Source organism: Bacteroides helcogenes P 36-108, from assembly GCF_000186225.1.
Classification (GTDB): domain Bacteria; phylum Bacteroidota; class Bacteroidia; order Bacteroidales; family Bacteroidaceae; genus Bacteroides; species Bacteroides helcogenes.
This window is the reverse complement of record NC_014933.1, coordinates 2,364,528-2,422,198: the sequence shown is the minus strand read 5'-3', so window position 1 is coordinate 2,422,198 and position 57,671 is coordinate 2,364,528. Positions and strand designations below refer to the sequence as shown.

Annotated in this window: 52 protein-coding genes, 1 other RNA gene and 1 pseudogene (2 of these 54 cut by a window edge); 12 read left to right on the top strand and 42 right to left on the bottom strand. The window is 46.2% G+C overall.

Going from position 1 to position 57,671, the window contains the following annotated elements:
• The 14 genes from BACHE_RS09780 to BACHE_RS17565 form a co-directional block, all read right to left on the bottom strand.
• A protein-coding gene (locus BACHE_RS09780) for a cupin domain-containing protein (RefSeq protein ID WP_013547538.1) crosses the window boundary here: on the bottom strand, positions 1 to 333 show its 5' portion. Its footprint begins 99 nt before the window's first position; 333 of the gene's 432 nt are visible here — the first part of the coding sequence; it begins with the start codon at positions 331 to 333; its stop codon lies off the left edge, out of view.
• The gene (rfbG, locus tag BACHE_RS09775) at positions 333 to 1,433 is read right to left on the bottom strand and encodes a CDP-glucose 4,6-dehydratase (protein WP_013547537.1); all 1,101 of its coding nucleotides are present in this window, start codon (positions 1,431 to 1,433) and stop codon (positions 333 to 335) included. Before rfbG ends, BACHE_RS09780 begins: the two co-directional genes overlap by 1 nt.
• Positions 1,434 to 1,453: 20 nt before the next feature.
• Positions 1,454 to 2,224, bottom strand: coding sequence for a glucose-1-phosphate cytidylyltransferase (gene rfbF / locus BACHE_RS09770; RefSeq protein WP_013547536.1), 771 nt, complete (start codon positions 2,222 to 2,224; stop codon positions 1,454 to 1,456).
• A 28-nt stretch (positions 2,225 to 2,252) separates the two neighbouring features.
• Positions 2,253 to 3,788: a lipopolysaccharide biosynthesis protein gene (locus BACHE_RS09765; RefSeq protein WP_013547535.1), complete on the bottom strand. Its 1,536-nt coding sequence runs from the start codon at positions 3,786 to 3,788 to the stop codon at positions 2,253 to 2,255.
• Positions 3,785 to 5,005 carry a glycosyltransferase family 4 protein gene (locus BACHE_RS09760; protein WP_013547534.1) on the bottom strand — a complete coding sequence of 407 codons (1,221 nt, stop codon included), beginning with the start codon at positions 5,003 to 5,005 and terminating at the stop codon, positions 3,785 to 3,787. Before BACHE_RS09760 ends, BACHE_RS09765 begins: the two co-directional genes overlap by 4 nt.
• On the bottom strand, positions 5,002 to 6,129 hold the full coding sequence (locus tag BACHE_RS09755; protein WP_013547533.1) for a hypothetical protein: 1,128 nt from the start codon (positions 6,127 to 6,129) through the stop codon (positions 5,002 to 5,004). The genes BACHE_RS09760 and BACHE_RS09755 overlap by 4 nt, the downstream gene beginning before the upstream one ends.
• Positions 6,130 to 6,259: 130 nt before the next feature.
• Positions 6,260 to 6,628 carry a DUF6169 family protein gene (locus tag BACHE_RS09750; protein WP_148229832.1) on the bottom strand — a complete coding sequence of 123 codons (369 nt, stop codon included), beginning with the start codon at positions 6,626 to 6,628 and terminating at the stop codon, positions 6,260 to 6,262.
• Positions 6,629 to 6,749: 121 nt separating this feature from the next.
• Positions 6,750 to 6,887: a hypothetical protein gene (locus tag BACHE_RS17570; protein WP_187289264.1), complete on the bottom strand. Its 138-nt coding sequence runs from the start codon at positions 6,885 to 6,887 to the stop codon at positions 6,750 to 6,752.
• Between the two features lie 89 nt (positions 6,888 to 6,976).
• Positions 6,977 to 8,536, bottom strand: a complete 1,560-nt coding sequence (locus BACHE_RS09745) for an ATP-binding protein (RefSeq protein ID WP_013547531.1) — start codon at positions 8,534 to 8,536, stop codon at positions 6,977 to 6,979.
• Positions 8,537 to 8,575: 39 nt separating this feature from the next.
• Positions 8,576 to 10,135: an ATP-binding protein gene (locus BACHE_RS09740; protein WP_013547530.1), complete on the bottom strand. Its 1,560-nt coding sequence runs from the start codon at positions 10,133 to 10,135 to the stop codon at positions 8,576 to 8,578.
• A 39-nt stretch (positions 10,136 to 10,174) separates the two neighbouring features.
• Positions 10,175 to 11,731, bottom strand: coding sequence for an ATP-binding protein (locus BACHE_RS09735; protein ID WP_013547529.1), 1,557 nt, complete (start codon positions 11,729 to 11,731; stop codon positions 10,175 to 10,177).
• A gap of 49 nt (positions 11,732 to 11,780) precedes the next feature.
• Entirely contained in the window at positions 11,781 to 12,263 is a 483-nt protein-coding gene (locus tag BACHE_RS09730) for a hypothetical protein (protein ID WP_013547528.1), read from the bottom strand.
• Positions 12,260 to 12,550 (bottom strand): nucleotidyltransferase domain-containing protein, encoded by a 291-nt coding sequence (locus BACHE_RS09725; RefSeq protein ID WP_013547527.1) that lies wholly within the window; start codon positions 12,548 to 12,550, stop codon positions 12,260 to 12,262. Before BACHE_RS09725 ends, BACHE_RS09730 begins: the two co-directional genes overlap by 4 nt.
• A gap of 245 nt (positions 12,551 to 12,795) precedes the next feature.
• A complete protein-coding gene (locus tag BACHE_RS17565; RefSeq protein ID WP_013547526.1) occupies positions 12,796 to 12,957 on the bottom strand; it encodes a hypothetical protein in 162 nt (53 codons plus the stop codon).
• 558 nt (positions 12,958 to 13,515) lie between these two features.
• Between BACHE_RS17565 and BACHE_RS09720 the strand changes: the two are divergent.
• Positions 13,516 to 14,127: pseudogene (locus BACHE_RS09720) on the top strand (BT4734/BF3469 family protein); the annotation flags it as partial.
• Between the two features lie 445 nt (positions 14,128 to 14,572).
• Positions 14,573 to 16,360: a DUF3987 domain-containing protein gene (locus tag BACHE_RS09715; protein WP_013547524.1), complete on the top strand. Its 1,788-nt coding sequence runs from the start codon at positions 14,573 to 14,575 to the stop codon at positions 16,358 to 16,360.
• A gap of 239 nt (positions 16,361 to 16,599) precedes the next feature.
• On the opposite strand, the gene BACHE_RS09710 is transcribed toward BACHE_RS09715, so the two are convergent.
• Complete coding sequence (locus BACHE_RS09710) at positions 16,600 to 16,818, bottom strand: DUF4248 domain-containing protein (protein ID WP_041579787.1); 219 nt, start codon at positions 16,816 to 16,818, stop codon at positions 16,600 to 16,602.
• A gap of 206 nt (positions 16,819 to 17,024) precedes the next feature.
• Here BACHE_RS09710 and BACHE_RS09705 point away from each other — a divergent pair, with 206 nt between their 5' ends.
• From BACHE_RS09705 to BACHE_RS17020, 3 genes are read left to right on the top strand one after another with little or no spacing between them, the layout of a single operon-like run.
• The gene (locus BACHE_RS09705) at positions 17,025 to 17,513 is read left to right on the top strand and encodes an HU family DNA-binding protein (protein WP_013547522.1); all 489 of its coding nucleotides are present in this window, start codon (positions 17,025 to 17,027) and stop codon (positions 17,511 to 17,513) included.
• Between the two features lie 45 nt (positions 17,514 to 17,558).
• Positions 17,559 to 17,660: a smalltalk protein gene (locus BACHE_RS18085; RefSeq protein ID WP_222836624.1), complete on the top strand. Its 102-nt coding sequence runs from the start codon at positions 17,559 to 17,561 to the stop codon at positions 17,658 to 17,660.
• Between the two features lie 2 nt (positions 17,661 to 17,662).
• On the top strand, positions 17,663 to 18,076 hold the full coding sequence (locus tag BACHE_RS17020; protein WP_041579314.1) for an N-acetylmuramoyl-L-alanine amidase: 414 nt from the start codon (positions 17,663 to 17,665) through the stop codon (positions 18,074 to 18,076).
• A 13-nt stretch (positions 18,077 to 18,089) separates the two neighbouring features.
• Here BACHE_RS17020 and BACHE_RS09695 read toward each other — a convergent pair whose 3' ends face one another.
• The 24 genes from BACHE_RS09695 to BACHE_RS09580 form a co-directional block, all read right to left on the bottom strand.
• On the bottom strand, positions 18,090 to 18,791 hold the full coding sequence (locus tag BACHE_RS09695; protein ID WP_013547520.1) for a PIG-L deacetylase family protein: 702 nt from the start codon (positions 18,789 to 18,791) through the stop codon (positions 18,090 to 18,092).
• 6 nt (positions 18,792 to 18,797) lie between these two features.
• Complete coding sequence (gene pseI, locus BACHE_RS09690; protein ID WP_013547519.1) at positions 18,798 to 19,829, bottom strand: pseudaminic acid synthase; 1,032 nt, start codon at positions 19,827 to 19,829, stop codon at positions 18,798 to 18,800.
• 12 nt (positions 19,830 to 19,841) lie between these two features.
• The gene (locus tag BACHE_RS09685; RefSeq protein WP_013547518.1) at positions 19,842 to 20,510 is read right to left on the bottom strand and encodes a hypothetical protein; all 669 of its coding nucleotides are present in this window, start codon (positions 20,508 to 20,510) and stop codon (positions 19,842 to 19,844) included.
• Between the two features lie 32 nt (positions 20,511 to 20,542).
• Complete coding sequence (locus tag BACHE_RS09680) at positions 20,543 to 21,613, bottom strand: YkvI family membrane protein (RefSeq protein ID WP_222836623.1); 1,071 nt, start codon at positions 21,611 to 21,613, stop codon at positions 20,543 to 20,545.
• Positions 21,614 to 21,635: 22 nt separating this feature from the next.
• Positions 21,636 to 22,772, bottom strand: coding sequence for an ATP-grasp domain-containing protein (locus BACHE_RS09675; RefSeq protein WP_013547516.1), 1,137 nt, complete (start codon positions 22,770 to 22,772; stop codon positions 21,636 to 21,638).
• Positions 22,773 to 22,783: 11 nt separating this feature from the next.
• Entirely contained in the window at positions 22,784 to 23,554 is a 771-nt protein-coding gene (locus BACHE_RS09670; RefSeq protein ID WP_187289263.1) for a methionyl-tRNA formyltransferase, read from the bottom strand.
• Between the two features lie 140 nt (positions 23,555 to 23,694).
• Positions 23,695 to 24,681 carry a UDP-2,4-diacetamido-2,4,6-trideoxy-beta-L-altropyranose hydrolase gene (gene pseG / locus BACHE_RS09665; RefSeq protein ID WP_013547514.1) on the bottom strand — a complete coding sequence of 329 codons (987 nt, stop codon included), beginning with the start codon at positions 24,679 to 24,681 and terminating at the stop codon, positions 23,695 to 23,697.
• Between the two features lie 107 nt (positions 24,682 to 24,788).
• Positions 24,789 to 25,082, bottom strand: a complete 294-nt coding sequence (locus tag BACHE_RS09660; RefSeq protein ID WP_013547513.1) for a nucleotidyltransferase family protein — start codon at positions 25,080 to 25,082, stop codon at positions 24,789 to 24,791.
• A 210-nt stretch (positions 25,083 to 25,292) separates the two neighbouring features.
• Entirely contained in the window at positions 25,293 to 25,598 is a 306-nt protein-coding gene (locus BACHE_RS18080; protein ID WP_041579784.1) for a DUF6922 domain-containing protein, read from the bottom strand.
• Positions 25,599 to 25,671: 73 nt separating this feature from the next.
• Positions 25,672 to 26,355 carry a pseudaminic acid cytidylyltransferase gene (gene pseF / locus BACHE_RS09650; RefSeq protein WP_013547511.1) on the bottom strand — a complete coding sequence of 228 codons (684 nt, stop codon included), beginning with the start codon at positions 26,353 to 26,355 and terminating at the stop codon, positions 25,672 to 25,674.
• A complete protein-coding gene (gene pseC, locus BACHE_RS09645; protein WP_013547510.1) occupies positions 26,352 to 27,515 on the bottom strand; it encodes a UDP-4-amino-4,6-dideoxy-N-acetyl-beta-L-altrosamine transaminase in 1,164 nt (387 codons plus the stop codon). Before pseC ends, pseF begins: the two co-directional genes overlap by 4 nt.
• Positions 27,512 to 28,534, bottom strand: a complete 1,023-nt coding sequence (gene pseB / locus BACHE_RS09640) for a UDP-N-acetylglucosamine 4,6-dehydratase (inverting) (RefSeq protein WP_013547509.1) — start codon at positions 28,532 to 28,534, stop codon at positions 27,512 to 27,514. The genes pseC and pseB overlap by 4 nt, the downstream gene beginning before the upstream one ends.
• Positions 28,535 to 28,548: 14 nt before the next feature.
• Positions 28,549 to 29,037 carry a UpxZ family transcription anti-terminator antagonist gene (locus BACHE_RS09635; RefSeq protein WP_013547508.1) on the bottom strand — a complete coding sequence of 163 codons (489 nt, stop codon included), beginning with the start codon at positions 29,035 to 29,037 and terminating at the stop codon, positions 28,549 to 28,551.
• A 22-nt stretch (positions 29,038 to 29,059) separates the two neighbouring features.
• The gene (locus BACHE_RS09630; RefSeq protein WP_013547507.1) at positions 29,060 to 29,596 is read right to left on the bottom strand and encodes a UpxY family transcription antiterminator; all 537 of its coding nucleotides are present in this window, start codon (positions 29,594 to 29,596) and stop codon (positions 29,060 to 29,062) included.
• Positions 29,597 to 30,186: 590 nt separating this feature from the next.
• Positions 30,187 to 30,546 (bottom strand): MarR family transcriptional regulator, encoded by a 360-nt coding sequence (locus tag BACHE_RS09625; protein WP_013547505.1) that lies wholly within the window; start codon positions 30,544 to 30,546, stop codon positions 30,187 to 30,189.
• Positions 30,547 to 30,617: 71 nt separating this feature from the next.
• Positions 30,618 to 32,216, bottom strand: coding sequence for a phosphatase PAP2 family protein (locus tag BACHE_RS09620; RefSeq protein WP_013547504.1), 1,599 nt, complete (start codon positions 32,214 to 32,216; stop codon positions 30,618 to 30,620).
• A gap of 154 nt (positions 32,217 to 32,370) precedes the next feature.
• Positions 32,371 to 34,836 carry an FAD-dependent oxidoreductase gene (locus BACHE_RS09615; RefSeq protein ID WP_013547503.1) on the bottom strand — a complete coding sequence of 822 codons (2,466 nt, stop codon included), beginning with the start codon at positions 34,834 to 34,836 and terminating at the stop codon, positions 32,371 to 32,373.
• A 186-nt stretch (positions 34,837 to 35,022) separates the two neighbouring features.
• Positions 35,023 to 36,231, bottom strand: coding sequence for a clostripain-related cysteine peptidase (locus BACHE_RS09610; RefSeq protein ID WP_013547502.1), 1,209 nt, complete (start codon positions 36,229 to 36,231; stop codon positions 35,023 to 35,025).
• 7 nt (positions 36,232 to 36,238) lie between these two features.
• Positions 36,239 to 36,637 carry a hypothetical protein gene (locus tag BACHE_RS09605; RefSeq protein WP_013547501.1) on the bottom strand — a complete coding sequence of 133 codons (399 nt, stop codon included), beginning with the start codon at positions 36,635 to 36,637 and terminating at the stop codon, positions 36,239 to 36,241.
• A gap of 147 nt (positions 36,638 to 36,784) precedes the next feature.
• Entirely contained in the window at positions 36,785 to 37,645 is an 861-nt protein-coding gene (locus tag BACHE_RS09600) for a sigma-70 family RNA polymerase sigma factor (protein ID WP_007209697.1), read from the bottom strand.
• A 228-nt stretch (positions 37,646 to 37,873) separates the two neighbouring features.
• Positions 37,874 to 39,412 carry a trypsin-like peptidase domain-containing protein gene (locus BACHE_RS09595; protein WP_013547500.1) on the bottom strand — a complete coding sequence of 513 codons (1,539 nt, stop codon included), beginning with the start codon at positions 39,410 to 39,412 and terminating at the stop codon, positions 37,874 to 37,876.
• 192 nt (positions 39,413 to 39,604) lie between these two features.
• On the bottom strand, positions 39,605 to 40,942 hold the full coding sequence (locus BACHE_RS09590; RefSeq protein ID WP_013547499.1) for a transglutaminase-like domain-containing protein: 1,338 nt from the start codon (positions 40,940 to 40,942) through the stop codon (positions 39,605 to 39,607).
• A gap of 21 nt (positions 40,943 to 40,963) precedes the next feature.
• On the bottom strand, positions 40,964 to 42,130 hold the full coding sequence (locus BACHE_RS09585) for a dipeptide epimerase (RefSeq protein ID WP_013547498.1): 1,167 nt from the start codon (positions 42,128 to 42,130) through the stop codon (positions 40,964 to 40,966).
• Between the two features lie 37 nt (positions 42,131 to 42,167).
• Positions 42,168 to 43,373 (bottom strand): C40 family peptidase, encoded by a 1,206-nt coding sequence (locus BACHE_RS09580; RefSeq protein ID WP_013547497.1) that lies wholly within the window; start codon positions 43,371 to 43,373, stop codon positions 42,168 to 42,170.
• A 102-nt stretch (positions 43,374 to 43,475) separates the two neighbouring features.
• Here BACHE_RS09580 and rnpB point away from each other — a divergent pair.
• An RNA gene (rnpB, locus tag BACHE_RS16750) (RNase P RNA component class A) lies at positions 43,476 to 43,834 on the top strand.
• A gap of 26 nt (positions 43,835 to 43,860) precedes the next feature.
• Positions 43,861 to 45,180 carry a YihY/virulence factor BrkB family protein gene (locus BACHE_RS09575; RefSeq protein ID WP_013547496.1) on the top strand — a complete coding sequence of 440 codons (1,320 nt, stop codon included), beginning with the start codon at positions 43,861 to 43,863 and terminating at the stop codon, positions 45,178 to 45,180.
• Between the two features lie 26 nt (positions 45,181 to 45,206).
• Here BACHE_RS09575 and BACHE_RS09570 read toward each other — a convergent pair whose 3' ends face one another.
• From BACHE_RS09570 to BACHE_RS09560, 3 genes are all read right to left on the bottom strand, one after another.
• Entirely contained in the window at positions 45,207 to 45,809 is a 603-nt protein-coding gene (locus BACHE_RS09570; RefSeq protein WP_013547495.1) for a riboflavin synthase, read from the bottom strand.
• Between the two features lie 91 nt (positions 45,810 to 45,900).
• Positions 45,901 to 49,986, bottom strand: a complete 4,086-nt coding sequence (locus BACHE_RS09565) for a hybrid sensor histidine kinase/response regulator transcription factor (protein WP_013547494.1) — start codon at positions 49,984 to 49,986, stop codon at positions 45,901 to 45,903.
• A gap of 274 nt (positions 49,987 to 50,260) precedes the next feature.
• The gene (locus BACHE_RS09560; protein ID WP_013547493.1) at positions 50,261 to 50,899 is read right to left on the bottom strand and encodes a DUF5033 domain-containing protein; all 639 of its coding nucleotides are present in this window, start codon (positions 50,897 to 50,899) and stop codon (positions 50,261 to 50,263) included.
• Positions 50,900 to 51,350: 451 nt separating this feature from the next.
• On the opposite strand from BACHE_RS09560, the gene BACHE_RS09555 reads away from it, so the two are divergent.
• The 5 genes from BACHE_RS09555 to BACHE_RS09535 all read left to right on the top strand — a co-directional run.
• Entirely contained in the window at positions 51,351 to 51,920 is a 570-nt protein-coding gene (locus BACHE_RS09555) for a DUF3575 domain-containing protein (protein ID WP_041579313.1), read from the top strand.
• Positions 51,921 to 51,937: 17 nt separating this feature from the next.
• On the top strand, positions 51,938 to 53,392 hold the full coding sequence (locus BACHE_RS09550; protein ID WP_013547490.1) for a DUF3868 domain-containing protein: 1,455 nt from the start codon (positions 51,938 to 51,940) through the stop codon (positions 53,390 to 53,392).
• Between the two features lie 1,066 nt (positions 53,393 to 54,458).
• On the top strand, positions 54,459 to 55,724 hold the full coding sequence (locus BACHE_RS09545) for an Mfa1 family fimbria major subunit (protein ID WP_013547488.1): 1,266 nt from the start codon (positions 54,459 to 54,461) through the stop codon (positions 55,722 to 55,724).
• Positions 55,725 to 55,856: 132 nt separating this feature from the next.
• Positions 55,857 to 56,957, top strand: a complete 1,101-nt coding sequence (locus tag BACHE_RS09540) for a FimB/Mfa2 family fimbrial subunit (protein WP_013547487.1) — start codon at positions 55,857 to 55,859, stop codon at positions 56,955 to 56,957.
• Between the two features lie 15 nt (positions 56,958 to 56,972).
• Positions 56,973 to 57,671: the 5' portion of a FimB/Mfa2 family fimbrial subunit gene (locus BACHE_RS09535; RefSeq protein ID WP_013547486.1), read on the top strand. Its footprint extends 324 nt past the window's final position; 699 of the gene's 1,023 nt are visible here — the first part of the coding sequence; it begins with the start codon at positions 56,973 to 56,975; its stop codon lies off the right edge, out of view.

The following is a 57,671-nucleotide window of genomic DNA, read 5'->3' as shown; positions in this document are numbered from 1 at the left end:
CACTCCATAAAAAGCCATCCATATTCCAGGAGCTACAGTAAGACGTTGATAGTTTGTTTCAGGTGAAATAATAAATTCTTCGAACTTGCCTTTGGTCTCACTTCCGTCACGGTCATCATAGACAACAAATTTCACCGCACCTACCGGAACAATCAAATTTAGCGTCATACGATTATGGCGTTTCCAACCTTTTGCCTGCCCATGCTCTATGTGCGAAAAATAAGCTTCTCCAAATCCCACATACCCCTCATCCGTAGATTTCATTGCATGATAAATATCCCCTTTGGACACCACTATGTGCTTCAAAGGAAAAAGCGATACACCTTCAATCATCACTCCGCCCAATTAAGTTGTTGCTTTTTTGCCGCTTGAACATATGCTTCAATTTGAGATACCGTCAAAGCATACATGTCATCATCATGATGGATATAGAATGCTTTGTACCAGTCGGCAATATATCGTACACACTCTTCATAGTGCAACGTAGAGTGCCAGTTGAGATATGCAAGAGCTTTGTCACAGTTAAGCTTCAGCAAGGTAGCTTCTTTAAACGGGACATTTCCCGTAAGCTTGGCTGCATCATCACGATTCAATCCCCAAAGAGCAGCTAAGTCCTGAACCAGTTCAAACACAGTTTTGGTTTGTTCGGCACGGGGACCAAAATTGAAAGGTTCACCATTCTTTACCTTTTCTTCATGAAGATATTGGCCCAAATTAAGATAACCGCTCAATGGTTCCAACACATGTTGCCAGGGACGGGTAGCTTTAGGGCATCTGATTTCAACCACCTCATTTTCAGAAAAAGCTTTCACACAATCCACTATAATCCGGTCTTTCGCCCAATCGCCGCCACCTATCACGTTTCCGGCACGTGCCACGCCCAACTTGATATGGGGCATATTCTGGATAAAAGATTTCCAATAACACTTGATAGTAAGTTCGGCTGCTCCTTTCGAACCGGAATAGACATCTTTACCTCCCACAGCATCCGTCTCACGATACCCCCAAATCCATTCCACATTATCGTATGCTTTATCGCTGGTTATCAATACACAAGTGCAATTCCAAGTAATGTTACGAATAGCTTCAAGTACCGAAGCTGTGCCAACCACGTTGGTTGTGACTGTGTCAAACGGCTCTTTATAAGAAGTGGACACAATGGCTTGTGCAGCCAGATGAAAGATGAAATCAGGTCTCACTTCCTGAATATAGTCATTCATCTCTTCACGGTTTCGGATGTCACCAAAATGATGATGCACTTTATGAGGCAAACCAACAGTCTCAAACATGGAAGGAACAGTAGGCACATCTTTGGAATACCCATACACATCCGCTCCCAACATCAACAACCAAGTGGACAGCCAACTCCCCTTAAATCCGGTATTGCCTGTTACCAGGACTTTTTTCCCGTTATATACATTATTAAATGCCATATCTTATATTATTTTACGTATTACCAAACTTTCCAGGGAGCACTATCCGTGTTCCACAATTTTTCCAAATGCTGTTTCTCACGCAGAGTGTCCATACACTGCCAAAAGCCATGATGCACATAGGCCTTCAGTTGTCCCTCTCCCACCAGTTTTTTCAAGGGTTCCTGCTCAAATACAGTAGCATCACTTTCAATATAACTGAATACCTCCGGCTGCAAAACGAAGAAACCTATGTTAATTAAATTACCGTCCAAATCGGACTTCTCACGAAAAGCCCTCACCGTACCCTCCTTAATATCGAGTACGCCCTTGTTCTGACCAAAATTATAGACAGATACAGTAGCCAGTTTTCCATGCAGCCTGTGATATTCCAGTAAGTCCGCTATATTCACATCACCCACTGCATCGCCATAGTTCAGCATAAAGGTTTCTTGACCTACATAGTCTTTAATCCGCTTGATACGCCCTCCCGTCATGGTCTCCAATCCGGTATCTATCACCGTCACCTTCCAGGGTTCAATGTGCTTGTGGTGAACAATAATTTCATTGCCATTGGTAAAGTCGAAAGTAATGTCGGACGTGTGCAGAAAATAGTCTGAGAACCATTCCTTTATGACGTGCTGCTTGTATCCGGCGCAAATGATAAACTCATTGAAACCATAGTGTGCATACACTTTCATAAGATGCCACAATATGGGCATCCCGCCAATTTCTATCATTGGTTTGGGTTTATACACTGATTCTTCGGAGATTCGGGTACCGAAACCTCCGGCTAAAATCACAACTTTCATATCATGCTATTTTTATGTATTCAGAATTCTATCTTTTTACAAGACTGCACACAGTGTGGCGCATTTGTGTGTTGGTAAACAGCGCTGCCGCCAAAGAGAGTACCAAGCAGCATCCCATGAGCAACAGGTTGTTGAGCAAAGCCCATTTGGAATGTTCATAAATCATAAAGCGTCCTGCTATGCCACACAGTGCCAATGCTGCCACAACAGGAAGCAGAAGAGCCTTCAGCAATTCTACCAAAGAGACGAAAGGCACTCCGGTCTTTGCGAAGTCTCTTTTTACAATCACCCAATAGCCCACAGCCACCATAACCGGAGCTACCGATTTAAAGATTGCAAAAGAATAAATGCCCATCCAATGCACCGTGACCACAATGCCCGCCCAATAGATAAGAACATTCAGCACATTCAGCCTGATAAGATGCAAGTTCTCTTCTTTTGCCATAAAATAGGCGGATACCGGGGTTCCCAAAAAGTTGGGAATAAAGCTAATCACCATAAACGTCACCAGCAATGCCGACTTCGTATAGGCATCGCCCACCCAGCTTTCTACAAATGGAGCAGACAGGCAAGAGAGAACAATAATGGGACAACATACCATAGGTGACAGTCCCACCACTATTTTGTTTACAAACCTTTGTAACCCTTCCATATCGCCCGCACCGTGATAATGATTGTATCTTGACGAATAGGGAGAATAGAGCAATGACATAAATGTACGTACAAATGACATGATAGAAAGTGCTATGGCATAAATTGCCACCATTTCTATTCCTACAAAATTGGCTATCACTATCTGGTCCAGTTCATAATAAAGAATCATGGCTATCACCATAATCAGCGAAGTGCCACTCAGTTTTTTTACTTTGTCGAAAATCTGTTTGTCAAAGCGGATGACCGAAAACATTTTTCCGGACTTATATCCATACTTGCGTACATATAAAAATGCCCCGGTTACCACCAACAGATTTACCAACTGAAAAAATACATAATACTCCAACAGTTGGTAATGCCCTGCTCTGAAAAAATAGAAGACAGAAATAATCTTCAGCAAACTCCCCAAGATAGACAACCGCTGCAATTTGTAGTCTTCCACTCTGATAGTGAATATCATGGAGAGCACCCTCTGCCCTATTATAATAGGACAAGACATCGCCAAAGTAGCCAACAGCCATCGAGCCAAGAAGAATTGGGCACTTCCTTCTTGCAATTCAGGAATCAGAAGTCTGGGATAAACCGCACATACAATGATGATGACTGATACTACCAAAAATATCACCATCATCATAAAAGCCACGAAACCTATCATTCTTACTTCCTTCTCCTTGTCTCCTTGAATGAAATACTCGGCGGCATATTTCACGCCTGCCGATATAAAGCCTAAATCGGCATAAGAAAAGAAAATGGTCAGAGAAGTACACACGCTATATATTCCATACAGCATCTTGTCTTCCGACAAATAAGGCACAACCACAAACAAAGACAAAAAGCCCAGCAGAATAGACAGCAACTGCCAGAAATAAGTCAGCAGATAATTCTTACGATAAGAGACCGATTGCATCATGACAGCTTTTTGCAGTATTCCACATAACCATTCACCATCTTCTCTATGGTAAAATTATTCAAATATCTCTGATGACCCAATTCACCTTGTCTTTGCAATTCCGCGACATTTCCAGCATCAAGCAAATAAACAATTCTTGCTGCCATACCTTCCACGTCATTGCAATCGAATAAGTATCCTCCCTCACCATCGGCTATCACTTCTTTCAGTCCGCCTACGTTGGTACTAAGAACTACTTTCCGATACTTCATGGCTTCTATCGCAGTAAGTCCAAACGATTCAAACAATTGAGAACCGATAAGCAATAAATCTGTTTGGGCCAAATATTCCATAGCATTGGTTTTAAACCCAAGAACAGAAACGTTGTCAGCCATTCCCAAATCACAGGCATAGTTCTTTATTCCGGCCATTTCCGCCTCCGAACCATATCCGCAAAAAACCAAATGAACATTTTCGTTCTCCTCCAACACCCTTTTTACTACTGACAGAATGAATTTATGTCCCTTGCGTTCTTCGTAAGTGGCAAGCATCATTACTATTTTAGAGTCTGCATCTATGCCCAATTCTCTTTTAAGGTCAAATGAGGGAGTTACAATATCGTTGCTTATGCCATTGTAAATATAGCGGATATTCGTCAACTTTCTGAATGGCTTTCTAAGCCTTATAGACTCAGAACAAATTTTTGAGACAGAAATGAAATAAGAAGTGGAGCGGACAAGCCAACGGTCTATCAAGGCAGAAATCGGGCGAAGTAAAAAGTTGGACAGCACGCAGAAGTTGTGAAAATTCAAGATACACTTCTTTCTTGTATATAAATGCCAGGATATAGGAATACATCTACACGACAAGGCAGCCGGATATCCGCCATTGATTACAAAAAGTTCATCAAAACGTTCTAAATGCAGCTTGTGATACCCTCTTAATATGTAGTAGGGTATCAAAATCAGGAGAGAGAATACATAGATTATTTTATACAATACCGACTTTTTGTTTCCACAAAGGCGATTGGCTACATCATATTGCAGACACATATCATAAAGCTCCACCTCGGCATGAGAGCGACAAATATTCTTGGCGAACAAGTCTGCCCCTGAGTGCGACCTATTGCAAAGCAATGTTACTTCATAATCTGCCGGCCAATGATTGATAAGTTGGGTAACAAACGTATCAAGCCCCCCTACATAGTAGCTTTCAAAATAGAAACCTATTCTTTTCATAATCTGCCTGCTATTATAGACGACAATATTTCATAGTTATCTATATTTTCAGTTTCCTTATTTGTAAGATAGTCGTACTGATACGTTCTGTACGCATCTTCATCAATGTCCTCAAAGCAAATATTCTCCATATCGTCATCTATATTGATGAGCGGACAGCGCAGAAGTCGGGCTATATAGTCTGTCGTGGCACTAAAAGAAAACAAAAGATGAGATTTTATCTCATTGCTTGTCAGCATTATCATTTTTTTCCTGAAAACTACCGGAAAAGCCACAGCCGTAGAGCAATGCCCCAACACACCTATACAGCCACTTATCAGTTGCCCGGTTTTGCCAAATACCACTTTTCGACCGTCAAAATAGTTACATTCCTTATATTTCAAAGCTGCAGGGTGCGCTGCAACAATCACCTTACAGTCATATATCCGCTCCATTTTTGCAAACAGAAGATTTAAACCGGCATAATAGGTTGCCGCATTTACAGGTTTGTCTCCCGTCAGCTCTATATCCGGATGAAACGGTAGATATTGGTCTATGAAAACAATATATTTCTCATCTACAGGCATTGTATCTTTTAATAAAAATGCCGTTATATAGTCCGTTGAATTGTATTTCACTATTTTGGTATTCTCATCTGCCTTATAGTCCAATGCCGCTTTCCCCGATGTCAGCAGTTCATACTTTGCGGGAATTATCAACGGAGTCTTGTTCATGAGTCGCGAGAATATTCGCTTAAGAATATCTTTCTGAAAAAAACGGGAAGCGCCAATCGTCACTTGTTCCGGATATACACCATTGACACAGTACAATATATGAGCTTTGAATTTTGACAATGTACGGTAGCAAAACAAGGTTTGATAGCAATAATTCATATATACTATATATAAACAATTACTGCCTTTCTTGGATTTCACCTTTTCTGCAAACCCGCTACGGCTATCTATTACATACTTATCTATCCCTTTCGTCGGCACCTCCACCACTTCTGCCCTGAAAGTCAAAGCAGACACATTCCAAAACTCCAAATGAATACCCGATTCTATCAGCCTGTTCACTGAAAACAGCGTCTGTATACGGTTGTCTATGCTATTTGATGAGATTATAATAATTTCTGAATAGTTCATATTTTTATTAAATATTTATCCGTAGGATTTTGCTCAGTTCCAAGCATACCCCACAGGCAGACACTCCTGCAAGCATCTGCTTATTATACGGTACAATAAAGTTTAAAATGAAATGTTGGTATGAGTAAGTTTATTCCAAAGCCTTGATGTAAGATTCATACTCATCCACCTTATTTTCAAAATCAGGATGATCAATTCGGCATACCATTGCTGTATAGAAATAGAAGCCTTCGATATTAATAGTGTTATTATTCATATAGTAACGGCTCAGCCTATTATACTTTTGATACCAAAACTGAAACAGACGGCTATGTGCTCCACCCGAATTATCCATGTCATAGCAGATGAATAACATTATATTCCTGTTGTCACAAAAAAATGCTTCTATAATAGCAAGTAAGGTTCTTACTACCTTCAAGTCCATGTCAGACCGTTTATCAGATACCTCCGTGAAAGCAAACTGATAAGCGTTTTCATTGAAGATATTGACATCTGCCATAAAAGATACGACATAGTGAAGATTGAAATCCGTAAAGAATTCCAATTCCAGTTTAGTTGCGGTAATAGAAAGTAATACGACTTCATAAGGGGCTGTCCTATTACTGCGTGAAATTCAACATTCAAGCAATGGTCTTTTTTAAAGGAAGAGTATTGGCTTTATGAACGCTATTCACCCATTCCACCTTTGTCGCCAACATGGACTTCAGTCCTTTCAAAGCAGTGGTGTGCGAAATCACTTTCTTCTTTTTAGTATTCATAATCAATTTGGTTGGGTGAAAATATAGTGTTTTTGGGGGAGGATGCAAAGTTTCACCTTCATTTCTTTATTATTCAATCTCTTTCCGGCTTATTCCACAATATACCTGTCCACATTCCTTGTCTCCTTGCTGAAGTTCACCCCTACCTTCACCAGCCGCTTGCCGTCCAGTGTGTAGGGTATCAGATAGCCCCGGTCGTCTATCTGCTTCAGGGCTTCTTCGGCACTGCCGTCCAGCTTGAACTCGAAGGCGTAGATGCTGTCTTTGGTCTTCACCACAGCATCCGCACGACCGCGGGCGCTGCGCACCTCCGTTTCTATGAACTGCCCCATCAGCGTGAACACCACATAGAAGACAGCCTGATAATGGCGCTCGGTGTTGCCACTCAAATCGTAGGGAATACCGGAAAAGAACACCCGGAGGCGTTCCATGAAAGCATCCACCTCGCCCGCACGAAGCTCGCGCATGAACTTGGCGATGTGGAAACCCGTCTCGTCGTCAGTGACTTTTGTGTAGAAAGGAACTAAAAAATTCAGGAAGCCGTAACGGACTTCATCATTCGGGAATTTCAATGTATAAAGGTCCACTTCACGGTCATAATCCTTGATAGTGAGATAGCCGCTTTGATAAATCATGGGAAGCGGATTGTTTGCCTCCGCACGGTATTCCGAGAAGGCGGAAGCGGTCACTTCCACCCCGTCTATCAGGAGGCGCAAGTCATAGTTGCTCTGTTTCAGCAAGTCCACCAAGTAAGTGGGCGTGCCTGTCTGGAACCAGAAATTACCGAACTTCAGCTTCTGAAAAACATTCAAAAGGCTGAACGGGTTAAAAAGTCCCACCCTTGTATCTTCACAAAAATGATAACCGTCATACTGCTTTTCCAAGCGACAAACGGTTTCTTCAAAGGTCAGCCCTTCGCTTTCACCCAAACGGTGTATCTCCGGTTCAAAAGTATGAACCAACTCCTCTTTTGTAATACCGCACAAGGCATTATACGCCCTGTCCATGCTGATGTCGTTCAACTGGTTCAAGTCGCTGAACACGCTGACCTGTGCAAACTTGGTGACACCCGTCAGGAACACGAAGCGCAGGTAGCGGTCGGAGCTCTTCAGCACCCCGTAAAAGGCTTTCAGGATGCGGCGGTATTCATCGAGCAAATTCTCATCGAGCAGGGCTTGAAGCAGAGGTTTGTCGTATTCGTCTATCAGGACGACAGTTTGCTTGCCGGTATGCTCGTAAGCACGGCGGATGACCCCGGAGAAACGCGCGGAAAGAGAAACCTCCGCCACATCGCTGCCCCAACAGTCTTCCCAAAGACTGAGATTGCGTGAAAGCATCTGCTCCAAAGCCTCTTTACAGTCATATTTCTCTGCATTCAGGTCCAGATACAGCACCGGATATTGTTCCCATCGGGTCTCCAACTTCTCTATGGCAAGCCCTTTGAACAAGTCTTTGCGACCTTCAAAGTATGCCTCGAACGTAGAGAGGAGAAGGCTCTTGCCGAAACGGCGCGGACGGCTCAGGAAATAAGGCACAGATGTAACCGCAATCTGATAAATCAAATCAGTCTTGTCCACATAAAGATAATTCTCTTCACGCAGTTTTTCAAAAGTCTGTATGCCGATAGGCAATTTACGCATCTGTTCCATTTTCTCCTTAGTTTCTTTATTGTTCAATCTCTTTCCGGCTTATTCCACAATATACCTGTCCACATTCCTTGTCTCCTTGCTGAAGTTCACCCCTACCTTCACCAGCCGTTTCCCGTCCAGTGTGTAGGGTATCAGATAGCCCCGGTCGTCTATCTGCTTCAGGGCTTCTTCGGCACTGCCGTCCAGCTTGAACTCAAAGGCGTAGATGCTGTCTTTGGTCTTCACCACAGCATCCGCACGACCGCGGGCGCTGCGCACCTCCGTTTCTATGAACTGCCCCATCAGCGTGAACACCACATAGAAGACAGCCTGATAATGGCGCTCGGTGTTGCCACTCAAATCGTAGGGAATACCGGCAAAGAACACCCGGAGGCGTTCCATGAAAGCATCCACCTCGCCTGCACGAAGCTCGCGCATGAACTTGGCGATGTGGAAACCCGTCTCATCGTCAGTGACTTTTGTGTAGAAAGGAACTAAAAAATTCAGGAAGCCGTAGCGGACTTCGTCATTCGGGAATTTCAATGTATAAAGGTCCACTTCACGGTCATAATCCTTGATAGTGAGATAGCCGCTTTGGTAAATCATAGGAAGCGGATTGTTTGCCTCTGCCCGATACTCTGAAAATGCGGAAGCGGTCACTTCCACTCCGTTCACTAACAGGCGCAAGTCGTAATCGCTCTGTTTCAGCAAGTCCACCAAGTAAGTGGGCGTGCCTGTCTGGAACCAGAAATTACCGAACTTCAGCTTCTGAAAAACATTCAAAAGGCTGAACGGGTTAAAAAGTCCCACCCTTGTATCTTCACAAAAATGATAACCGTCATACTGCTTTTCCAAGCGACAAACGGTTTCTTCAAAGGTCAGCCCTTCGCTTTCACCCAAACGGTGTATCTCCGGTTCAAAAGTATGAACCAACTCCTCTTTTGTAATGCCGCACAAGGCATTATACGCCCTGTCCATGCTGATGTCGTTCAACTGGTTCAAGTCGCTGAACACACTGACCTGTGCAAACTTGGTGACACCCGTCAGGAACACGAAGCGCAGGTAGCGGTCGGAGCTCTTCAGCACCCCGTAAAAGGCTTTCAGGATGCGGCGGTATTCATCGAGCAGATTCTCATCGAGCAGGGCTTGAAGCAAAGGTTTGTCGTATTCGTCTATCAGGACAACAGTTTGCTTGCCGGTCAACGTACACGCCCGTTCTATCACATAGGCAAAACGTTCTTCGGGACTGCGGTCTTTCCGTTCGTCTCCGTATAGCTGCTCCCACTTTTCCAGATATTGGTTGAGCATGGCGGTCAAGTCGGCTGCCGTCTCATACTTGCGGGCATTCAAGTCCAGATGCAGCACCGGATATTGTTCCCATCGGGTCTCCAACTTCTCTATGGCAAGTCCTTTGAACAAGTCTTGGCGACCCTCAAAGTATGCCTCGAACGTAGAGAGGAGAAGGCTCTTGCCGAAACGGCGCGGACGGCTCAGGAAATAAGGCACAGATGTAACCGCAATCTGATAAATCAAATCAGTCTTGTCCACATAAAGATAATTCTCTTCACGCAGCTTTTCAAAAGTCTGTATGCCGATAGGCAATTTACGCATCTGTTCCATTTTCTCCTTAGTTTCTTTATTGTTCAATCTCTTTCCGGCCTATTCCACAATATACCTGTCCACATTCCTTGTCTCCTTGCTGAAGTTCACCCCTACCTTCACCAGCCGTTTCCCGTCCAGTGTGTAGGGTATCAGATAGCCCCGGTCGTCTATCTGCTTCAGGGCTTCTTCGGCACTGCCGTCCAGTTTGAACTCGAAGGCGTAGATGCTGTCTTTGGTCTTCACCACAGCATCCGCACGACCGCGGGCGCTGCGCACCTCCGTTTCTATGAACTGCCCCATCAGCGTGAACACCACATAGAAGATAGCCTGATAATGACGTTCGGTGTTGCCACTCAAATCGTAGGGAATACCGGCAAAGAACACCCGGAGGCGTTCCATGAAAGCATCCACCTCGCCCGCACGAAGCTCGCGCATGAACTTGGCGATGTGGAAACCCGTCTCATCGTCAGTGACTTTTGTGTAGAAAGGAACTAAAAAATTCAGGAAGCCGTAGCGGACTTCGTTGTTGGGGAAGCCCAGGGTATAGAGGTTGACCTCTTTATCATAATCCTTGATTGTGAGATAGCCGCTTTGATAAATCATGGGAAGCGGATTGTTTGCCTCCGCACGGTATTCCGAGAAGGCGGAAGCGGTCACTTCCACCCCGTCTATCAGGAGGCGCAAGTCATAGTCGCTCTGTTTCAGCAAGTCCACCAAGTAAGTGGGCGTGCCTGTCTGGAACCAGTAGTTGCCCAGCTCCCCCGCATCGAAAGCGTTCAACACGCTGAAAGGATTGAACATGCCCACACCTTCCGGGTGAAAATAATATCCGTCATACTGCTGCTCCATTTTATCCACAATTTCCTGCGGGGATATGCCACAACGCAAGGCGATGCGCTCCAACTCCGGCTGAAAAGTCTGCTGCAATTCCGCTTTCGTGATGCCACAGATAGCGGCATAAGGCAGCTTCATGCTGATGTCGTTCAACTGGTTCAAGTCGCTGAACACGCTGACCTGAGCAAACTTGGTGACTCCCGTCAGGAACACGAAGCGCAGGTAGCGATCGGAGCTCTTCAGCACCCCGTAAAAGGCTTTCAGGATGCGGCGGTATTCATCGAGCAGATTCTCATCGAGCAGGGCTTGAAGCAGAGGTTTGTCGTATTCGTCTATCAGGACGACAGTTTGCTTGCCGGTCAACGTACACGCCCGTTCTATCACATAGGCAAAACGTTCTTCGGGACTGCGGTCTTTCCGTTCGTCTCCGTATAGCTGCTCCCACTTTTCCAGATATTGGTTGAGCATGGCGGTCAAGTCGGCTGCCGTCTCATACTTGCGGGCATTCAGGTCCAGATGCAGCACCGGATATTGTTCCCATCGGGTCTCCAACTTCTCTATGGCAAGCCCTTTGAACAAGTCTTGGCGACCCTCAAAGTATGCCTCGAACGTAGAGAGGAGAAGGCTCTTGCCGAAACGGCGCGGACGGCTCAGGAAATAAGGCTTACCGACATTCACAATCTGATAAACCATAGCAGTCTTATCCACATAAAGATACCCACCATTACGTATTTCCTCAAAAGTCTGTATGCCGATAGGCAATTTACGCATCTGTTCCATTTTCACCTTAGTTTCTTTATTGTTCAATCTCCTTTCCGGTTCACTGTAATTACCGGTCTTCACCGAAATAAATATTCTTCAACTTATGATAAATCCCGAACAGCACTTCGACCTTAGACAACAATTCATTCAGGATTGTAACGACATCCGCTTCCTGCAAAGGATAATCGTGAGAAATCTCATTCCTCAGCTCACGTATATAAGTCCATTCCTCTGCACCGGGAAGTATCCGATAACGTTCCAAACGATTCAAAATATCACGCATTGGCAACGAAGATATATCCTCATCCAAGTATTCCAATATATACCGGAATATCTTTGCTCCCATTGCGTCCTGCAATTTGGAGAAGCGGAAAATAAACTGGTCCACACAACGAACCTGTTCCGTATTCAAATTCGCATAACAAACAGAAGACATCGGCAACTCAACACCTAATCCCTCAAGGGCTTCGTTAATGCGAAGAATATGCTTGTCGCACACGTCAAACTCCCTTTGCAAACGTTCTATGATTTCCTGCCTTCTTTCCGTCATACCAACTGCATTCCTTTCTTCAAAGCCTCATATACCACCGGTGAATCCTCATGGTCGCCGATAACATCTATTTTCTGGTCGCCTAAATAGTGTTTCAAACGGGCAATCATACGGACACGCGCCAATACATCTTTCTTGCTGCCTTCTGTACGCACCAACAAATCGATATCCCCTCCCCGTTTTCCGTCGTTCAGACGGGAACCGAAAAGATAAACTTTCACACCTTCACCATAAATCTCTTTGGCTACCCGGATAATGGTCTGTATTTCTTTTGACTGTAAGCGCATATATCTTCTGTTTCCTCTTACAAAGAAACATCTTTTTTTTCATTTCTCCTAATTCTCACTGTTCACAAAGTTAAGAATATTTGTCGATACGGCGAAGAAAGCAAGACGTTTTTTGACGGACGCAAAGCTTCACCGTGCTTTTCATCCCTCATGCTCTCCCGCCAACCCCAACCAGAAGCGGAGGAACTCCTCGCGGGTCATCACTTCGCGCAGGTGGGCCAGCACCCGGAGCAGGCAACTGTGCCTTACCGTGTCGCCTTTTTAATTTTTTTGTACGTGCGGGAGCTCATGTGCATCCCTTTGCAGAAAGCGTTCTGACTGATGCCAAGCTCTCCGCGTGCAGCATCAATGCAGAGTCCCCACGGCTGCGGGGCAATGATGCAATCGGTTGTTTGGTTTGAATTCATGTTACTATTGATTATTTAATTTTTGGGAGATTTTCTTTTAGGAGTTAGAAGGAGTTATCACTCCGCTTCGCTCCGTTCAGGGAGTTATCGTTCGCTTTGCTCACTCAGGAAGTTAAAGGGAGTTATCGCCCGCCGGGGCGGGCTGAGGAGTTAAAGGCCGATGGTTTTGTGAAATGGAAAGTGGAAAATTCATAATTCAAAATTTTCAGCTTTCAGCTTTCAACTTTCAGCTTTTAACTTTCAATTTTCAGCTTTCAACTTTCAATTTTTAACTTTCAAAGCAGGACTATTGGCCTTTAACTCCCTGAGTGAGCAAAGCGAACGATAACTCCCTGAACGGAGCAAAGCGAACGATAACTCCCTCTAACTCCTAAAAAGTTCTCCTAAAACTCTTTTAAAAAGCGTCAAAAGTAACTCCTAAAAATTCTTTACTCGTAAAACATTAGTTAATAAAGCAAAATACTTGCACTTTTATATTTAGCCGTTGCACATATAGGTGCAACACCTTGCGAAAATCTCTTGCTAACTTCACCGCATATTCTAAAACAGAAAAACATCATGAACGAATTTAAAATGTCTCTGTTCCAAAATCCCATTGCTCCGCAGAGGGACGCACAGGGACGAATCTTGAAACCGGCCACGCTGACCCCCGTCATGGAGGTGTCGCCCGCCGAAGTACATCAACTCATCACGTGCAACGAACCGCTGCGCATCGCCACCGGGCAAGTGCGCCAAGCCGCTGATGTGCGTGCCGCCAAAGCCTCGCTGCTGCCCTATGTCACTCCCTGCGGCGTATTCAGCCGCCGCAACTGCCAGTCGCTGCTGCATCCGTCGGGCTTGGTGGTGATAGACATCGACCACCTGGATTCCCTGCAAGAAGCGGAACGAATGCGCCGCACGCTCTTCGACGATGCTTTCCTCCGCCCAACGCTCTGCTTCGTCAGTCCCGGCGGACGGGGTGTCAAAGCTTTCATCCCCTATCGTACGGACATCCTGCCCGACTGTGCTCCGGATGCCGCCGAACAGATGTTCTGGGCAATGAACTACGTGGAACTGACCTACGGAGGCAGCCAAAAAGACCGCCTTGCCGGAAAAGGCATAGACACCTCAGGCAAGGACATCGTGCGCGCCTGCTTTCTGTGCCACGACCCGGAAGCGTTGCTACGGAAAGGAGATTTAGAAGGAGTTATCACTCCGCTTCGCTCACCCAGGGAGTCAAAAGGGAGTTATCGTTCGCTTTGCTCACTCAAGGAGTTAAAGGGAGTTATCACTCCGCTTCGCTCCGTTCAGGGAGTTAAAGGCCAATAGTCCTGCTTTGAAAGTTGAAAGTTGAAAGTTGAAAGTTAAAAATTGAAAGCTGAAAGCTGAAAATTGAAAGTTAAAAGCTGAAAGCTGAAAGTTGAAAGCTGAAAATTTTGAATTATGAATTTTCCACTTTCCATTTCACAAAACTATCGGCCTTTAACTCCTCAGCCCGCCCCGGCGGGCGATAACTCCCTTTAACTCCCTGAGTGAGCAAAGCGAACGATAACTCCTTCTAACTCCTAAAAAAAATCCCCACCAAAAAATCTCCCACCAAAAAATCTCCCAAAAAATATAAATAGTAAATCATACCATGCTAAATTCATTAGAAAAACTCACCGCTGCCATTGAGGCAGCCTGCACCGACATCGCGCCCACCTATGCAGAATATGTTCAACTTGCCTTGGCAATAGCCACCGACTGCGGAGAGGGCGGACGGACAGCATTTCACCGCATCTGCCGCTTTTCCGCCAAGTACCGGCACGACCCTGCCGACCACCTCTACACCAACGCCCTGAACAAAGGCAACGGAAGCGTACACTTGGGCACAGCCTTTCACCTGGCCCAAGTGGCGGGGGTGAACATCTGCGAGAACTCGCCCACAAAAGGCACACAAAGTGCAGAAAATGCACAAAGTGCAGCGCATCCTTCTCCTCACACACGCGCATGTGTATCTTATAATGCAAACTACAGCGACACCGATGATGCAAACGCAAGCGACGAAGACACGCTGCCGGGCAGCGCCCCCCTGCTTGCCCTGCCCCTGCTGCCCGAAGCCGACTGGCCCCAACCGCTGCAACGCATACGCGACAGCGGAACCACGCCGGCACAGCGGGACGTATTGTTGTTAGGAGCCATCACCACACTGGGAGCCTGCATGGAACGCCATGCCCGCTGTCTGTATGGCGGCAAGATGCAGTCGCCCTGCCTGCAGACGTTCATCGTGGCGCCGCCCGCATCGGGCAAGGGCGCGTTGGGACTGCTCCGCCAATTAGTGGAGCCCATCCACGACGAGATACGCAGCCAAGTGGAACGGCAGATGAGCAAGTACCGCAAAGAACGGTGCGCTTACAACGCCCTGGGCAAAGAACGCGGGCAGACGGAGGAACCGCAGATGCCGCCCAACAGGATGTTCATCATCTCCGGCAACAACACCGGAACAGGCATCCTGCAAAATATCATGGATTCCAATGGAACGGGAATCATCTTCGAGACCGAGGCCGACACCATCTCCACCGCCATCGGCACAGACTACGGACACTGGAGCGACACGCTGCGCAAGGCTTTCGACCACGACCGCCTGTCCTACAACCGCCGCACCGACCACGAGTACCGCGAAGTGAAGAAGTCCTACCTCTCCGTGCTCCTCTCCGGCACTCCGGCGCAAGTCAAGCCCCTCATCCCCTCGGCAGAGAACGGGCTTTTCTCCCGACAAGTATTCTACTACATGCCTGCCATAGAGCAATGGCAAGACCAGTTTGACCACGACGACACCGACATGGAACGCCTCTTTTCCGCCATAGGCATCGAGTGGAAACAGCAAATCGAGAAATTGAAGCAGGGAGGACTCTATACCCTGAAACTCAGCAAGGAGCAACGCAAGGAGTTCAACAGCACTTTCGCTGCCCTCTTTCACCGTTCACATGCCAGCCACGGCACTGAGATGAGCAGTTCGGTGGCGCGTTTGGCGGTAAACATCTGCCGTATAGCCACCGTGGTGGGACTGCTGCGGGGCAATCTGACGCCCGACGCGGAACTGCCCCCCGACAACCTGAAAGACGGAATCATCACCCGTTGGGACATACACCTCTGCAAAGCAGACTTCGAGGCGGTGCTCGCCCTTGCCGAACCGTTCTACCGCCATGCCACACACATCCTCTCCTTCCTTCCCTCCACAGAGCTGACTCGCCGCACCAATGCAGACCGTGACAACTTCTTCTGCACGCTGCCCCCGACATTCAGCCGGGCAGAACTGTTGGAACGTGCCGAATACGCCGGCATCAAGAGCAATACCGTGCTGAGCTGGCTGCGCCGACTGCTGAAGCGCGGAACAGTGAGGCAAACGGAGAAAAAAGGATATTTTTCTTTTGACGCATTATAATGTACGCACGTGTGTGTGAGGAAAAGGGTGTACTGCATTTTCTGCACTTTTGCACTTTTTGCAGACCTCCCCCTTTCCGAAGCCGACCTTCAGCCTCCCTGAAGCCGACCTTCAGCCTCCCTGAAGCTGACCTTTGGCCTCCTGAAGCTGACCTTTGGCCTCCCTGAAGCTGACCTTTGGCCTCCTGAAGCTGACCTTTGGCCTCCTGAAGCTGACCTTTGGCGGCGCAGAGTTGACCTTTACGGTTCACCCAGCGCCTCCACTATCAGCCTCACCTGTGCGGGTGTATAGGTGCGTGCCTTCTCCGATGATACCAACGCCCGCAGCCCGCTGCGCAGGGTAGGATGAAAATCTATCCATTGGTTGAGCTTGCGGAAAGCGGCTTGCGGGCACAAGGCCGGAAAATAAACCTGGGCAAGCTCCGTGCGCCCGTATGTGCGTATCCTGAAAAGTTCCATATCCATGACAGTGTGATGTTTGTTACCTAACAAAGATACAGAAATTTCTTCACATAAGCATTGCTTTATCAGTATATAACGCACCCTAACGAACCAGAGCCAACCCTAACGGACAATCACGCTCAGGACATATAGTATCTTTGCTTTGTGATCACAAAACGATTGAAAGCTGAAAGTTCAGAATTAAAAATTTAAAATTAAAAACTATGATTCGTTACAAGAAGTATCAAGTGACAGGCGAAAAAAGTTCTTTACGCGGACTCTGGTATGCCCGTCCACTCATCGAAGACACCTTCGACACCGAGAAACTTGCCAAGCACATGGCCAACCACAACACACCCTACTCCGCCGGGCTCATCAAAGGCGTGCTCACCGACATGATATCCTGCATCAAGGAGCTTATCCTCGACGGCAAGAACGTCAAACTGGACGACCTCGCCATCTTCTCCGTGGGCATCGTCAGCAAGAAAGGCGCCGCCTCTGCCGAGGAGTTCAAGGTGAGCGACAACGTGAAAAGCCTGAAGCTCCGCGCCCGTGCCACCGGCGAACTGAGCAATGCCCAGATCAATCTCGAAGGCCAGTTAAAGGAGGCTGCACTCTATACCGTGACCGACAGCACCACAGAGGGCACTCCCGGCGGCGGTTCCGGTCCAAACAACGGAAGCGGTGACGAAAATGAAAATCCCTTAGGATAAGAAGCCTCTCATTACTAACACTCACAAAATAAAAACACGACCTGTATGGAACAGAAATCCAAATCAGTATGGGGCATTGTCCTCAAAGTAATCATCACCGTAGCCACCGCCATAGCGGGAGCTTTGGGTCTGGGCGCCTGCAAGTAAACATGCGCACAATTACGCTACTCGTCATTCACTGCTCGGCCACGCCTCAGGGCGTGCGCCTGGGCTTTGAGGATTGCCGCCGCGAGCACATCCGCCGCCGTGGCTTCCGCGACATCGGCTATCACTTCTACGTGACGCGCGACGGTGAAATCCACCGGGGCCGTCCGCCGGAAAAAATCGGAGCGCATTGCCAGGGGCACAACCGGCACTCCGTAGGCATCTGCTACGAAGGCGGACTGGATGCCAAAAGCCGTCCCGCCGACACCCGCACCTTGCAGCAGAAAGCCTCGCTGCTTGCCCTGCTCCGAGAGCTGAGACGAATCTTCCCACGGGCACTGATTGTAGGGCATCATGACTTGAATCCCGTCAAGGCTTGTCCTTGCTTTGATGCGGAGAGGGAGTATAGGGAGCTGTAAAAGGCTCCCTTTTTTATTCTATCATCCTGACAATCTGAAATGCCTCGGCCAGCCGCTTGCCTATGGTATAACCACGATACTGTGCAAGGATTTTCAACGCTTCCGAAGAACGGGGATGCGGAAAAGCACGGCTCTCGAACTCATAAGCTGCCATGGCATCGCATTTTGCCTGCAAGTCATCCTCCGAAATCTCCATATAGAAATTCGGCATGAAATGGCGGGGGTCGCAAGTAGCCTGCCACTCGCTGGCCGACGGAGTCTCGAAAGTAAAGACAGCCTTTACCTGTTCATCCTCCATAGGACGTGTGGCAGTCATCACTGCCTGGAAAGTCATCTGATGGTCAATATTAAGGTCACCTCCATGATGGGTAAAGATGAAGTCGGGGCAGAACTGCTCCTTCTCATGCTCCACTACCTTCACGATGTCAAGCAAGGCATGGCTGTCGAAACGGTTATCGGAAAAGTCATAAGCCTGCACGCTATGGTAACCAATGCACTGACGCGCCGTCTCCACATTCCGGTGATGCTTCTCCAAAGTTTCTTTCCAATACTCCGCATTGCGGGTATCGGAACGCGAAGTAATCCCCTCACCCAAGATTATGACCCGGGTCTGTATGCCCTGTTCCTTGATGAGCTTGTGCATGGTAGCACCCAAGCCTAACAGTTCATCGTCGGGATGGGCGGCAATGATCATGATTCGTTTATTACTGAACATACCGAACTATTTTAGTAAGTCGAAAGACAAAGGCGTTCCTCGTTCGACTGATTTCACAAACGTTTTACCCAAAACGTCTTTTAAGTATTTAGGAAGTATCCCATTGAAAGGACGTATAGCCTTTACATTATCCTCGGTCAAGACATCTCCTTCCTTTACATCGGCTACAACAAATAGGGATTTTGCAAAATCCCTGTTTTTTAAAGTGCGTTCCGACAAAGTATAATCAACTTTTCCTATACTTTTTTCTACATTACGTATGGATTCTATCATTATTCTGAATTCTTCCGGTTCCATAGAAAAGGCAGAATCGGGACCTCCCAACCTACGATCGAGTATAAAATGCTTTTCAATCATTTCTGCTCCAAGCGCAACAGCGGTAGTAGCTACTATATGCCCCATCGAATGATCGGACAACCCAACCCTAACTCCAAAGCGTCGTTTCATGTCGGGAATCATGGAAAGATTGGCGGCATCAATAGGGGCAGGATATGAAGATGTACATTTCATCAGTAATATATTATCATTCCCCACACTTCTGCAAGTATCAATGGCATTCCTTATATCTTCTTCGGTAGCAATGCCCGTTGACATGATTATCATTTTTCCGGTTCTTGCCGCTTTTTCTATAAGTCCCAAATCGGTAATTTCAAAGCTTGAGATCTTATAACAGGGAACATCTATCTGCTCCAGAAAATCAACGCCCGAAGGATCTGACGGAGTTGAAAAAAATCCCATACCCAAAGAATGGGCTAACTGCTGCAACTTAGGAATCCACTCCCATGGAGTATCAGTCTTGGTGTAAAGGCTAAATAAGGTTTCACCGTCCCAAAGCGTGCCGCCTTTTATCTGAAAAGGAGCTTTATCGCAATTGATTGTTACGCCGCCGTCTGCTTTATCGTTTTGCACCTTCACCACGTCAACGCCCACTTCGGCCATTGCCCGTATAGTTTTGACTGCGATATCATAACTTTGGATGTGGTTACATGAAAGTTCCGCAATTATCACAGTCTTATCTGAATTCAAGAAATCTATCATATTTTTCTACAATCATTTGTTACTAAACGAAAATTCCACAGCAAGTATGAATCTTGGATGTTTAGTCAATATATCATTCGTCCAAGCATAAAGGTTGATGTTCTTATAACTGTAGTAACATCCCAATGACAAATCGACATCCTGGTCGAACTTCCAAGAGTGAATAATACCCGCCATTGGAGTAAGGCTTTGACTACCATTTTTTCCCAACGGACAAGTATAGCCCAAATATGACCACTGCTTTGCCGAGGTAAGTTCATTCTTGTTGTTTTCCAACCACGTATCGGTTACATAGAACAGGCGACCGTCTTTTGTAATGTTACCATTTATATAAAGAGCTGAAGTCAGATAGCCAAATCTATGGTTATTCCCCATATCAAACGAAGGAGTCAATTGCCCACCTAACTTAAAATAGTCACAAAACTTATAGCCACCCCTCACTACATAACCTATATAGGATGCAGCGCCGTTGGTATAGAGGTCAGCCCCCACCTGCGCATAGTCAGAAATGCCATACTGCAATGTTGAATAAGTTTCCCAAGTGCTGGAATTGGCACGATATTTCATACTTGAGTAACCATACAATTTCTGATCACCGACAGTAGTTCCGAAATTCGGAATCTGGGCTCTGGCAATGGCCGTAACAGCGGCAAGAGCAACTATCAATACTATTTTCTTCATTCTTTTAAAAAAGTCAGAACCATTTTAATTATTTACTTATTTCTCGCAACGCGAATATCATTTACAATCATAAATGCCACCAAAACAAACCCAAGATAACCATTCAAACCATAAATCACATTCAATAATGGGCGATAAGGAACGAAGCAGGCAATCACACAGCCTGCCACTCCTGCCGCAATGGTCCAAATCTTGTATTTCCGACCTCCATCTTCCGAAATTTTTCTTACTCCCGTCCAAAGCAGAGGACATGCCGAGGAGTAAATGCCCATAAAGATGATTACCGCATACAGAAGCCCAAACACGGGGTGGATGTTTTTAGCCAAAACCAATGCGGGTACACCCGCATCCCAAGTAGTATCAATATTGGCAATGAGAGCCACACAGCAGACTGCTGCCACACCGAAAATGGCAACTGTAGATAGCAGCATGCCACGATTTACTTCCTTTACTTTATTCTTGGCCCCAATCTCACCAAGAAAAGCCGCAAACCACAGAATCACGAAACCACCATAACTGGCTCCTGAAGCGAATGAATTGCCGTCTCCCACTTGTGTGATATCATATTTATGACTATCCACGGCAAGTAAACCTGCATTGTAATTGTCCCAACCGGTCACGGCGGCCTCTACAGCTACAAATATGATGAGAATGATAATAACAGGCCCCACTATCTTTAGAGTTTTAAGCACACCATTTAAACCGAAAATGACCGTCAATATAGTAGTTGCCGCCAGTATCACAGCACCTGCACCATTTGGAAGCCCCCACTGCTCTATGCACGTGGAATTTGCGCCACCGCACATTACTATGAAACTCATGTAACAAAAGAAAGCCGAGAAATAATCAAAAAACGAACCAATCCATTTTCCACAATAAGCCTTATAAATATCACCGCCCCGTTGCAGTTTAAGTCTATTGCCATTTGACAAAAACGAGATATTGGTATAAACATAGATAAGGGCAGCTACCGCAATGACTATCCAAAATCGGGAGCCATACGAAGCTTCATATTGCATCACTTCCTGCATAGTGGAAAAGCCGGCTCCTATATAGAATGCAATGCAGGCCCCACAAAAGCCTATAATTTTTTTTAAAGACATCTCTCTCATACAGACTTGATGATTATTTTAGTTTATCCCAATTTTGAACAACAACTCTCCAAGGTTCGGGATCTTGCTCATTGTAGTAATACGTACACTTTACACTTTTGAAGTCTGAAAGCCATTCTGCCAGTGAACACCGTCCTTCTTCTACGCGTTTTGCATAGTCAATAGGTTCAACCATAGCAACAAACGGTTCAAACTTAACCGGCTCCGGACATTTATTCGTCAACATAGCCTCACACCAAAGAAGTGGCAAAGGATTTCCGGCTATTGTAGAAGCATAGCTCCAGGTTGAATTGCGAAAGTTCACTTCAAGAAACCACAGGTTATCATCCTTATCTACAAGAAATTCGATTTCCCATATACCTTCAAAGCCTATTTCTTCAAGCATTGCATTCAGTTTCTTGTGCAATTCCTTATCTTTAGGCATATAAGTGTCGTGAAGCGGGCTATAGTATCCCTTAATGGCATAACGGTATTTACACTCAACGCCTATAAACATCCCCTTACCTCTATTGTAGCTAAAGCCCTCGAATGTAATTTCTGACTTTTTGTCAACATAAGGCTGAATCATAATTTCCGGAGCCTTGATGGTAGCCATCACTTCGCACAGTTGCTGTTGATTTTCACAAATATGAAAATCACCTTTCCATGCACCGGATATAGGAGATATTGCTTTTGTAATCACCGGATATTTAAGTCCCTCCGGTATTTCGCCGACTTTTACAACTTGAGATTCCAGAACCGGTATGCCATGACGTTTGGCAATGTTCTGGATTTCCTTTTTCTCCATAAACTTCGTTGTACGCCCATTTTTACCGGAATTGAACAGAATAAAATAGTCCTTCAATTCCTCGTAGTTTCTATCGAACGGCTCCATTACATCATCATCACAGAAGATGAGAAATGGCTTTACACCAAATTTTCTGTTATAATCCGCATACTTTCCTACTACTGTATTATATGCTTCTTCAATGCTATCTACTTGATGAAGAGTCTTGATATACTTGCTTGCAGAAGCAATATGAACACGATATTTGATTCCTACAAAAATCGGCTCAATGCCATTTTCACCCAATGTTCTCAACACCCCAAGAGGATTATAATGCTCCAATGCAATAACAATCACCGGATGCTTTTTCAATTCTTCTGTCATAGCCAATCTAATTATTTTAATATGTTACCTTCTACAATGGGATTTTCAAATATGTAATCTTCAAGAGCCACAACTCCATTCGGGGTTTTCACAAGAGGTCTTGTACTTTGAATATTTACTACCAAACCATTCGGCATATCCCAACTATATCCCAAGTCGGAATAAGAAATTTTATTTATAATAATTTTTTCACCATTTATGGATGAAAATGCACCTGGATAATAAGGTTGTGCTTGAGCGCGAACCCAGTTCCGAATACGTTCTTTCTGCCAATTCCAATTTATTTGACCATCAGCAGGAGTACGCTTACCAAAAAAAGTTGCTTTTGTTTGATCTTGGGAAAATGATTTAAAGTTTCCGCTTTCAATATCAATGACCAATTCATAAGTCCACTTTGGATAATAATCGTAAGCTCTCACCAGCAGATCATATCCTGTTGCTTCATCTGATATTGGTAATGAGATTTGTTTTATTATATCTCCTTCGTCACATAATTCTGTGATGTGATGTGCAGTAATTCCTTCTATGCTTTCACCGTTTATTATAGCCCAAACATTGGGACAACGCCCTCTGTATTTAGGAAGTAACGAGCCATGAATATTAATGGAATGCAGTTTAGCTTTATTAATCAAATCAGATTCAATGATAAATAAATAATTGACAGATAAGAGTATGTCAAAACTCAACTTATTACAGTCAATGTAGGCAAGCGCTTTTCCATTTCTTGGATTCCCTTTGAAACATACTATTTCATTATCAAGGCAATACTCTATTATTTCCACTGAATTGGAGTCTGTAAGAACCAACGAAATAGGCAGATTTTGACTATTCAAGTATCTTAATACAAGATACCCCAAATGCCCAGAAACGCAAAAACAGTAAGTATATTTATAGTTGCGATTACTCTTTATCTCATTATTATCTAACATAATTCTCGGAATAGGTTAAGTATGTTCTCTGAACTATCATTAATTAGTCTGTTTTGTGAAAAGATATACTCTTCTATATGCTTTTCGTCAATAGCTGAATATGCAGCTTTCAGCTTATCATCAAATCCTTTATGGAAATCACCGCAATTATAGCCCAACGAATATTTCTCACAACAGGAAGCAATCATTCTCTGATTATCTACAGTATAGCCGGTTATGATGGGCAGGCGCGCACAACACGCTTCAAAAAAAGTAGTGCTTGCCGGTACTACGGCAAGAGAAGACAAGGACATCAGCTTAATCATCTGATTTGCGTCAATATTAGAAAAAACCGAAATATTATTGTCTTCCGCATACCTCTGTAACTCTTCTTTATTGCAATAACCTCCGCCTATTACTACAATGATATGCCTATCGTCTAAACCTCGTAAAAGTTTACAGGATTTTAGTGAAAAATCAAACTCGTCACTACCGCCATAACAGATGAAGATTGAACTACGGATGCCGGAAAATTGCATCTTGGTAGCATCTAAAAATTCTTTTCTCAGAAGGAGATAATCCATCCCTACACAGATTGAGGTATAGTCCTCACAATCATAATCGGATGCAGAGACACACAAAGAATGATTAATAATCAAATCTGCAAAAAAATGCTTTTCAGGGACATCATCTATACACACCAACTTGCATCCCTTTTGCTTTATCTGCTTCTGATATTGTGATGTATAATAATAATTGTCGAGCACCACGATTTCATCTCCATTCAGATACGATAGAAAATCGTCGTAATGTGTCTCCTCCTGCAAAGTGACATACGAACATACCTTCTCCATTTCACTCACCTGATAGGAAGTGGGATGACAAGTGAAGAAGGTACAGTCGAAATCCTCCTTCAACATATCGGCTAAAGCCAAAGTACGGATAAAGTGACCGTAACCGATAGCAGCGCTTGCATCGGCACGGAAATAGATTTTGTTCAAGAAAACGAAATGAATTAAAGAATTACAATTCTTTTCTTATTTTCTTTATAGTTGTCAACATGGAAGGAAGGTAATTCTTCCCCAGCATGGCTTCGGTCATTTCCCTTTTATGCATAAACACCTTCCTCTATAATGTTCTGCTTTAAGATTCCATCCATGTCTTCACGCAGTCTCACAATATCCACTGCACAACCAAACAAGTGCTGAAGTTCTTCTTTGATGTGAACCAGACTGAACATACTGGGTGTCTGCAACTCAACACAAACATCTACATCGCTCTCCGATGTTTGTTCACCACGCGCCACAGAACCAAATATTCCCATACGCATAATGCCGTATTTAGAAGCATTTTCAGCCATATACTTACGCAAAAGACTGATGTATTCAGATGTTGTCTTCATGTTTCTTCGTTTTTTACCACACACAAAGGTAGCGATAAATATCGAAACTGAAAATATTCAGCGTTTTTTCTACCTGCAGATTAGCGTCCAACGCCCGCAACCGTCTTTCTCAAAAAGGTCGCAATAAAGTTGACTACTTATTTTTTGGCCGCTTACTCATTGAAAGTTCTTCACCACATCAGACAAGGCTTCCATGCCCCATAAAAGCCTTCAAGAGTTCCAGAGTGTGGACTTCGACTGTGCCGTATGATAACATCTATATTCTTTTTTTGACGTGCCGGACAAGAGGCAAATATAAGAAAGACAAACCGGATCAAGTGTCCGCATCTGCTTACATAACTCTACAATGCGATGCAAACCATAATACGCACGTATCAAACGCCAATCATCAAGATTGCCATACTCAAGTACTCGCTGAACCACTTGCTGAGGACAGACATCCATAGAAGCTTGAGACATATCAATGTCCCAAAACAAAAAGGGTGACAACTTACTTAAGCATTCTTTTCCGTCCATATACAATTTCTTTTGCAGCAAAGATAATCCAAATGAAGAAAACATCAAAAGAAGAATGCTTCTTTTTTATTCTTCATCTATGCAGCAACTCATACTTCATCTCCGCCAACTGCCAATCGGTCAGCGTATCGAGATCCTGCACTTCGAGCTCGGAAAGCACCAGCCCGGCCGTATTCTTGCCCCAGAATGTTTTTTCCTGAATGAAAGAAGCTGTTTTTGCTACATAAAACTGTCCGGCATCATGATAGATAGTTTCCAAGTCTTGCGAACGGGAAGCCTCATATTCAGGATAAAGCATACTGATTTTCCCGTCAACAATGTGCAAGCTGCGCTGCACGGGATAGGAATAAGCCACACAAGTGAAAACGAAATCAATCTCAGAATTCATTTTCCCGTATGCTTCCTGAAGTCTTTCCGGTGTCACAAAAGGAGCTGTCGAGTAAATGCAACAAACCGTTTCAAACTCCCTGCCCAGTTCTTTATACTTCCCCAACACTTCAAGAGCCACATCGTCTGTACCGGCATAGTCGTTTGACATCTCGGCACTCCGCATAAAAGGGACTTGAGCACCATACTTACAGGCAGTCTCAGCAATCTCCTCATCATCGGTAGAAACCATCACCTCATCAAAAAGACCGCTTTGCAGAGCTGCCTCTATGGAATATGCAATGATGGGCTTGCCCATGAAAGGTTTGATATTCTTGCGCGGAATGCGCTTGCTGCCGCCACGGGCAGGAATAATCGCTATATTTTTCATTTTGATACAAATTCTATAACCTTTTCAATCACATACTCCTGCTCCTCATCCGTCAAAGTGGGATACATCGGAAGACTCAGGCAATGCTCGTAATACTCCTCGACCACAGGCAAATCCCCTTTCCGGTTGCCAAACTGCCGATAATACGGCATCAGATGAAGCGGGGCATAATGAACCTGCGCATAGACATTGTTCTCGTGCAGATAATTGTACAGACCCGGACGGTCATCCACCTGGATGATATAGAGGTGGTAGGCATGATAAGCATCCCCGGCATTGTAAGGGGTACGGATGCCCGCCACCTTTAAGAACGCTTCATTATAGCGTTTCACAATCTCGTGGCGACGGTCGAGACCGGCATTTGCCCGGCTCAACTGGGATACGCCCAAAGCAGCCTGGAAATCTGTCAGACGATAGTTGAATCCTAACTCCTGCATCTCGTAATACCAACCGCCATGATGCTCGTGCAGCAAAGCAGGGTCTTTCGTGATGCCATGGGTACGGTACAGACAGAGTTTGTCATAAAGCGCCTTGCTGTTGGTGGTCACCATACCTCCCTCACCCGTGGCGATATGCTTCACCGGATGGAAAGAGAATACGGCACAGTCGGCAAAATTACCGTTGCCGCAATATTGTGCATTACCTTTACTGTCCATGAAATAACCGCCGGGAGCATGGCAGGCATCCTCGATAATCCAAAGGCCATACTCGTCGGCAAGCTTGCTGAATTCTTCCAGGTTCAAAGGATAACCCGCAAAATCAACGGGAACAATGCCCCGGTAAGTTCCCTTGGGGGCAGCCTGCAACATGGTTCTCAACTTGTTGACGTCCATCAGATAAGTATCTTTGTCAATGTCACAGAACACCACCTCACCACCACAATAGCGGATGCAATTGGCACTGGCGGCAAAGGTCATGGGGGTGACAATCACCTTGTCGCCCGGCTTCACACTCAGTGCGGTAGCCGCAAGATGGAGCCCTGAAGTGGCGTTATTGACCGCTACCGCATACTTAGCACCTACATAGTCGGCAAACTTCGTTTCGAACTCCCTGATTTTGGGGCCTTGGGTCAGATAATCCGACTTCAATGTCGCAATGACCGCCTCAATATCCTCGTCAGTGATGTGCTGGCGACCGTATGGAATAGGCTTGCTTATCATTTCACCTCGAAATCAGGGTCAACGTATTTCTTGATGTTCTCACGCATGGACTCTACCGTCTCCCACTCGGTGTTGCTGTCACTGCTATAATGGAAACCGTTGGGTACGGGCACTGCGTTGTGATGTTTGATAAACTCTTCACGGCTATGCTTATAAGACACGGAGGGAAGAATCACATAATATCTGCCCAAGTCAATGGTATCGAGAGCATCGGTCACGGTAATCATCTCCTCGTGCAACTTCTCGCCCGGACGAATGCCGACTTCCACCTGCGGCAAGTTAGGAGCAATGGCAGTAGCCACATCCTTGATATGGTAGGAAGGTATTTTAGGAATAAAGATTTCACCGCCCAAATGATGCCCGATGGCATACATCACCAAAGCCACACCGGCTTCCAAAGAGATGTTGAAGCGGGTCATGCGCATATCGGTAATGGGAAGTTCCTTTGCGCCATTGTCACGCTTATTGACAAAGAAAGGAATTACGGAACCGCGGGAGCCCATCACATTGCCATAACGAACCACAGAAAACTTGATGTCCTTGGAACCACTGATATTATTGGCTGCCGTAAAAAGCTTGTCGGATGTAAGTTTGGTAGCACCGTAAAGATTGATGGGAGCACAAGCTTTGTCGGTAGAAAGAGCGACCACATGATGAACACCTGTGGCAAGAGCCGCTTTTATCACATTCTGCGCACCGTGAACATTGGTCTTGATACATTCTTCCGGATTGTACTCAGCGGTATCCACCTGCTTGATGGCAGCGGCATGGATAATGACATCCACTCCCTCACAGGCACGCGTCAGACGTTCGAGGTCGCGGACATCACCGATAAAATAACGCATTTGGGGGTATTTCTGCTCCGAATATTTCTGCTTCAGTTCGAATTGTTTCAACTCATCCCTGGAGTAGATAATGATTTTCTTTACTTGCGGATAATCACGAAGAATGGTCTCCACAAACTTCTTACCGAAAGAACCTGTTCCTCCGGTAATCAAAACGGATTTGTTATTAAGCATTATAATGAAATTTTTTATTCATCAATATATTCCCACGGATAGGGATTATCCACCACATTCCGGAACTCGGCGATGGCTTCCTGCTGCTCGGCGGTAAGCGGCTTCCCCTCCCAAGAGGTGATAATGGCACGGGCTTCATCGGCCAAAGGCTTGTCAAAAACCTCACCATAGCAAGCCGTGAGCAGACGGAGCTTGAGCAGCGAGGCGGGAAGGGAATCGAGGATGTCCCAACAACGGTTCAGCACTTCCTGAATATGATCCTGTTTTTCGCCATGATCTATGAAAGAGGCACTGTAGCCCATCAAAAGGGCAAGGCAGACGTTGCCCTGTTCTTCTGTAGTTGCACCTTTCGCTCCGGAATTATACAAAGAACCGGTCAGACGATAGACTTCACCGTTACGACGAGACAAGTCAGCGCTATAGACAGGACTGCCGTCCATGCCCAAATACATCAGGTCGTGCGCAGCACGCTGAAGGATTATTGCTTCTTCGGAAAGAGACATAATTATTGTAATTTTATGATGGCTATTTGATTACTTCTATCAAATCGGGATGGATGGTGGCCATCGCAACAGCAATGACACCCTGTATCTGAACAACCACACGGCGGTCGCGAGCACCCTTCACTTTCAGGAAAATGCCCTCCTGACCCTCGAAGTCGCCGCCCGTGACACGAACCTTAGTGCCTTTGGAGAGGTTCAGATCTTCGGGACGAAAATAAAGGAGATGGTCGTTGTAAGTTCCGGCAACGGCAATGAAGCGCCGCATCTCATGGTCGGGAATGATTATCTTACGCCCGCTACGGGTATCGGTGATGTATTGCAGGTAGGATACCTGGGACTTGACACGCTTCAATTCGGAAGGAAGGGCATGGACAAAAAGAAGGTTGTGGACAACGGGCACAAGGGCACGGACCTTCCTGCCTCTGCGCAGGCTCACCTTGTATTGCATGGGGACGAAACAGCCTATCTGTTCCTTTTCGAGAAGGCGCATGGCATCCGGCTCCCGCCGGTATGTGGCACGCATGGCGTACCAGATTTCGGTTTCTTTCTCCCTATCCATCTTCGATTGTGTTCAGAAAAAGGCATTCCTCCGGGGCTTTAAACCCCGTACATTATACTGGAATTCAATCAATTGCGAGCATTTTATGTGAAATACGGCAAGCCTTATGCCCATCTTGCCAACTGTTATTTTGAACTCACTCATACCATGAAGGTAAGTAGCTATAAACAAACGTGTTGAGAGAAAAAAGCGTTCATTAGACGTTCGTTTAATGGACGTCAATATATTTCATTTTAGCAGGGTATGGAAAGCATCAAAAGGAAGATATATTTAAAATATTATTTTTGAATCTTATAATATTGTGGTGTAGATGATTAAGTATATTTTATATGTACATCCAAAAATATTTTTATTAAACATTTTGGCGCTTTCAAAAATCGCACTTATCTTTGCGTCCATTAAACGAACGTTTAAAAAACGCTTTTAAAAAGCAGATTATATATCTGCATTACAATTGATTACACTATTTTTCGGATTATATTTTGTCTTACATCGTGTAATACAAAAAATTAATACCGTGTCCACACGAAGTCAGCTTCCTGTAAACACGGTATTAATTTTCTATTCTGAATAAATGAAAACGTCGGCTCTTATTCAACAAGTCCTATTACCTGTTGCAATAATTCCGGCATCTCGAAAGTAGCGTTCTTGATATCAGCAATCCGGTTCTTTCCTCCAACAGTCAGGGTAAAATGCATCTGGCGTTTATCTTCCTTACCAATAAGGCGAGTAATCAGCTTCTTATCCTCTACTGAACGAATCACTTTTGAAGTATTGGAGGCAGACAATCCCAAAGCCTCCGCTATCTCGCTGGAAGTAAGTCTGGGACGGTTCAGCAAAGTACACAGAAGCATACCTTCGTTCAATGAAAGATCGTACATCTGCATAAATTGTGCCTCAAACTCGGCAATCGCCCGATAGACATCACGGATTTTACATAAAGTCTCCATTGAGTTTCCTCCATATTTTGTGATGCAAAAGTAACAATAAAAAGCGAAATGAAAAAAACGGAGGGCAATAATCAGAATATGGCAGCAACCGAAATTCCAAAGTTCAGTTCATTCATACGGGTACGCTTGCTGAAAACATCCTCTATATAGAAAGCATCATCATCACCCTCTGCCGAAGAAGGAACTAACCGAATGCGATTAAACAGATGATAAGTATAGTTGGGAGCGCTGTGTGTATAGTCCACATAAGCCCGGATAGAAGAATTACGCTTGAAAGCATAAGTAACACTGAGCCCCGTTCCAATGTTTATCGCATGACTATGATCAATATGCAGAAATTCGGTATCCTTGACACCTAATGTCAGTTCATCATAAAGTTCCTGATCTATTTCTCCCTTTTTGAGAGCCTCTTGTATGGGGGCAAGAAATTCCGGTTTCAAATTAGAATAACTGTTCAGATCAAAATCTGTGGTAAGACGGTCTCCTATCATCAGTTTGCCGCCTATCCGCCAACGTTTTCCCAACGGAAAGGAAATATAGGGGCCGGCATCTATGCCCAATATTCCCAAACTGGCGGACTCAATGCCCATCAACTGATAAAGTCTGGCCTTTACCCCATCATAATCAAAAATATACGGTTGAAAATTCTTGTTATATTCGGCAGTAATAGGGCAAGCCGTGGCCCGCAAACGTCCGCCCAGTCCAAAATAGCGGTTGAAAAAATAGGCGCCTTCAACAGATACAGATGTGGTAGTGCCCATTTTAAGTTTTAAATCCAAAGGAGTGGCATTGAGCGCAGGGGGCAAAGGTTGTGCACCGTCCGTCTCATCATAATCGTCATAAATGGCAGGGCAAGACAGATCATGGCTTGTACCCACACTCATACCGATGGATACGAAAGAAGGATTACCGGAAATGTCAGGCGTGCCAGTATTTATATAACGGCCGTTGACACCTTTGTCCTTGAACAATACATCACCGATAAAATATCCCAAATCCACCGAAGTGATGCCGATGCCCGCACCAAACACTACATCATTTATCCAATGTCGGTTGTTGAGTATGCGGAAAAGTCCCGTAGTGGCGGCCACCGTATAAGCGCCGATGCTGTACCAGGGACTTTTTGCTCCCAACTCCTTATGCATGATGGTGGCACACATAAAAGTAGTGGCCGTATGTCCTGAAGGAAAAGAATTACGCGTAGAGTTGTCGGGACGCATTTCCTTGACAGTATATTTAATGCTGTTCACCATAGCAGCCATGATGGCAGCACTGAATGCGCTACTGGTGCTCAGACGGGCCCAACTGCTTCGTGTCTTCACACCGAAAGCCTTCAACAACGCCGTGGCGGCAAGTGGAGAGTATTGGCTATAATCATCGAGCAAAGAATTGAACTTGGGCACAAATGAGTTGCGCATGGCACGGTAGTCCCTTTGCTGCTGCCAGATAAGCAATCCTGTGGCAAAAAGTGGAATACCTACATAAGAAAACTCTTTTTTCCAGGCATCCCTGCTACCGAGATAACGGTAACCGGACGACAAAGTATCTGTCGGACAAAGGGCGGAAGAAGCTTTGAAACCCGCCCCTTCCTGTGAAACGACTTTACCGGAACAAAGAAAAGATGACACCAATAATACAATAATAGTTTTCAATTCGTGATGTAATATCATATTTTTTCATTAATAATATTTCCTTTCTGACACTATATGACAGATCTACATGTGTGTAAAGACAGGGAACTGACTAAAAATCCCTATCAACCATTCTTGAAAAATACATGTTTTAACACAACGAACGAAATTTATAAAATTTAAAAAATCCGTTCTAAATAAAAAGATTTACATTGGCCTTATCTGCACGCTCCATATAAGTTGCCACACCGCCTATGGTGACCCCATCCAATAATTCTTCACGCTGAATGCCCATCATATCCATAGACATCTGGCAAGCTATGAATTCTACTCCTTGAGCCAAAGCTTGCGAACGCAAGGATTCCAATGAGTCTATGCCTTTACGCTTCATCAGAAAACGCATCAGACGGCTTCCAATACCAAACATGTGCATTTGGGACATCTTCAGTCGCAACGAACTGGATGGCAACATCATACCGAACATTTTTCCAAAAAAGTCTTTCCGCACATCGGGCTTATGCACTTTCTTCAAAACATTCAGTCCCCAGAAGGTGAAGAAGACGGATACTTTTTGTCCGGTAGCAGCCGCCCCGTTTGCCAAAACAAAGGTAGCCAAAGCTTTATCCAGATCATCGCTGAACAGAATCAAGGTCTTGCCTCTCCCGCCTCCGAAATGAGATCCGGAAGGACAAGCACAAGAAGGATCACCCTTCTCTATGACAACCGTATAACGCCCCTTATCCTCGTGCTTCTCAACCAGCTTATTGCCCGTAGTATCGCACCATGCAGAAGCATCACGGGCAAAGCCGGCATCAGTAGCGACAATCTCTACACGCTCACCGGCAGCAATGCTATCTACTGCCTTCTTTACTTGCATAATGGGACCGGGACACTGTAAACCACACGCATTGATTTTCAAAGTCTCTTTTTTCGATGCAGAAGCAAGAGGTGCATCCGTTTCCGTGGAAACAGAGATCGTAGCAGCGGAAGAAGCCACAGCCAAAGGGCTCGGTACAGGAGCTATACTCGTGGAATAAGTCTTATATCCGCCTATCAAATTACGAACATTATGACAACCGCATCCTATCAAAATACGTTGTGCCAAATAGCCCCGCAAGCCTACAGCACAGAAAAGCACAACAGGCTTATCCCCGGGAATCTCAGAAAGATGTTCCCGCATTTCATCCAACGGTATATTGACTGCTCCCGGAATAGTGCCGAAGGCATATTCCTCAGAAGTACGGGTATCTATCAACATCACTTGGTCCTTCTGTTCCACCAGTTCACGCCAGGAAATGGCAGGCATGGCTCCACTGATTATGTTGGAAGCCACATATCCCCCAATGGCAACCGGATCTTTGGCAGAAGAGAAAGGAGGTGCGTATGCATGTTCCGTTTCCATCAGGTCATATATCGTTCCTCCGTGTTTGATGAGCTGTGAAATCTGATCAATGCGCTTATCCACACCGTCGTAACCTACACACTGTGCACCGTAAAGCTTACCGGTTTTGGGATGGAAAGTAAGCTTCAACGTCAGAGGAAACGCATCCGGATAATAACCGGCATGGGATACAGAATGGGTCACCGAACTCTGATATTCCATGCCCCACTGCTTCAAACGTTTGGCGGCAAGTCCGGTAGATGCCACCGTCATATCAAAAACTTTGGCAATGGAAGTGCCGATGGCCCCTTCGTATGAAACTGTGTTGCCAAATACCATATTGTCTGCAACAATACGTCCTTGGCGATTGGCAGGATTTGCCAGATAATTAAGCCAAGGTTTGCCGGTTAACGGATGGGGATATTCAATGGCATCACCTACCGCATAAATATCTTTCACGGAAGTTTCCAGATGTTCGTCCACCCAGATTCCGCCTGTTTCTCCCAATTGCAAACCCGCTTCCTTTGCCAAAGATGTTGCCGGCCGTACACCGATGGAAAGCAGTACCATATCGGCAGGAATCTCCTTGCCGCTTTTCAAGAAAACATCAATTCCCCGGTCAGTACGCCGGAAATGAGTAACGCTTTCCTCAAGATACAGAGATGCGCCTTTTTGTATCAAGTGCTGATGAATGTAGGCGGCCATTGAGAAATCTATGGGAGCCATTACCTGATTCCCCATCTCGACAATAGAAACCGCCACACCGGCATGGTGTAAGTTCTCTGCCATTTCCAAGCCGATGAACCCCGCCCCGACAACAACGGCACGCTTCACATGATGGTCTGTGATATAGGCCTTGATACGATCGGTATCTTCCACATTGCGCAGGGTAAAGATGCCTTCGGAATCGATCCCTTCCAACGGTGGTTTTACGGGATTGGCTCCCGGAGACAGCAGCAGCTTGTCATAGCTTTCTGTATATTGTTCTCCGTCGGCACGGCGGACAGTGACAACCTTAGTTTGGGGATGAATGGCAAGCACTTCGTTTCGTACACGGACATCAATACGGAAACGCATTCCAAATGATTCAGGTGTCTGCACCAGCAATTTTTCACGCTCGGTTATAATATCACCTATATAATAGGGTAAACCACAATTAGCGTACGAAATGTAGGCCCCTTTCTCCAATAAAAGGATTTCGGCCTTTTCGTCCACTCTTCTCAATCGGGCGGCAGCCGTTGCTCCACCTGCCACACCGCCAATGATGACATATTTCATAATTCTTTGCTTTATGTTTGACAATGCAAAGAAAACAACATTTTCTCAAAACAAATAATTTCCAAAGGAAAATAATGTTAACTGACTTGTTTTTAAATAGTAATACAAAAAAAGCACGTATTTGCACCGATTCAAAGAGAAATCCGGAACAAATACGTGTCAGCTATAATATAAGAAAGGAATGTCTTACCAGCCAAGTTTTGAAAGTCCCGCAGCCTCATACCATTCTGTGGAACGATAGGCAGCGGCAGCAGCCGATTGGGAAGCGGTAGGAATGTAATGAGAAACACCGTTAGTTCCCTCCATGGAGAACATTCCGGCATAAGCAGAATAATTTTGGGTAGTCGTTTTCCAATAAGGCACGGCCGCATCATACTTTTGCTTCCACGCGGCAAAAGCAATATCGTCTGTCAGCAATTTCCTCATCATCTGCACCATATCGTAATAACCTATATGGCCTTGGGAAACCGAACGTTTATCATAATCGAATACAGTGGAGCGCAATTCTTCATTATCCACAGCACCACCGTCAGGCAAGACCTGCCTTGTAATGTTCGCCAAAGACTCCAATTCGGAACTCTTCAATACACAGACAGAAACACCACCTGTCCAATTGGAATTGGTTATTCCTTTTCCGTCATTATAGATTTCCTCATAAGGATCATAATATGCCGCAGCAGCCTCCATCGCCACATTCCCTCCATCCGTAAATATTGCCGGCACAAGGATATCGTAACGGGCGCCGGGACCGGGTATTTCTGTAGGAGAACCGATATAATAATCTGTAAACGGACGCAAGGCGTATGCCACCTCAATGGATTGCATAAAGCAAGCGTCAAACAGGATAAAATCAAAGTGGGGAGCAGTAGCGTCCAAGATGGAAACCAGATCTGAAATATTCATATAATGAGTACCGTTGCCTGTATCCTGCCCCACCCATCTTGTCGTGGGAAGCGGATTAGGTATCCAGCCATCGCCATGTGACCAGTAAATCAAGCCATAGCTTTTCGCCTTATATTCTTCATTGGCAAAAACCTCATCAAAGACTTCCTTTGTTTCGGTCGCACCCACCGAATTACGACTTTTATCATAAGTCTTTATTGTGCTTTCTACCACTTCTCCATTTCTATTCTGCAATTCAATGAGACGCGGCGAGGAGCCTGTATCTATATAAACCAGCAAATGCACATTCGTGGCATTCACTTCTGCCATGCCGGCTTTCATCTCTTTCAAATCAGCCAATGCGAAATTAGACAAAGAATTATCCGCAGCAAGATAAATCAGAACTGTACGCCCTCCTTCAACGGGTGTGACCGGGGTCGGATCATCCTTACAGCATGCCGCCAGCAGAAAAGAGGCGCATACGCACAAAAAGAAAAAAAAGTTGGACTTCATAACCACATCATTCCTGAGGCTTCTTAAAAGTAAAAGCCGAAGATTCAACTGCCTGCAAAAGCAAACCACCATTCTTCTTATATCTGTTTTTCAGTTTCAAAGCCTCCTTCTCCAACTTGCTTTTACTTTCTGAAAAATAAACCATACAAGTGTAATCCGGCTTCTTCACATCATATTCCAGATAATTTTTCAACTGATAGGTATATAACTCACGTTTGGGAAGGAAGCCGCCTTTATCCAGTTCAACACTGTCCAAAACCTGGATTTCGGTATAATATACTATCGAGTCATTGAAAGAAGCACCCATTCCAAATATATATACAGGCCTCTCCTTGCTTTTAAGGGTAAATGCAGAAAAGAGCATAAAAGCCAAAGTCATGGCGAAAAATATACGAACGTATTTCATTAAATTATGAATTATAAGTTAGAAATTACAAGTTATTGAAAAGCATTAATAAACAATCGGGGCAAAGATAAGAAAAAAACCGGCTATCCATGAAAAGACAGACCGGTTTTTAATTCCTTCCATTTGTCGGAAACTGATATTTCTTATTTATCCCAAATAAGATTTGAGCAATTTGCTACGATTACTTTGTCTTAATCTTCTGATTGCTTTTTCCTTAATCTGGCGCACACGTTCACGGGTAAGACCGAATTTGTCGCCGATTTCTTCCAATGTCATTTCCTGCTGTCCGATACCGAAAAACATCTGAATGATTTCTTTTTCGCGATCGGTTAACGTAGAAAGAGCTCTATCAATTTCCCTCGCAAGAGACTCGTTCACTAACGAGCGATCGGCCATAGGCGAATCATCATTGACCAGCACATCGAGCAGGCTGTTGTCTTCTCCCTCCACGAAAGGTGCGTCCACCGAGATGTGGCGTCCGGATACCTTCAGTGTATCAGAGATTTTGTCAACAGGGATTTCCAATTCATCGGCAAGTTCCTCAGGAGACGGGCGACGCTCGTTTTCCTGCTCGAACTTAGAGAAGGCCTTGCTGATTTTATTCAGCGAACCTACCTGATTCAACGGAAGACGAACAATACGCGACTGTTCTGCCAAAGCTTGCAAAATGGACTGACGTATCCACCATACTGCATAACTGATGAACTTGAAACCACGTGTTTCATCGAACTTCTCGGCAGCCTTAATCAGTCCTAAATTACCCTCATTAATCAAATCGGGCAAACTCAAACCTTGGTTCTGGTACTGTTTGGCTACAGATACAACGAAACGCAGATTGGCACGTGTCAGCTTTTCAAGCGCAATACGGTCACCCTTGCGGATGCGCTGAGCGAGCTCCACCTCTTCCTCGACAGTAATGAGGTCTTCGCGACCGATTTCCTGCAAATACTTGTCAAGAGAAGCGCTCTCTCTGTTAGTGATACTTTTTGTAATTTTTAGTTGTCTCATTCTTATAAAACAGATTTGGGTTGCAAAGTTACGACAATTTATTTTGCTACAATAATCTCACGCCAACTTTTTCACCTAATTTATATCTTACCCTCAATAACAAAAAGGATGCCGACAAGTATTTTGCCGACACCCTCTTTTTTAATTTTGTTTGCTTAATTTACAATCTTCTTACCTATTCGTTCTTGTTTTCATAATGCCGCAGATGTACGAGGCACATTTTATCCATTATTCCTGAGATAAATCCACTGCAAAATTGCCACGCTTGCCCGACGGGAAAATACCGGTAAGGAACAGCACTTGGTCAGGAGACTTGACGGCCGCCTTCATCACATTCTCAAGGTCGTCCACCGCCTTCATCTGTACACCGTTTGCTTTCAGGATAATGAAACCTTTACGGATGCCTGCGTCTGCCATCTTACCATCCGAAACTCCTGTCACTTCCAGACCATACCCCAGATTGAGTTGCTTCTTCAGGTCGGACGACACAGGCTTGAAAGCAGCTCCTAAAATATCCATACCTGCATCTTTCAGCACTTTCGTGTTGCCCTGTTCGTTCTTCAAGGTAATCTGAACGGTCTGCTCCTTCTTGTTGCGTACAATCTTTACATTAATCTTGTCACCCGGACGATATTGGGTCAGCGCCTCCTGCAAATCGGTAAACTTGGCTATCTTCTTGCTGTTGATGCCGACAATGACGTCATTCTCTTTCAGAACGCCTGCCGAAGATCCACCGTCAACGACTTCCGCAACAAGTACGCCTTCCTTCACGCCCAGTTCTTCAGATTTCTTCTTCATCTCTTTGGCAGCAGCTTCATCCATGCGCAGGTCGGTTCCCAAAGTTCCACCCTTGATGCCGAGCAAAGCACGCTGCACAGTGCCGTATTGTTTCAAGTCTGCAATCACCTTCTTCATGATAGAAGTAGGAATGGCAAAACCATAACCGCTATACGCACCGGTAGGAGAATAAAGCATCGCATTGATGCCCACCAGCTCACCTCTCGCATTGACCAATGCCCCACCGCTGTTACCCTGGTTGATGGCAGCGTCGGTCTGGATGAACGACTGTATGCTGGCAGCCTGTCCGTTTGGTGTTTCAGTACCGATGGCGCGTGCCTTTGCACTGACGATACCTGCCGTAACGGTAGAATTCAGATTGAACGGATTACCTACCGCCAGCACCCATTCACCCACTTTCAAGGCATCGGAATCGCCCACCGGAATAGTAGGGAAATCATCACCTTCAATCTTTATCAAAGCCAAATCTGTATTAGGGTCCGTGCCTATGATGCGTCCTCGCAGTTCGCGGTCATCATTCAGTTTTACGGTAATTTCATCTGCACCATCCACCACATGGTTATTGGTGACTATATACCCGTCTTTAGAGATTATTACGCCCGAACCGTATCCTCTGCGTTCGGGAGTCTGAACCTGACGTTTCTGAGTACCTCCGCGCTGACCGAAAAAGTCACCGAAAAAATCGGAGAAAGGATCTCTCACCTCAACTTCCTGAACTTTGGAAGCTTGGGTGGAACGTATATGCACTACAGCATGAACCGAATTCTCCGCTGCTTGCGTCAAATCCACAGGCTGAGCATCTACACCGCTATAAGAGGCAAGACGTGCATTTGAATTCTGCTCAAACAGTTCACTGAAAGCGGCGGGCCTTTCCGCACGCAACACCTTATAGGTGGTAAAACCTGCAACTCCTGAACTAAGGAGCACGATAGCTGCAACTCCAAGGATGTTTTTTGTTGTCTGTTTCATACTAATTTCTTTTATTTAAACTGTTAATATTCGTCCTTTGTTTAACATTACGACGTTAAAATAACGACAAAAATTGTTCAGTTATTCCGCTTGTCACTCTTTTTTGTTCTCTTTTAACAGTGAATATTTAGCACTTAACAGCGGTTAACGACAAAAGCTGACAAATTAGCATTTATGCAGACTTGCTGACAGTTAATAATTTAAGTATTCTATGTCCATATCATAGTCCCACTGCGTAAAATAGAGATTGCCTCCTTCCCACTCTACTTCGCCACGTTGAAAATCTACCGTTTCACTGCGCGGGTACTTCTTCTTGGGACTTAAAGGCATTCCATAGTCCGTATTCACAATCATGCGCCAAGAATCGATACCTCCCAAGAAGAAATTTTCTTCGTCGGCATTGCGTGCAAAGGTGGGGATGCCGAATGACTGGTCAACAGGAACCCACCCCACACCTTCAAAGTAAACTTCGGCCCAGTCATGCAGATTCCATGCCTGCGGGTGCATCATGAAGCCACTCTGGAAATGCGCCGGAATGCCACTGATACGACAGAGGGTAATAAACAGCAAACTGACCTGTCCGCAGTCGCCATGCCAATTATCCAGCACATACTCCGGTATGTTACAAATAGTGGAATACTCGCGCGCGGAAGCCCAGGGAAAGTTGTCGTTCACCCAACGAAAGATGCGTTTCGCCTTTAAATAAGGATTGATTTCTCCCGCCGTAAGATTGGCAGCAAGTTTACGCAAACGAGGAGAGAAGACGATGTGTTTCTCACGTTCGGCTGTATATTCCTTATAAAGAGCCGACGCTGTATCATAAGGCAGCACATCTTCGGCTTTCAGATTATGCCATTCGCCACAAGAGGTATATTCAAAGGTTTCGGAGAATACGGTAGGTGCACCCGCCACAGCACGTTTCTCCACATATAGTGTGCTGTGACAACTGTCTTCATGCGATAAATAATACTCGCGTTCACTGACAGAAATAAGCTTTATATCCTGCTGGCGGGGCAGATTCCGGTAGGGATAGGGCAACCAGCAACGAACCGTTTTTCCGGCAGGCACGGCATTGGTATCCACGGTAATAGTGTAGGTAACACGCATCCGCTTGGGCGTCACAATAGGCCGACCTTCTTTCTTGACCGCAGCCATAATTTCGGGCAGATTCTCCATATTCACTTTTTCGCTGCCACTCAGAGAGGTTCCTTCCTTGGCAACCTTTATGTCATGGCAGGCAGAATTCACACGGAACAGATTAGGCCCGGCATTGCGGAAATAGCGTTTCTTTCCATCCAGCATCATGCACTCCAATTCATGAGAGGCTTCCCAACGGCGCATTTGCTCATCTGTCACATCAGGAATGTATTTACGGATATAATCCTTTACTTGTGCTTCCGTCAGACAGAAATCTACGAGCAAACGCTGATGAAGGTCATCTTCCCAATTGTAAGATTCGGTATTTGCCGGCTTCGTATTGCAGGCAGAGGCTAATATGAACGAGGCAATGACATACAGTAGTTTTTTCATCTGTTTCCAGTTTTGAGGACATTATAGTTTTATGACTCCGATACCCGGCAAATCAGGCAATGTAACCTTGCCTGCCACCACTTCCATCCCTTTGAAACGGTCGTTGGCAATCAACAGGTTACCATCCAGATCAGCAAAATCAACGGCAGGCGAGAGCTGGGCGGCAGCGGAAACGGCACATGAAGTCTCCGTCATGCATCCCACCATTACCTTCATATCCAGCGCACGCGCTAAAGTGACCATTTTCCACGCTTCACGCATCCCGGTACATTTCATCAGTTTGATGTTGATGCCGGTGAAAGCTCCCCGCAAGCCGGCCACATCCTTGAGACGCTGTACAGATTCATCGGCAAATACAGGCAACGGACTTTGCTGGGTTACCCACGCAATATCATCCAGTTGCTCTTTAGGCATCGGCTGTTCTATCATGACAATGCCTTTCTCCTTCAGCCAATGAATCATGTCAAGAGCATGATACTTGTCTTTCCAGCCCTGATTGGCATCAATCGCAATCGGGAGATCCGTGACCGAACGGATGGTCTCGATCATTTCCTTATCATTGTCACGTCCCAGTTTCACCTTGAGGATATTGAATCGTTCGGCGCATTCCTTTGTTTTTGCACGTACCACATCGGCCGTATCAATACCGATGGTAAAAGTAGTGGACGGCGTCTTATCCTTATCCAGCCCCCATATTTTGTACCACGGAGCTTGCAGCAACTTCCCCACAAGGTCGTGCAGGGCAATGTCCACCGCCGCTTTGGCAGCGGCATCTCCGGCGGACAATCCATCTATGCAGGTCAGGATTTCTTCGAGGCAAAAAGGATCGGGAAACCGGCCTATCACATCACGGGCTTTCTTCAGGAAAGCCTGCACGCTGTCCATCGTACCCAATTCATGCTGCAAGTAAGGGGGCATGGAAGCCTCACCATAGCCGATGACTCCGTCATACTCTATCTCCACCTGCACATCGGGTGTGGTGGTACGTGAGTAAGCGGCCACTGTAAACACATGACGCAACTTCAATTCATAGGGAAAGAAACGCAGCTTCATTTTCGGGGTAATTCCGCTTTTATTGATGCTGAACAAAGCCGGGCTCCCGCCTTCCGCAAAAACACCGTTAAGGGCCATGCCCGAGCCCAACGCCGCAAAGGCGGCGGTCTTCAGAAAATCTCTTCGGTTTTGCATAATATTATATTGTTTTTTCAGACACACAGCTAAATTATCATTTATAATACGGGTTGACAGCCGTGGTATTAAGTAGTGTTTCCTTATTTATATAAGGCATCACGCGCGAAGCAAACAGCAGGCGGCCAAGATTATACTCATCGAACAGCTCGTCTGCCGGATCAAGGCTGCTGACATGCACGTCACCCTGCGAATGGATAAAACGCCTGTTACCGATATATATTCCGACATGCACCACCCGTTCTTTAAGCTCCGGCGTGGCTTTGCGACCGAAGAATATCAGATCGCCGGGACGCAGATTACTGAAGTCGGGCGCTATATCAATATGCCGGCCCGTATAAGCTTGCTGGGAGGCGTCACGCGGAATGATAATGTCGTGCATAAAAAGCACAGTACGTACAAAGCCACTGCAATCCACACCTTTGGAGGAAGTTCCCGCCCATAGATAAGGAATGCCCATCATGGTGTGGGCCGTGCGGATAATACTTGCCGCATCCTGTTTCAGACCGGAGCGCCACTTCTTTTCGGGCATCGCAATGGATTTGGAGATGTATCCCCGGCGTCCGTCGGGATAAGTCACTTTATAGAAAGCCCCTTTTGCGCCGTCCCACTTCAGCCGGTTGCCCGCCACAACGTCAGAAACGGGCTGCGAGGCCTGATCGGGCTGCGAATAGACAAAACCGTAATGAGAAGTCACCACAATCTTTTCGGCATTGTTCCAAGCAGCCAATTCCTCTCCGGTCACCGGATGAATGCCCACACGGTGCACCCATGCGATATAATCATCGGGTGTCTGGATGCGATACCAGCCATCGCGCTGCAATACGCGTATGGGCATTCCCATCAATCCCTGCGTCATCATTTCCGAAGAAAAATCCGGTTCTGCACGCAGATTGGCTACCGACACATTGATAATTCCATAGGTTTTACCTTCCAGCCGGTCAGCGTCGGGAAGCAATTGCAGGCAATCCATCACGTGGTAGCCTGCCTTTACCAATGCATGCAGCAATGCTGCCTTCGCCTCCGCCGAAGTGGTGACACCGCGCAGCATCACATTCTTGCCGGAGAAAGAATAATCCACATCAAACAAAGCCACGCGCCTGTCAGGTGCATACACGCGTTTCAGGCTGTCAGAAAGTTGTGCCACTTCCGGAGGAACGGTACGGTCACCGGTTTCCGAAGCAACGGCAAAAAATGGAATAAAGAGAAGAAAGGAAAGAAGAAGAAAGGCCGGCTTTTTCATTGGTCAAATTGATTTTGGGGGTTATTAATGATAGCAAAGCTACAAATTATTTCCAAAACAGATACATATTTTCAGGAATATCGTATCTTTGCCAACCATAAAGCAGTCGGTCGGTCTGCCGCTTGCGCCCCGTGCGTATAGAGGAAAGTCCGGGCAACGCAGAGCATCCCACTTCCTAACAGAAAGCTGTCCGTGAGGGTAGAGTAACGCAGAAGAAAACAACCGCCGCAGCCTTCGGGCCACGGTAAGGGTGAGAAGGTGGGGTAAGAGCCCACCAGACTTGTGGCGACACAAGGGCTGTGCGTCTTGGGAGTTGTAAGGTCATGTAAACCGGCGTTATGAGAGTTGCTCGCTCCAGCCGGAGGGTAGACCGCTAAAGCCGGTATGGTGACATACGGCTTAGATAAATGGCAGACACCTTGATAAAGGTACAGAACCCGGCTTACAGACCGACTGTTTTTTTATATTCTTTCATCCGTCATAAATTATGAACAAACGTATCGCTGCCCTCTGGAAATTCCTCACTTACGACATCTGGCGTATTACAGAAGACGAAGTTACCCGAACCACTTTTTCGGTTTATAATATCATCAAAACAATCTATCTCTGCATCAACAGGTTCACCAAAGACCGCATCGTCAACAAAGCTTCCGCATTGACATACAGCACTCTGTTGGCCATTGTGCCCATACTTGCCATATTATTCGCCATAGCACGCGGCTTCGGATTCGACAATTTGATGGAAAACCAGATCATCAGTGGTTTTGGCGGTCCGACAGAGACAACGGAAATGATGCTCCGGTTTGTGGATTCATATTTGTCACAGACCAAAAGCGGTGTGTTTATCGGTGTCGGTTTGGTGATGCTGCTCTGGTCGGTGCTCAACCTGATCAATAACATGGAGATAACCTTCAACCGCATCTGGCAGGTAAAGAAAGCGCGCAGCATGTACCGCAAAATCACGGATTACTTCTCCATGCTTCTGCTGATGCCCATCCTCATAGTTGTTTCCGGCGGCCTTTCCATCTTCATGAGCACAATGGTGAAGAACATAGAAGACTTTACCCTGCTCGCTCCCCTCGGCAAGTTTATGATACGGCTGATTCCGTTCGTACTCACGTGGTGCATGTTCACGGCGCTGTACGTCTTCATGCCGAACACGAAAGTCAAGTTCAGCCATGCCCTCATATCGGGCATTCTGGCAGGTACGGCACATCAGGCATTTCAGTTCCTTTACATCAGCGGGCAGGTATGGGTATCGCGCTATAATGCCATTTACGGCAGCTTTGCCGCCCTTCCCCTGTTCCTGTTGTGGCTCCAGATTTCATGGACCATCTGCCTTTTCGGAGCCGAACTGACGTATGCCGGGCAAAATATCAGGAATTTCAGCTTCGACAAGGATACCCGGAACATCAGCCGCCGTTACCGCGACTTCATATCCATCCTTATCATGTCTCTTGTCACCCGGCGTTTTGAGAACAACGAACCTCCTTACACGGCAGAGGAAATCTCCGATGAATGCCAGATACCCATACGCCTGACTCATAAAATTCTCTATGAACTGCAGGAAATCAATCTTCTTCACGAAGTGGCAACCGATGAAAAGAGCGAAGCCATAGCCTACCAGCCCTCCATGGACATCAATAAGCTGAACGTGGCCCTGTTGCTGGACAAGCTGGACACACACGGCTCCGAAGACTTCAAGATAGACAAGGACAATGAATTCAACGGCCAGTGGAAGGTATTGCTGGATGCACGGGAAGAATACTACAAGAATGCAGGCCAAGTATTGCTGAAAGACTTATAGACCACCGCGCTTCCATTTGTCTCTCCTTATCTGTATTGTATCATGCGGCTAATGTACTTGCCTATGATGTCGAACTCAAGATTGACCACGCTGCCTTTTCTCAGGGCATGAAAATTGGTATGCTCAAAAGTATAAGGAATGATGGCTACCTGAAAAGTGTCATCCGCAGGGTTGCACACGGTCAGACTGACGCCATTCACCGTAACAGAGCCTTTATCGACAGTGATATAACCGCGTTTCGCCATTTCCTTGTCAAAGGCATATCTGAAAGTGAAGTAATAGCTGCCTTCGGCATCCCTGATATCAACGCATTCCGCAGTCTGGTCCACATGTCCCTGCACGATATGTCCGTCAAGGCGCCCGTTCATCATCATACTGCGTTCCACGTTCACCTCATCCCCTACCGCCAGCAAGCCGAGGTTTGAGCGCTCCAAGGTCTCCTTCATGGCCGTAACTGTATAGGTATCGTCTTTCATGCCGACTACCGTCAGGCACACGCCGTTATGAGCTATACTCTGATCTATTTTCAATTCATTCACGAACGGGCATTTGAAAGTAAAATGCACATTTTCCTGGTCTTTGACCATCGCCACCAGTGTGGCACATTCTTCTACTATTCCGGAAAACATCTTGATATTCGATATTTACGACATTACTATTTTGCGCAAAGATATAAAAAGGTATCCATTATCCCATGCAGTTTGAAAAGAAATAGCCGGCCTATGGATTATCCGAGTTGGAATATGTGGAGGGCGTTGTGCCGAAAGCGTCCACAAAATGCTTGCGGAAGGTGGGTATATCATTATACCCCACCATCTCGGCCACTTCCTGCACTGCATATACTTTCTGTTTCAGCAATACGGCGGCCTTGCGCATGCGCACTCCTCTGATCAGCTCTATGATGGTGAAGTCTGTGCTCTGTTTCACCTTGCGGTAGAGGGTGGGTTGGCTCATGTTCAGCTCTGCGGCAAGTTTCTTCACGTTGAAGTCCGCTTCACACATATTATCCTCCACAATCTTCACCACCGAGGCGATGAAGGGATCTTCCATCTTCTTTTCCTCTTCAATCTCGGTCTCATCCGTTTCTTCCGATTCGGGTGTCATCAGGATATTGGCGTACATCCGCTTCAGAAGCACGCGGGCGTTAATCAGGTTGCGCACCTTTGCCTGTAGTATTCCCGGAGTGAAAGGTTTCAGCACATAGTCGTCGGCTCCCAGTTCCAGCCCGTGCAGAATATCGTCATCCTCCACCTTTGCCGTCAGCATAATAATAGGTATATGGCAGGTTGACAGCCCCTCCTTCAGTTCGCGGCAGCACTCAAAGCCGTCCTTTACAGGCATCATGACATCGCAGAGCACCAGGTCGGGCTGTCCTTCTACCGCCGTGTCTATACCCTCCTGTCCGTTGGTGGCAAACAGCAGATTATACTCTTTTCCGAAAATGACTTTCAGATACAGCCTAATGTCCTTATGGTCTTCCACGATAAGCAGCGTTTTCCGGTTCTCATCCTCCTGTGCGGTGGCAGTCCTTTGCGATTCTCCGGACACGCTTGCTTCCTCCGCAGGAGTCATTCCCTGAGAACTCCCGTCGTCAGGCAGCAGAGAAACATCCGCCGTATCCTCTTCCTCCGATTCCTGTTCAATGAATACGACATTGGGGTCTCCCTCCATCACTTCCCTGCCTACAGGGAGTTCCACAACGATTTCCGTGCCCTCGCCTTCGGCACTGTTCATGGAGATTGTGCCGTGATGAAGCTGTGCTATCTTCTCCATTGTATCATATCCCAGCTCAATATCCGTCAAGTCAAGCCATGACTGATCTTCCATCATCTTCGACTCGCTCCTTATCCGGTTCGTGCCATTGTCTGCAACGATGATTACACAATAGCATACGCCTTCACGTTCTCTTTCCTGCAACACAAGACGGATAACTCCGGACAGACGCACATGGTTGAAAGCATTGGAAAGAAGATTGTGCATCAAGAACCCTATCTGCTTGCTGTCACCCCATGTATCCAATCCCTTACTTATCTTTTTGTCGTACTTCAACTCTATTTGGTTGAGACGCATCAGCTCGCTGACTCCAAAAACCGTCCTGTCCATAAGCCTTTCCACCGAATATGGAGCCGCCTCCAACTTGTCACTCAAAGAACCTTGAGTATAAACCGCCAACAGTTGATTGCAAGAATTCAGCATACCCAGCGAATTGCGATATGCCACTTGCAGCTTGGAGAGGATTCCGGACGACAGGCCGGTTTCCCTCGACAACTCCTTCAAAGGTGCGATAATCAGCGAAAGAGGCGTGCGCAGTTCCTCCATAAAAGCCGTCAGCAATTGATTGCGCATTATATCCATTTTGTTTTTCTGTTCTTGTTCCATTCTTGTCAAATTTAATGTCTCTCTTAATTCAATCTCCCTGTTTCTGATCACTTCCCGTGCCCGTCCTTTCCGTTCAACGTAATAATATACAGCCAATATCAGGCCGAAAACCGCAAAGCAATAGCACAACTTGGCCCCGACGGAGTTCCACCAACTCGCTTTCACAACGACAGGAATCTCCAGCACCGCACCTTCCTCCGCATCAGGATAAAGCAGCTTCACCTGCAAAGTGTAGTCACCCGCAGACAGCCTCCTGAATGTGATTCCGTCTTCCAGCGAACGCGTCTTCCATTCCTCATCGGGCAGCAGGCGATAAGACAGTCTTCGCTGCATCCTGCTGTATTCCAGATCGGAAAAGTAGAAAGCCAGATCGTCTCCCTCCACTGCCTCAATGGAAGTCAATGACGATGGCAGCACTTCTCCGTTCATCCATGCCTCGGTAAGCAGCACCTTGTTGCCGCTCCGTTCCGCCTTTACCGTCAGTGGGTCAAAGAAAGTAAGTCCCAACGAATTGGCCCACAGCAGCCGCCCGTCATGAAGGCGGCACACCTCGTTCGACAGTCCGAACGAGGCATAATTATACAGCATCTTCTTATCATTCCTGATTGTCATCACTCCCGACTCCGTCCCTATCCAGGTATTCCCGTTCTCATCGTCTATCATGCAGTGCACATGACTGCTGCACAATCCGTTGAGCAGTGTGAACACTCCGTCCACCTTGCCCTTGTCACGTCCGTCAACCCGGAGTATTTTGTCGGAGTAAGACACCAATATCTGATTGTATCCGTTCACATATATCGAGTACACTTGAGAGACATCCAGTCCGGCGTCTTGCTCGTACGCACCCAGCAGGCTGATTTTCGTTTCCTGCATGTCCAGCCGCTTCAGTCCGGCATCGGTTCCCAGCCAGATGTTACCTTCCTTGTCTTCGGCTATCGAGCTTACTTTTTTAATCTTCCGCACGCCATACTCCAAAGGAAGTATCTTGCTTTTCCCCGTAGTCCTGTCGAGAAGCACAAAATGATTGGACGTGGCAATCCACATGCGGTTCCTCGAATCCAGGCAGAGCTGCTGCACAGGCTCCGAAAAGTCTGTCGTACCTTCGGGCTCCAGCTTGAAAGAAGTGACTTCCTCCGTGGACGGGGTGATACATATTATCCCGCCGTGCGAATCGCCCAGCCACAGATGTCCTGTCGCGTCTTTCTTCATCCGATAGCTCTCGCCATCCTTCAGGCCTTTGGTCCACGGACGGAACGATGTCCCCACCGAGAGTCCGGCAGTCGTGCTACGCCACAGCTCCCCTATGTCCGTCAACACCCAGACGTATCCTTTCACATCTTCTTCTATCCTCCGTATTTCAGTGCCGAATGTCTGGGTCAAAGTGCAAAAAGTATTCTCCATTCCATACATCCGGTACAAGCCCGTACCCGATGTACCTATCCATAATATTTTCTGATCGTCCTGCCACTTCAGGCTCATCACCCTGCTGCCTATTCCGGAAGAATAGGACGGCTCCACATAATTCACGCGGCAATCTGCATCCGTCAGTTCCTTGGAACCGAACTTCAACAGGAAAAGCCCCTTATAGGTAGCCACATAATAGCTTCTGTCACCCGCCGATACAATATCAACAACACGTGCGCCCTCCATCCGGCTTCTGTCCTCGCCGGTCTCCCGTATAGGCGCAAGCTTTTTCCGCTTCAAATCATATAGATCCACTCCGGAAGAAGAACAAATCCACAAATACCCTCCATGTCCGTAAAGCTCCGTTATTTCCGAATTTCCACTTTTTCCCGGAAAGTCCAAAGCATGTGTATCTGTACGGTAAACCGCAACCTTTGTCCGGTTGACGCATGCAAAGACAGATTGCTTGCCTATGCCCGAAACCATCGTCACTTCTCCTTCGAGCAACGGCTTTCCTGACAGACGGATGACGATGCCCTCCTCGTGCGACACCGTCCCCTTATACAATCCTCCGGACGTACCTACGTATATCTGCCCTTCATCGGGCATATAGAAAGAAAGGACTTCCATGCCGTTCAGTGTATTATCCCATGACACAGGCAGATACTTCTCCTCGTCCGGGTCAAAACAGGCTATGCCTCCATTCATCAGTTGGAGATACAACAAACTGTCGGGAGCCTGGGTGACAGACACCACAGCATTAGATACAGGAAAAGCCGCATTTCTGCATGAAATCAACGGAAAGCTCCGCACTCTGAAGCCATCGTACCTGCAAATGCCCAAATCGGTGGTAAACCACACATATCCTTTATTGCCATAGTGAATATCATAGATTGTACTGTTACGCAATCCGCCCTCCACCATCGTCGGAACCACATACCCATAAGACGGATACGAAGAAGCTGAAAGCGGAACAAACAGAAAGCAGACAATTAACAATAAACACTTTACTAAGTATTTCATTATAATTTTATTAATTTTAATCGTGTCTTCCTAATGAATTATAACAAATGTAGTATAAAATTACATAACCCAAAAATTATATAACATAAAAAATCCTTTATTTAACATTGATGAAGATTTCTGCCTCCGCCACATGCACGGAAAGGAAAAAGAAGATACAAAAAATCCCCCGCGACCAATATACAGGCCGCGGAGGAAGTTTGTTTGTTTTGTTGCACTCCTCCGTTTGAAAGGAGGACCTTTTATGAATTCGTTTGCCTACTCCGGCATCTGCTTATTTGCTATATTTCAACAATTGAAAACTGTATGTACCTTTTTCCGTACTAAAATTATAGTTGCCCTTGAATATGATGGGAACCTTTACCACTGTGCCGGCCTGATCGCTTACCTTAAAGTAAAGGTAGGTTTCTGATTCAAACTGGTATGTGTAACCGTCACCGCCGTTTACCGGAGACAGTGACAAGCCCTGTGCCGACCAATCGAACAATGTAGAAGAATAAGAGTAATCAGTACCCCAATAATAAACCTGTCCTTTCTCGAAGCTGAACTTCAGTTCCACATTCAATGCGAATCCATCGGAACCGCCGCGAGTGGCAGACTTGTAGTTTCCGGTCATCACCACTTTCTCAAAACTTTTATCAGAGACTCTGGCACAATCGTAGGAAGCTGTACTGTTCTGCTTCAAGGCTTCAAGCACTCCACGCATGTCTTCGGTCAGTACCGAAGGAACGTTCTTCAAATCCGATACGTTCAGTGTGGCATACTCGGCGCCATAGGTGCTCATTACCGTTGCAAAACCCGATGTCTGAGTCTGTTCTGCCATTGCTTCGTCAGAAGAAGCAGAGCAAGCGGTCAAACCATTCATCATCAACAGCAACATAAAAGAATAAACTAAAGAATAAAAAGTCTTCATAAAAAGGTCCTCCAATTTTAAATTATTTGTTTTTCTTGTAAATTCTGAAAATTGTTTTGTTTGTATTCCTCGTATGGGGACCATTGTTTGTCTTTTGACACTGCAAACATAGGTGTTTTATTCATAACAAAAAAACTTTTTCAAGAAAAAATGAATTATTTACCTATCTTTTTTGAATGAAACACACCCTATGCAACAAACCAACATGGAATATACAACTTTCTGAGGGGTGTTGAATGAAATCCACCCTCTCCGGAGAGATGAAATTACCACCTATCCGAAGATGAACGATTCACCCACCATAGAGAAAGATGATATATGCCTTGCAGAAAACAACCACTCCCTCCGGATGCAATTGCAAGAATCACCTCTTAACAAAGATGAATACGCCAATTAATAGATATTAAGAATCGGGCTACCTTTGTACCGAGCAAAACAAAACCAACTGAATATGGAAAATAAAAGGAATCTGTTATTATTCACTTGTCTGTTTGCCGCCACCTTATTATATGGGCAGGTGGTAGGAGTCAAGACAAATGTGCTGATGGACATCACCAAAACCATCAATCTGGGGGCGGAAATAGGATTGAACAAGAAAACCACCCTGGATCTGTACTTCAACTACAATCCCTGGAAAGAAAACGACTACAAGATGTTCAAGATGCTGGCTTTCCAGCCTGAGTACCGCTATTGGTTCTGCGACCGCTTCAACGGTCACTTCGTCGGCGTGCATGCCCACGGAGGCGTATATCAGGCAGCAGGCATAGACATGCCCTTCGGGCTTTGGAAAGACCTGAAAGACCACCGCTACAAAGGGCACTTCTACGGAGCAGGCGTTTCCTACGGCTACCAGTGGATCATGGGCAGGCACTGGAACATCGAGGCCAACATCGGCGTGGGCTACGTGCGCGCCAAGTATGAGAAGTACCCGTGTGTGGAATGCGGAGACAAGGAAGACGAAGGACACAAGAACTACTTCGGACCTACCAAGGCCGCCGTCAGCTTAATCTATTTATTCTGAAACCAACCGCAAAGATTATGAAAAGAGCAATATACCTTATATTATTGATAATGCTGCCGGCGCTGAAGCCTGCGGCGCAGTCCGTCGTTGTTTACAAAGACCAGGTGCGCATAGAGAACCAGTCCGTCACCCGCAGTGACGACAACCGCCTGACCATAGCCATGGACATCATCATGCAGAGCAACATGAAAATCTCCTCCAACCGTGCCGCCACCCTGACCCCCATGCTGGAGGCCGACGGCAACACCAAAGCCCTGGCGCCGGTAGTAGTGTACGGCCGCCGCCGCAATCTGGTGAGCGAGCGCAACAAGTCCATACCCAAAGACGCCTTTGCCATTATCCGCCGCAAACGCAAGACGGAGCAGAAGGTGAGCTACCTTGTGCAACTGCCCTACGAGGCATGGATGCAGCACGCCAACCTGACCTTGGACGCCGACCTCTGCGGCTGCCGCGACGTGGTGGAAGCAAGTGAACTGGACCCCATCACCACGCTGAACATCGAGCGCACCAAGCTCCATCCGGCCATTGCCTACATAGCCCCCAAGGCCGAGGAGGTGAAACATCGAGCCGAAGTGGGCAGCGCATTCCTCGACTATCCGGTGAACAAAACCGTGATTTATCCCGAATATCGCCGCAACCAGTCGGAACTTGCCAAGATACGCGCCATCATCGACACCATCCGTGCCGACAAGAATATCTCCATCACCGGCATACGCATGGAGGGATATGCCTCGCCCGAAGGCAGCTACGCCAACAACACACGCCTTGCCAAAGGACGTACGGAGGCTTTGCTGAACTACGTGCGCAAGTTATACAACTTTCCCGAAGACATGCTGACAATGACCTCCACGCCCGAAGACTGGGCGGGATTCCGCAAGTTCGTCGGACAGTCTTCACTGCCACAGAAAGAGGAGATACTCCAAATCATCGACCTCGACGAGAAAGACATGGACGCCAAGGAGCACCGCATAGCCCGCTTCGTGGGACCGGACACCTACCGCTTCCTGCTGAACGAATGCTATCCCGCCCTGCGCCATTCCGACTATACGGTGTCCTACACCGTGCGCGGTTTCAACGTGGACGAGACGCGTGAACTGATCAACACCCGCCCGCAGCAGTTGAGCCTGCAAGAAATCTACAACCTGGCACAGACCTGCAAAGCGGGCAGCGAAGAGTTCAACCACGCCTTCCAAGTGGCCGTCCTCATGTTTCCCAACGATCCCACGGCCAACCTCAACGCCGCCGCCATGGAGATACAACGGGGCGGAGACTTGAGCGCAGCCAAAAAGTATCTTGCCAAAGCAGACGCTTCCAGAGGTGAAACGCAAAACAACCTCGGCGTGATAGCTTTGATGGAAGGCGACCTCGACGCTGCGGCAGAGCACCTGAACCGCGCCCAAGAAGCCGGCATAACCGAAGCCGGAGCCAACATCGAGGAACTGACCAAGCAGCGCAACTTCCCCGTACAATAACCACCTTCATCATAATCAAGACAGCAGCCCCGGAAGCATGGTGACAATTACACCACTTCCGGGGCTGCTTATATATATTTGAGCACGGCTAAACCTCCACTCTACGCAGCTAAACCTCCACTCTACGCGGCTAAACCTCCACTCTGCACGGCTAAACCTCCACTCTACGCGGCTAAACCTCCACTCTGCACGGCTAAACCTCCACTTTACGCAGATAAGCACAGGCCTTTCTTCAATCGTATTGAAAGCAAATACCCGATACCTTGAAAGCAAGCACCCGATACCTTGCAAGCAAACACCCGATACCTTGAAAGCAAACACCCGATACCCCGAAAGCAAGCACCCGATACCTTGAAAGCAAGCGCCCGATATTCTGAAAGCAAGCACCCGATACTCTGAAAGCAAACACCCGATACCCCGAAAGCAAGCACCCGACACCTTGAAAGCATAAAAAGGTATTTCTTTCCAGCATTATTTTTCTTGTTTAAGTGCATCGGGAAATCAAATGAAGGGTGGTAAATTAAAAAACAAGATGAAATGGCGGAAAGAAAGGGTGGGAGTTTCATTCCACTGAAAAAAAACGATATTTTTCTGAAGAAAACTTCCAACCGACTGAAATCAGCATAGGCGGATATTACTTCAAAAAGAGGGGTATAATGTGCACAACGCAGCTTGCAACCTGCTTGAGAGCATCGTGAATCATTCAATTTTGATTGAAACACACCCTTTCTAAAAAGTATTTGAAAATTGACAAAAACGCCAACGAACAGGTATTTGTTTACGCCGTACATTTGCAATGTCGAAAAGACAAACAAACAAATAAACAGAAAACAATAACAAACAAACGAAAAAGCAAAAGAAGAAAAGAAAACTTCCGGGGCTTGTTCTTATTATAATAAGGCTCCCCAATAACTACAAAATGTTGTGCGCCCAAGATGCACAAGCCGAACCACATTATTATATAAGTAATAATGCCCCTCTCGAAAAAAGTCTTTAAATGTACTACTTTAAAAGTACAATCCCAAAAAAACAAGAAATTATTATTATTTTTTTAAACATAACGAATATGAAACTTAGAAGTTTATTTTTAGCAAGTTTGGCTGCAATGACAATGGTATCTTGCAGCAATGAGAATGACCCCATTAATAATGGTGGCGAAGGTGAAAAGAATGCAACGTTGTTGTTCAGCATCGGTGTTCCTGCTACACGTGCTACCGCTGGTGGAACAGAAGAAGGTACTGCTTCTGAACAGACGTTCAATACCGCCGAAGTTAAGGTGAAATACAGCAATGGTACTACAGCTCAATTCAGTTTTACAACGAATGACTTCGATAAGAACTCCAGTGTATATACATTGAAAAATGCAAAGAAAATGGTAGTTGGTGCAGACGCAAATGCTACGGTATATGTAACCATTAATGGTGGAGAAGAGGTTAGTGAGACTGCAACAAAGACAGCAGATTATGATGCTAATGCATCCATCACTACAGGCATCGCCGCAGCCAATAACTTCTTGATGTCCGGTTCTGCAACATGCGCCATCACAGCAGGAATAACCAACAATGTAAAAGTTACTGTAAACCGTGTAGCTGCCAAAATTTCTGAAGAATCAACTGCTACTTCTACCTCTGAATTCACTTTCAAGACAGATTATAGAGTGGACGGAGTGACTGTATCTACTGAAGAAGAGACAATGACAGCCACTATCAAAGGCTACGCTTTGTATAACTTGAACAAAGCTACTAATGTATTTGCATCAACTACATTCGCCACAGCAGATTTCTTTAAATCTATCACATTCAACAAAGACAACAAAGTTGAATATGCAAATTTTGTAAACAGAACTATCGGTGATGGCTCGACCGGTGCTTACACATATTGCACAGAAAATAATTCTGTTGCCAATCCGACTGCCATTATCTACAAAGTGACATACACATACGGTAACGGTAATGCAACAAATTCATTCTTCACTCAGAAAAAAGAAGACGGTAAGACTGTACTCTACAAAGATTTTGAAACTTTGAATAAAGACAATAGCCAAGCTTTCAGTGCACAAGGTTTGACTGCCACCAGCACTTATGATGAATTCATTAAGGTAGGTGTAGTTAAATACGAAGCAGGTGTGGCATATTATCTCAAGAACATTGAAACTGCAGGTCAAACAAACGCCATGATTGTACGCAACAATGTTTATAAGCTGAATGTCAGCAAGATTGGTGGTCTTGGAAAAGCTGTCATAGACGAAACGACTCCGGGTGATCCCACATACCTGACACTGAACGTAACAGTAGCACAATGGACTATCAACTTAAATAGCTTCGAGCTTTAATTTCCCATAACCGTAACGTATTAGTAAAACTCAAAAAAAAGGAAGGGGTGTTCAACCCCACCCCTTCCCTTTTTCTTTCTCAAAGATATCTATCAAACAAAACATCATCAAGCTTTAAAAAAACAAGAAAGCATGAAACGAATATTCACCAACATACAGCAATCAGCGAAAAGCGTAGTGCTATTTACAGTATTGGCTGGTGCAATGGCATCCTGCGACACAGTCCTGGATTTTAAAGAAGGCGATTGCAGCATCGAATACCAAGTAAAGTTCAAGTATGACTACAACATGAAGAAAGTGGACGCTTTTGCACAAGATGTGAAGACAGTTACCCTTTATGCTTTCGGCGAAGACGGAACCCTCGTCTATCAGAAAACCGAGGAAGGCGAACGCCTCTCCACCGGTGAATATGCCATGACCGTAGAAATGGCTCCCGGCGACTACGACCTCATCACTTGGGGCGGAGTGGACGACCAATCGTTCGCCGTACCCTTGCTTACCCCCGGCGTTTCCACGCGCGAAGACCTCACCGTGCTGACCCGCCGCAACATAGACAACGCCACCCGTGCCGCAGGCGAAGAAGGACAATACGTGGTGCAGCACAGCCTGCCCTCCCTGTTCCACGGAAGAGTGCAGCGGGTGACCTTCGCCACACCAACAGCAACAACCCGTGCCCGTCAGCAAGTGGTGACTACCGTCCCCTTGGTGAAGAACACCAACACCATACGCGTGGTAATCGCCCAGGTGAACAACACCGGCCAGGCCGCCACACGCGCCATCGGCAAAGAAAGCTTCAGCTATGCCATCTACGATGACAACGGCTACATGAACTACGACAACAGCCTGCTGTCCGACAACCTCCTGACGTATCAGCCATACGTCACCGAGAGCTCCAGCGTCAGCACCCGCGCCTTCAGCGCCGACGGAACCACCGAAACCTCATACCCCGCCGCCGTGGCCGAGATAAGCGTGGCCCGCCTGCTCGAAACCCAAAGCCCCCGGCTCGAGATCATCGACTCCGACACCGGCAAGGAGCTTCTTCCCAGCAGCAACCTCATAGGCTATCTGTCACTCCTCAAAGAGCAAGGCTTCATAGATATGCCCCTCTCCGAGTATCTGGACCGTGAAGACAGCTTCGGCATGATCTTCTTTGTGGACGAAAACCTCACAATGATAAAGACCGTGATCCAGATTAACGACTGGATAGTAAATATCAATGATTTCGAACTCTAAAAACGAAGGAACAATATGAGACGACTCAGACATATATATTACTTGCTTGCGCTTATCGGCACTATGCTCGCATCATGCACCAACGGTGACATCATCGAAAGCCGGGACAAGACACAGCTCAGCCTGACAATCAATCTGACCGATACGAGAGCAAGCGAAGCCGAGAATTACGACCTCGCTACCGAAAGATACATCTCCGACGTAGCGGTATATCTCTTCTCGGGCACGGGTGATTTCATCGAACGGCTTTCGGCAACCACCCTTATGGGAACCGACGGAGACGCCACCCGCACCATCTTTGGTGTATTGAACCACGACTACTCTGCATACACCGCCGGAGTAGAGGTTGTAGTATTGACAAACTTAGCGACAAGAGGTGTCACTGCACCGGCTACTGTAAGCAACAAAACAGACTTGTACAGCAAGCTGACATATAACTATACAGCCGGAAACGAGTGGAAATTTCAAGATTCGCCCAAGCAACATATCCCGATGAGTGGTTGCAGCAGCTCCATGACGATAACCGCCGGTAAGGTAAACACCGCCACCATCAGTCTTTATAGAGCCGTGGCAAGGGTAGATGTGCTTCTTAACGGAGGTGAGGGCTTCGACCACTTCACTCCCACCGGACTGAAAATCACACGATACAACCGGACAGGCCATTGCGCATCCCAAAACGGAGCCATCCATGTGCCTGCTGATGCCGCAGCAGCA

Bases quoted from the DNA above. Each gene is read 5' to 3' on its own strand.
- BACHE_RS09765 (WP_013547535.1), bottom strand. From the start codon at position 3,788: ATGATGCAATCGGTCTCTTATCGTAAGAATTATCTGCTGACTTATTTC.
- BACHE_RS09675 (WP_013547516.1), bottom strand. From the start codon at position 22,772: ATGACAGAAGAATTGAAAAAGCATCCGGTGATTGTTATTGCATTGGAG.
- BACHE_RS09735 (WP_013547529.1), bottom strand. From the start codon at position 11,731: ATGGAACAGATGCGTAAATTGCCTATCGGCATACAGACTTTTGAGGAA.
- BACHE_RS09620 (WP_013547504.1), bottom strand. From the start codon at position 32,216: ATGATATTACATCACGAATTGAAAACTATTATTGTATTATTGGTGTCA.
- BACHE_RS09580 (WP_013547497.1), bottom strand. From the start codon at position 43,373: ATGAAAAAGCCGGCCTTTCTTCTTCTTTCCTTTCTTCTCTTTATTCCA.
- BACHE_RS09565 (WP_013547494.1), bottom strand. From the start codon at position 49,986: ATGAAATACTTAGTAAAGTGTTTATTGTTAATTGTCTGCTTTCTGTTT.
- BACHE_RS09750 (WP_148229832.1), bottom strand. From the start codon at position 6,628: ATGGCAGATGTCAATATCTTCAATGAAAACGCTTATCAGTTTGCTTTC.
- BACHE_RS09630 (WP_013547507.1), bottom strand. From the start codon at position 29,596: ATGGATAGGGAGAAAGAAACCGAAATCTGGTACGCCATGCGTGCCACA.
- BACHE_RS09585 (WP_013547498.1), bottom strand. From the start codon at position 42,130: ATGCAAAACCGAAGAGATTTTCTGAAGACCGCCGCCTTTGCGGCGTTG.
- BACHE_RS09725 (WP_013547527.1), bottom strand. From the start codon at position 12,550: ATGCGCTTACAGTCAAAAGAAATACAGACCATTATCCGGGTAGCCAAA.
- BACHE_RS09760 (WP_013547534.1), bottom strand. From the start codon at position 5,005: ATGAAAAGAATAGGTTTCTATTTTGAAAGCTACTATGTAGGGGGGCTT.
- BACHE_RS09615 (WP_013547503.1), bottom strand. From the start codon at position 34,836: ATGAAATATGTCATCATTGGCGGTGTGGCAGGTGGAGCAACGGCTGCC.
- BACHE_RS09545 (WP_013547488.1), top strand. From the start codon at position 54,459: ATGAAACTTAGAAGTTTATTTTTAGCAAGTTTGGCTGCAATGACAATG.
- BACHE_RS09755 (WP_013547533.1), bottom strand. From the start codon at position 6,129: ATGAACTATTCAGAAATTATTATAATCTCATCAAATAGCATAGACAAC.
- BACHE_RS09715 (WP_013547524.1), top strand. From the start codon at position 14,573: ATGCTAAATTCATTAGAAAAACTCACCGCTGCCATTGAGGCAGCCTGC.
- BACHE_RS17565 (WP_013547526.1), bottom strand. From the start codon at position 12,957: ATGAATTCAAACCAAACAACCGATTGCATCATTGCCCCGCAGCCGTGG.
- BACHE_RS09635 (WP_013547508.1), bottom strand. From the start codon at position 29,037: ATGTCTCTTTCCGAAGAAGCAATAATCCTTCAGCGTGCTGCGCACGAC.
- BACHE_RS09595 (WP_013547500.1), bottom strand. From the start codon at position 39,412: ATGAAACAGACAACAAAAAACATCCTTGGAGTTGCAGCTATCGTGCTC.
- BACHE_RS09560 (WP_013547493.1), bottom strand. From the start codon at position 50,899: ATGAAGACTTTTTATTCTTTAGTTTATTCTTTTATGTTGCTGTTGATG.
- pseI (WP_013547519.1), bottom strand. From the start codon at position 19,829: ATGATAGATTTCTTGAATTCAGATAAGACTGTGATAATTGCGGAACTT.
- BACHE_RS18080 (WP_041579784.1), bottom strand. From the start codon at position 25,598: ATGGACGGAAAAGAATGCTTAAGTAAGTTGTCACCCTTTTTGTTTTGG.
- BACHE_RS17020 (WP_041579314.1), top strand. From the start codon at position 17,663: ATGCGCACAATTACGCTACTCGTCATTCACTGCTCGGCCACGCCTCAG.
- BACHE_RS09540 (WP_013547487.1), top strand. From the start codon at position 55,857: ATGAAACGAATATTCACCAACATACAGCAATCAGCGAAAAGCGTAGTG.
- BACHE_RS18085 (WP_222836624.1), top strand. From the start codon at position 17,559: ATGGAACAGAAATCCAAATCAGTATGGGGCATTGTCCTCAAAGTAATC.
- pseC (WP_013547510.1), bottom strand. From the start codon at position 27,515: ATGATAAGCAAGCCTATTCCATACGGTCGCCAGCACATCACTGACGAG.
- pseB (WP_013547509.1), bottom strand. From the start codon at position 28,534: ATGCTTAATAACAAATCCGTTTTGATTACCGGAGGAACAGGTTCTTTC.
- BACHE_RS09695 (WP_013547520.1), bottom strand. From the start codon at position 18,791: ATGTTCAGTAATAAACGAATCATGATCATTGCCGCCCATCCCGACGAT.
- BACHE_RS09575 (WP_013547496.1), top strand. From the start codon at position 43,861: ATGAACAAACGTATCGCTGCCCTCTGGAAATTCCTCACTTACGACATC.
- BACHE_RS09625 (WP_013547505.1), bottom strand. From the start codon at position 30,546: ATGGAGACTTTATGTAAAATCCGTGATGTCTATCGGGCGATTGCCGAG.
- BACHE_RS09710 (WP_041579787.1), bottom strand. From the start codon at position 16,818: ATGGAACTTTTCAGGATACGCACATACGGGCGCACGGAGCTTGCCCAG.
- BACHE_RS09740 (WP_013547530.1), bottom strand. From the start codon at position 10,135: ATGGAACAGATGCGTAAATTGCCTATCGGCATACAGACTTTTGAAAAG.
- BACHE_RS09610 (WP_013547502.1), bottom strand. From the start codon at position 36,231: ATGAAGTCCAACTTTTTTTTCTTTTTGTGCGTATGCGCCTCTTTTCTG.
- BACHE_RS09730 (WP_013547528.1), bottom strand. From the start codon at position 12,263: ATGACGGAAAGAAGGCAGGAAATCATAGAACGTTTGCAAAGGGAGTTT.
- BACHE_RS09590 (WP_013547499.1), bottom strand. From the start codon at position 40,942: ATGAAAAAACTACTGTATGTCATTGCCTCGTTCATATTAGCCTCTGCC.
- BACHE_RS09570 (WP_013547495.1), bottom strand. From the start codon at position 45,809: ATGTTTTCCGGAATAGTAGAAGAATGTGCCACACTGGTGGCGATGGTC.
- BACHE_RS09745 (WP_013547531.1), bottom strand. From the start codon at position 8,536: ATGGAACAGATGCGTAAATTGCCTATCGGCATACAGACTTTTGAAAAA.
- BACHE_RS09605 (WP_013547501.1), bottom strand. From the start codon at position 36,637: ATGAAATACGTTCGTATATTTTTCGCCATGACTTTGGCTTTTATGCTC.
- BACHE_RS09705 (WP_013547522.1), top strand. From the start codon at position 17,025: ATGATTCGTTACAAGAAGTATCAAGTGACAGGCGAAAAAAGTTCTTTA.
- rfbG (WP_013547537.1), bottom strand. From the start codon at position 1,433: ATGGCATTTAATAATGTATATAACGGGAAAAAAGTCCTGGTAACAGGC.
- BACHE_RS09660 (WP_013547513.1), bottom strand. From the start codon at position 25,082: ATGAAGACAACATCTGAATACATCAGTCTTTTGCGTAAGTATATGGCT.
- BACHE_RS09555 (WP_041579313.1), top strand. From the start codon at position 51,351: ATGGAAAATAAAAGGAATCTGTTATTATTCACTTGTCTGTTTGCCGCC.
- BACHE_RS17570 (WP_187289264.1), bottom strand. From the start codon at position 6,887: ATGAATACTAAAAAGAAGAAAGTGATTTCGCACACCACTGCTTTGAAA.
- pseF (WP_013547511.1), bottom strand. From the start codon at position 26,355: ATGAAAAATATAGCGATTATTCCTGCCCGTGGCGGCAGCAAGCGCATT.
- BACHE_RS09600 (WP_007209697.1), bottom strand. From the start codon at position 37,645: ATGAGACAACTAAAAATTACAAAAAGTATCACTAACAGAGAGAGCGCT.
- BACHE_RS09550 (WP_013547490.1), top strand. From the start codon at position 51,938: ATGAAAAGAGCAATATACCTTATATTATTGATAATGCTGCCGGCGCTG.
- BACHE_RS09685 (WP_013547518.1), bottom strand. From the start codon at position 20,510: ATGAAGAAAATAGTATTGATAGTTGCTCTTGCCGCTGTTACGGCCATT.
- rfbF (WP_013547536.1), bottom strand. From the start codon at position 2,224: ATGAAAGTTGTGATTTTAGCCGGAGGTTTCGGTACCCGAATCTCCGAA.
- BACHE_RS09680 (WP_222836623.1), bottom strand. From the start codon at position 21,613: ATGTCTTTAAAAAAAATTATAGGCTTTTGTGGGGCCTGCATTGCATTC.